The sequence below is a fragment of the Actinomadura miaoliensis genome (assembly GCF_039536785.1).
GTDB classification, from domain to species: domain Bacteria; phylum Actinomycetota; class Actinomycetes; order Streptosporangiales; family Streptosporangiaceae; genus Spirillospora; species Spirillospora miaoliensis.
In genome coordinates this window covers 90,133-146,880 of the sequence record NZ_BAAAZG010000019.1, presented here as the reverse complement: position 1 = coordinate 146,880, position 56,748 = coordinate 90,133, and the positions used below count along the sequence as shown (strand labels likewise).

Sequence of the window (56,748 nt, the reverse complement as noted above, 5' to 3'; positions counted from 1 at the left end):
TCTCGTCCTGGGGGTCCTTGGACGCCTGCAGCTCGGCCAGGTAGCCGCTCTTGCGCAGCACCGACTCGATCATCTCGGCCGGGGTGCGGTCGGGGACCTCGCCGCGCAGCTCCTCCAGCAGCGCCACGAACTCGCGGACGGCGTTGGTCGAGCGGGTGGCCATGCCCGGCACGTCCTCGGGACGGCGCAGCGCCTGCCAGAACGAGATCCGCTCGCGGGAGGCGTACGCCTCGACGCACGCCTCGGCGCGGTCGCCGATGCCGCGCTTGGGCACGTTCAGAATGCGCCGCAGCGAGACGGTGTCCTCGGGGTTGACCAGGACGCGCAGGTAGGCCAGCAGGTCGCGGACCTCCTTGCGCTCGTAGAAGCGGACGCCGCCGACGACCTTGTAGGGCAGGCCGACGCGGATGAACACCTCTTCGAACACGCGCGACTGGGCGTTGGTGCGGTAGAACACCGCCACGTCGCCGGGGCGGGCGTCGCCCGCGTCGGTGAGCCGGTCGACCTCGTGCGCGACGAACGCGGCCTCGTCGTGCTCGTTGTCGGCCACGTAGCCGACGATCGGGTGGCCCTCGCCCTGGTCGGACCACAGCTTCTTGGGCTTGCGGTCGGCGTTGCGCTCGATCACCGCGTTGGCCGCCGACAGGATCGTCTGGGTGGAGCGGTAGTTCTGCTCCAGCAGGATCGTCGTGGCGTCCGGGTAGTCGCGCTCGAACTCCAGGATGTTGCGGATGGTGGCGCCGCGGAAGGCGTAGATCGACTGGTCGGCGTCGCCCACCACGCACAGCTCGGCCGGGCCGACCCCCTCGACCGGCGCGGTCAGCTCGCGCACCAGCTCGTACTGGGCGTGGTTGGTGTCCTGGTACTCGTCGACCAGCACGTGCCGGAACCGGCGCCGGTAGTGCTCGGCGGCCTCCGGGAACGCCTGCAGCAGGTTGACCGTCAGCATGATCAGGTCGTCGAAGTCCATGGCGCCGGCCTGCTGCAGCCGCGCCTGGTACATCTCGTAGGCCTCGGCGAGCGTCTGCTCCATGTGCGAGCCGGCCCGCGACTTGAACGTCTCGTAGTCGATCAGCTCGTTCTTCAGGTTGGACACCTGGGCGCTGAACGAGCGGGGCGGGTAGCGCTTGGGGTCCAGGTCGAGCTCGCGGCAGACCAGGGCCATCAGCCGCTGCGCGTCGGCCTGGTCGTAGATCGAGAAGCTGGAGGGGAAGCCGAGCCGCTTGGCCTCGCGGCGCAGGATCCGCACGCACGCCGAGTGGAAGGTCATCACCCACATGGCGCCGGCCCGCGGCCCCACCAGCGCCGACACGCGCTCGCGCATCTCCGCGGCGGCCTTGTTGGTGAACGTGATCGCCAGGATCTGCCCGGGATGCACGTCCCGCTCGGCCAGCAGGTGGGCGACGCGGTGGGTGAGCACGCGCGTCTTGCCCGACCCGGCGCCCGCGACGATCAGCAGCGGGCTTCCGGAGTGCACGACCGCGGCGCGCTGCTGCGGGTTCAGGCCGTCCAACAGGGGATGGGCATGCGTGTTCGACATCATGTGCGAGTGTACGGCGCCCGTCCGACGTTCTCGTCCTTTCGCTCGGGTCCGGCGGCGCCCCGGCGGTCCTGCGATCAGGTCTTGCGATCAGGTCTTGCGATCAGGTCTTGCGGTGCCCGCGGGCGGCCTCGGCCGCCTGGACGACGGTGCACAGGTCCGCCCCGGTGGCGGCCATCGACGCGGCGGCGACGGCGCCCTCCACCAGGGGCGCGTCGGCGAGGACGACGCCGGTCCCGGCGTCCGCCACGAACGCCTTGGCCGTCAGGACGGAGCTGCCGAGGTCGGCCAGCACCACCACGCCGTCGCCGCCGTCGGCCGCGCGCACCGCCCGTTCCAGCCGCTCCATGCTGGTGCCGAGGCCGCCGTGCACGTCACCGCCGGCGGGTTCCACGACGGCCTTGCCGACGCCCATCGCCCGTGCCACCTCGGCGACGCCCTCGGCCAGCGTCCGGCTGTGCGCGATCACCACGATCCCGACCATCCCGGCCCCCTCAGGAGTCTTCGGACGCCACGTCGGCGAGCGCCCGGATGAGGAGGGCGGTGGACACGGCGCCGGGATCCAGGTGCCCGATGCTGCGCCGGCCCAGATAGCTGGCACGGCCCTTGCGGGCCTGCATCGGCACCGTGGCCTGCGCGCCGCGTTCGGCCGCGTCCGCCGCCGCCCGCGCGCACGCCGCCAGGTCGCCCCCGGCCGCGAGGGCCTGCTCGTAGGCGGCGACGGCGGGGGCCAGCGCGTCCACCATCGTCTTCTCGCCCTCCTCGGCCTCGCCCAGCTCCTGGACGCACTCCAGCGCGGCCCGCAGCGCGGCGCCGAGCCCGGCCGCGTCGACCTCCGTGGCGTCGCCCAGCTCCTTGCCCGCCCGGCGCACCGCCATCCCGTACAGCGGGCCGGACACCCCGCCGGTCCTGGACACGATCGCCCGTCCCGCCAGGACCAGCGCCCGGCCGGGCGTGGCGTTCTCCGGCAGCGCCTCCACGGCCGCGGCGAACCCGCGGTCGAGGTTGTGGCCGTGGTCGCCGTCGCCGATCGCCGCGTCCAGCCGGGACAGCCGCTCGGCCTCCGCCGCGATCATCTCGGCCGCCCGGCGCACCCATTCCAGGAGGTTCACCGGCCCCACCTCAGCGCGGGGGTCTCGACGGGGGCGTCCCACAGGCGGGTCAGCTCGGGGGTGAGGCGGCACACCGAGATCATGCAGCCGGCCATCTCCAGGCTGGTGACGAACGGGCCGACCAGGCTCCGCGCCACGGTGGCGCCGTGCCGCTCCAGCCACTCGGCCGCCGCCGCGTAGGCGATGTACTGCTCCATCAGCGGGGTGCCGCCCATGCCGTTGACCAGCACCAGCACCTCGGCGCCGCGCAACGGCACGTCCGCGTCGATCGCGGTGAGCGCGACGTCCACGATCTCGGCGGCCGGCATCATCCTGACGCGCTCGCGGCCGCGCTCGCCGTGGATGCCGATGCCCAGCTCGATCTCGTCCTCGCCGAGCCGGAACGTGGGCTCCCCGACGGCCGGCACCGTGCAGGACGACAGCGCCACCCCGAACGAGCGGGTGCGCTCGTTGACCTCCCGCGCCACGTCCGCGACCTGGGCCAGGCGGGCGCCCTCCTCGGCCAGCGCCCCGGCGATCTTCTCGACGAACACCGCGCCGCCGGTGCCGCGCCGCCCGGCCGTGTGCACGGCGTCCTCCACAGCGACGTCGTCGTTCACCACCGCCGCGGCGACCTCGACCTCCTCGTCCTCGGCCAGCTCGGCGGCCACCCGGAAGTTGAGCACGTCGCCGGTGTAGTTCTTGACGACGTGCAGCACGCCCGCGTCGCCGTGCACGGCGAGGGTGGCGGCGAGGATCTGGTCGGGCACCGGCGAGGTGAACACCTCCCCAGGCGCCGCCGCGTCGAGCATGCCGTACCCGACGAACCCGGCGTGCAGGGGCTCATGGCCGGAGCCGCCGCCCGAGACCAGCGCGACCTTCCCGGGGCGCGGCGCGTCCGCCCGCACGACCGTCCTGCCCTCCGGGTCCACCCGCAGCGAGGGATGCGCGGCGGCCAGGCCGCGCAGCGCGTCGGCGACCACGTCCGCCGGGGCGTTGATGAGTTTGCGCATGTGCGGTTCCTTACCCTCGCGGGCTGGCGCGTCCCAGGCCCGAGTGGCGACCATGGCGGCAGGCACGCGACCTCCGGTTAGGGTGATCTTGTGACGAATGTGCTCGACGACAGTGAGGTGCGGCGCGTCCTGGCGGTGATGGCGCATCCGGACGACGTCGACTTCGGCGCGGCCGGGACGATCGCCGGCTGGACCTCCCGCGGCATCGAGGTGACGTACCTGATCGTCACCGACGGCGACGCCGGGGGGTTCGACGACGGCATGACCCGCGCGGAGATGGGCGCGCTGCGCCGCGACGAGCAGCGCGCCGCGGCGGCCTGCGTCGGCGTCGACGACGTGCGGTTCCTCGGTTATCCCGACGGGCTGCTGGAGCCGACGTTCGACCTGCGCCGCGACATCGCCCGGGTGATCCGCCAGGTGCGGCCCGACCGCGTCGTGATGCCCAGCCCGGAACGCAACTACGAGCGGATCTACCCCAGCCACCCCGACCACCGCGCGGTGGGCGCGGCCGCCCTCGACGCGGTGTACCCCGACGCGCGCAACCCCTACGCCTACCCCGAGCTGCTGGCCGACGAGGGCCTGGAGGCGTGGACGGCGCGGGAGGTGTGGCTCAGCGGCGGCCCCACGGTCAACCACTACGTGGACGTCACCGACAATTTCGACCGTAAGCTGGCGGCGTTGAAGTCCCACGTCACCCAGACCGCGCACATGGGCGAGGGCCTCGCCGAGATGCTGCGCGGCTGGCTGGGGGCCAACGCGGCCGCCGCGGGCCTTCCGGACGGCCGTCTGGCCGAGCCCTTCCAGGTGGTCGACACCGCCTGATCCGCACAACCTCCGAGGAGTTCCGTGCCCGCCATCCTGTTCGACTGCGACACCGGCATCGACGACGCGATCACCCTGCTCTACCTGGCGTCCCTCGTGCGCGAGGGGAAGGCGGAGCTGGTGGGCGTGGGCACCGTGCACGGCAACGTCGACCCGGACTCCGGCGCCCTCAACACGTTGCGGGTGCTGGAGCTGGCGGGTCTGCACGAGGTGCCGGTGGCGGTGGGCGCGGCCCGTCCCATGGCGCAGGACGTGCACTACGCGCTGGACTGGCATGGCACCGACGGGCTGGGCGACACCGGGCTGCCCGACCCGGCGGGGTGGCCGGTGGACGAGGCGGCGGCGGCGCAGATCGTGCGGCTGGCCCGGTCGCGGCCCGGAGAGCTGACGCTGCTGGCCACCGGGCCGCTGACCAACCTCGGCGCCGCCCTGCTGCTCGACCCCGAGCTGCCGGCGCTGGTGCGCGAGGTGGTCATCATGGGCGGCGCGTTCGACCACCCGGGCAACGTCACCACGCACGCCGAGGCCAACATCTGGCACGACCCCGAGGCCGCCGACCTGGTGTTCGCCGCGGACTGGCCGATGGTGCTGGTCCCGCTGGACGCCACCCACCCGACCGCGGTGGGCGACGCCTGGCTGGACCGCCTGTCCGCGCACGACTCCGAGCCGGCCCGGTTCGCCACGAAGATCCTGGAGTTCTACGTGACGGCCTACACCCCGACGCTCAAGCGCCGGGGCGCGGTCATCCACGACGCGCTGGCCGCCATGCTGGCCGTCGACCCGGGGCTCGGCGAGTACGCCGAACGGCCGGTGCGCGTGGAGCTGCGCGGTGAGCTGACCCGGGGCACGACCGTGTGGGACGCCCGGTCGCTGCCCGCCGACGACGAACGCCGTCCGGTCAGGGTCGCCGTCGGCAGTGACGTGACGGCCTTCCAGGAACGCCTTCTCGCGTCCATCCTGTCCTTGTGACGGGAGGGCGCATGCAGTACGAGGTCGAGGCCACCGCCACGTCCACCGCGACCGCCGAGGCGATCTTCAAGCACCTCAGCGTGGCGGAGGCGTGGAACGAGTGGGGCCGTTTTCCGGCCGCGACCCGGATCCGCGAGGGCGACGAGGTGCCCAACGGCGTGGGCGCCATCCGGAAGATCGGGGGCGCGCGCGAGAAGGTCGTGGCGTACGACCCGCCCCGGCACTACGGGTACGTGGTGGTGTCCTGGATGCCGCTGCGGGGTTACCGGGCCGATGTGACGATGGAGCCCCACGGCCCGTACACGCTCGTCCGCTGGCGTGCGGTGTTCGAGCCGAAGTACCGGATCACGGGGGCGATCGCGCGCTTCGTCATGCGGCGGGTGATGCGCTCGTTCGCCCGGCGCCTGGCCTGGCACGCCGGGCACTGCGAACCGGGCTGCCCGGCGCGCCTGCCCAGCGCGCACTAGGCGTACCACTAGGCGTATGGGGTGGCCCGCGCCAGGATCTCGTCCACGGTCTCGTCGACGGTCTGGTCGGAGGTGTCGAGCCAGAGGCCGATGCGGGGGGTCGTCTCGCGCAGGCCCCGGTCGAGCTGGGCGACGGTGAACGTTCCGTAGGCGCGTTTGGCGCGGCCCGCCTCCCGGGCGGCGACGGCCTCCGCCCTGGGCGCGAGCACCACCACGTACAGCGGACGGGTGCGGACGCGTCCGGCCAGCCACGGCAGCGACTCCCCCAGCACCACGTCCTGGAGGACGGCCGTGAAGCCCTCGTCGGCGTAGGCGTCGGCGGCCTGGGCGGCCAGCCGGTAGCGGAGGCGGAGTTGCGCGAGGGCGTCCGGCGACGGCTCCGGCGTCATCTCCGCGCGCCCGTTCACGACGAACCGCCGGAACGCGTCGCCCCGCACATGCGCCGACCTCGGCAACCGCTCGGCCAGCGCCTGCGCCACCGTGGACTTGCCGGACGCCTGCACGCCCGTGATCAGGTAGACCGCCCCGCCCGTCGTCATGCCTTCATGATCGCGCGGCGCGGTCAGTGCGCGGTGCGCCGGCCGTGCGCGGGCGGTCAGCGCGGCCCGCGAGTCTACGGGACGTAGGCGAGAGCAGGCGATCCGAAGGAGAGTCCCGATGACCGACGCGAAGGTGCTGATCTGCGGCGCGAGCATCGGCGGTCCCGCGCTGGCGTACTGGCTGGTGCGGCACGGTTTCGACGTCACGGTGGTGGAGCGGGCGCCGGGGCCGCGTCCCGGCGGGCAGGCGGTCGACGTGCGCGGGCCGGCCCTGGACGTGGCCGAGCGGATGGGCGTGCTGGCGGAGATCCGCGCGGCGTCCACGGGGATGCGCGGGATGTCGATGGTCGACGCCGACGGCGCGGAGATCTTCCGCAGCGAGGAGCACACGCTCAGCGGCGGCGACCTGGCCTCGCCGGACGTGGAGGTGCTGCGCGACGACCTGGCCGCGATCCTCATGCGGGCCGCGGGCGGGGAGGTGGAGTACCTGTTCGACGACTCCCCGGCGGCCGTGGAGCAGGACGAGCAGGGCGTCGACGTGGTGTTCGCCGGCGGGGCGCGGCGCCGGTTCGACCTGGTCGTCGGCGCGGACGGGCTGCACTCCACCACCCGGCGGCTGGTGTTCGGGCCCGAGTCGGACTTCATCACCCACCTCGGAACGTACCTGGGCGTTTGGAGCGCCCCGAACTTCCTCGGCCTGGACCACTGGCAGGTGTTCCACCAGACGCCGGACGGCTGGGGCGGCGGTGTCCTGACCGCCCGCGACAACACCGAGCTGCGGGTCTACCTGGGTTTCGAGAGCGCGACGCCGCTGGAGTACGACCACCGCGACGTGGCCGGGCAGAAGCGGATCCTGGCCGAGCGGCTCAGGAACGCCGGCTGGGTGATCCCGCGGCTGCTGGAGCACATGTGGGACGCGCCGGACTTCCACTTCGACTCCATGGCGCAGATCCACATGGACTCCTGGTCGCACGGCCGGGTGGCGCTGCTGGGCGACGCGGGCTACTGCGGGTCGCCGCTGTCGGGGCAGGGCACGTCCATGGCGATGGTCGGCGCGTACGTGCTGGCCGGGGAGCTGAAGGCGGCTGGCGGCGACCACCGCGCCGCGTTCGCCGCGTACGAGAGCGAGCTGCGCGGCTACGTCACCGCCAACCAGGAGCTGGCGCTGACCAACAAGCGCCGCGTGGAGGCGCAGCAGGCGGCCGAGGCGGGCGACACCGAGGCGGCCGCGGCGCTGGCCGAGGGCCTGGCCGACTTCACCGACGTGATCGGTTCCTTCAAGCCGAAGGACTACTGATTTTCGAAATGCCGATAGGGAATACCGGGATGCGGGCGGAGGTTGCGGCTGCCATGACGATCGGTGTTGTGCTGTATCCGCCCGCATCCGGGAACCTCGTCGACGACCTGGTGGCCAAGGCGAAGGAAGCCCAGGCCACCGGGTTGCGGTCGGCCTGGTTCGCCCAGCAGTTCTCCCACGACGCCATCGGCGTCGCCGGGTTGGTCGGCCGGGAGGTGCCCGGCCTGGCGGTCGGGACGTCGGTGGTCCCGATCTCCGCCCGCCACCCGATCCTGATCTCCAGTCAGGCGCAGACCGCGCAGGCCGCCGCGCACGGGTCCTTCCAGCTCGGCCTGGGGCTGGGAGCCAGGTCGCTCATGGAGCCGGCGTTCGGCGGGGACCACGACCGGCCCGTGGCCCGGCTGCGCGAGTTCCTGACGGCGCTGGTGTCGCTGCTGGAGACCGGAGCCGCCGACTTCCACGGCGAGCTGATCACCGCGGCCCCGCCGCTGCCCGCCGGCGTGCCGGGGGCGACCCCGCGCGTGCCGGTGCTGGTGGCGGCCATGGCGCCGCAGGCGTTGCGCGTCACCGGGGAACTGGCCGACGGGACGCTGCCGTTCCTGGCCGGTCCGCGCGCCCTCGGCGAGCACATCGTCCCGGCGATCACGGCCGCGGCGGAGCGGGCGGGCCGCCCGGCGCCGCGGATCATCGCCTTCGTGGCCGGTGTGGTGACCGACGACGTGGACGCGGCGCGCGAGGCCGCCGCCCAGGCCACGTCCTTCTACGACCGGATCCCGTCCTACCAGCGGGTCATCGCGCTGGAGGGCGCGGCCAAGGCGGCGGAGCTGGTCGAGATCGGCGACGAGAAGGCGGTGACGGCGGCGGTCCGGCGCTACTTCGACGCGGGCGCCACCGAGGTGGTGTTCACCCAGACCGACCTGGTGGGGGAGGACGCCCGGGCCCGCACGTGGCGGCTGCTCGGCGAGCTGGCCGGCTGACCGGTACGGCGCTGACCGGTACGGCGCATACCGGCTCAGACGAGGCGGCGGGCGGCGGCCCAGCGGGACAGCTCGTGCCGGTTGGACAGCTGGAGCTTGCGCAGCACGCTCGACACGTGGCTCTCGACCGTCTTGACCGAGATGAACAGCTCCTTGGCGATCTCCTTGTAGGCGTAGCCGCGGGCGATCAGCCGCAGCACCTCGCGTTCGCGCTGGGTGAGCTGGTCCAGCTCGGGATCGACGGCGGGCACGTCGGTGGCGGCGAACGCGTCCAGCACGAAACCGGCCAGCCGGGGCGAGAACACCGCGTCCCCCTCGGCCACGCGGGCGATCGCGTCGGTCAGCTCCGGACCGGAGATCGTCTTGGTGACGTACCCGCGGGCGCCGCCCCGCACCACGCCGATGACGTCCTCGGCGGCGTCCGACACCGACAGCGCCAGGAACCGGGACGGCACCGACCCGTGCAGCCGCCGCAGCACCTCGATGCCGCCGCCCCCGGGCAGGTGCACGTCCAGCAGCACCACGTCCGGCCTGGTCGCGCGGATGACCGTCACCGCCTCGTCGACGTCCCCGGCCTCCCCCACGATCTCCACGGCGTCGCCCAGCTCGGCCTTCACGCCGGTGCGGAACATCTGGTGGTCGTCGACCAGGACTACCCGCTTCATGACTTCTTGATCTCCAGTCGTACCTCGGTGCCCTCGCCCGGCGCCGTGCGGACGGTGGCGCGGCCTCCGTTGCGCTCCATACGTCCGATGATGGACTGCCGCACGCCCATCCGGTCCTCGGGGATGGCGTCCAGGTCGAATCCCTTGCCGCGGTCGCGGACGAAGACGGCCACGTCGTCGCCCTCGACCTCCCCGTACACCGACACCGACGGCGCCTCGGCGTACTTGGCCGCGTTCACCATCGCCTCCCGGGCGGCCTGCAACGCGGCGGCGAGCCGTTCGTCCAGCGCCGTGTCTCCCACGCAGACCACCTCGATGGGGACGCCGTGGTCGTCCTCGACCTCCCCGGCCAGTTCGCGGATGGCGGCGGCGAACGTGCGGTCGGGGTCGGAGCGCGGCTGGTAGAGCCAGGCGCGCAGGGTGCGCTCCTGGGAACGGGCGAGCCGCTGCACCTCGCGCGCGTCGTGCGCGTTGCGCTGGATGAGCGTCAGGGTGTGCAGCACCGAGTCGTGGATGTGCGCGGCCAGCTCGGCGCGTTCCTGGGAGCGGATGCGCTCGTGCCGTTCGGCGTCCAGGTCCTGCCAGAGCCGCACCACCCACGGGGTGGCGATGACCGCCACGCCGGTCAGGATGATCAGTGTGGCGATCAGGACGGCGCGGGCCTCGCCCGGGTCGACGCGCTGCGCGACGAACCCGCCGATGCCGCCGACCACCAGCACCAGGCCGAACAGGCTGCGCAGCCACCGCTGCCGCAGCGGCACCACCCAGCGCTGCCGCTGGCCGCGGTCGGCCTGCTGCCACAGCACCGCCACGCCGACGCCCCCGGCGATCACCGGCCACAGCGCCGCCCGGGCCAGCCCGGTGCTCCAGGTCAGCGCGGACAGGCCGATCGCCACCGCCCCGTAGGCCAGCAGCTGCACCCAGTCGTGGCGGGCCGTGCGGGTCGAGTCCTCCGCGCGCGGCACCATCAGCCAGAACACCCAGTAGACGGCGACGCCGAGGCCGCTGGCGACCGTCAGCAGCACGAACGCGGACCGGACGACGACCGGGTCGATCCCCAGGTGCGTGGCCAGGCCCCGGCACACCCCGGCCAGCAGCGCGCCGTCGGGGCGCCGCTCCAGCCGCGGCGGGCCGGACGGCCGCGCCGACGGCCGCCCGGACGGTTCGCCCGGCTGCTCACCAGGCGTCCGCCCGTTCGTCGTCGATTCCGCGTCCTCCACGACATCGATCGTCACATGCCGGTCAGCCCGGACGCATCCGGGCGGCACCCCTATACCCGGAGGACGTCATCAGGGTCGGTTCAGGGGCGTCCCGGATACCGCGCGGGGGCGGGTGCGGCCACGATGGTGACCATGACCGACGAGCGCATCGCGACCGAGCGCCCCACCGCCGCCGCGAACGGCCACGCCCGGCTGTTCCGCAGCCCGGAACGCCGCGTCCTGGCCGGCGTGTGCACGGGCCTGGGCCGGCATCTGGGCATCGACCCGGTGGTGCTGCGCGTGGCGTTCGCGGTGCTCACCCTGGCGGGCGGGCAGGGCGTGTGGCTGTACGTGGCGGGCGTGCTGGTCATGCCGGGGTCCCCCGAGGACGCCGCGCCGGCCGAGAAGCTGCTGCGCCGCCGCTTCGACGCCGCCGGGGCGCTGTCGATCCTGGGCGCGTTGCTGTGCGTGACGACGGGGTTCCAGCTGATCGGCGGCTGGGTCTCCACCAACATGATCGCGGTGCTGACGGTGTTCGGGCTGGTGCTGCTGGTCGCGCACGCCCGCGGCGTGGACCTGACGGCGGCCGTGCGGGCCCTGCCGGAGCGGCTGCAGGGCCATCCGATGGACGCGCCCGCGCCGTCGCGGGGCGAGAGCGTGTCGCTGGAGAAGGACGGGGTCTCGTTGCGTAAGGACACCACGGCCGCGCCGGGCGGGGGCCTGCCCGAAGGCATGGTCGATCTCGCCGTCGTCGGGACGCGGAACCGGACGGCGGCGCCGGAGCCTCCTGTGGACGAGGCCCCGCCGCGCAAGGCGGCGGCCGCCGCGGCCAGGCAGACCTCGCCCGTGACCGCCGTGACGCTGCTGGCGGCCCTGGCGGTGGGCGCCGCGATGGTGCCGGTGGCCCGCGCCTACCCGGGCCCGGACGCCACGCTGATCGTGGGGTCCGCGGCGCTGGGCGTCGTCGCCATCGGGCTGGTGCTGGGCGGCTGGTTCCGCGCCCGCGGCCTGGCCACGGTGGGGACGCTGCTGACGTTCGCGCTGCTGACGACCTCGGTCGCGGCCGAGGCGCCGCGCGACCTGCGCTACGGCGACGTCGAGTGGCGTCCCCTCGACGGCACCCGGGTCGAGCACGAGTACAAGGTGGGCGTCGGCTCGGCCAGGCTCGACCTGAGCGACACCCGGTTCACCCCCGGGCAGCGGGTGAACGTCAACGTCCAGGTGACCTTGGGCGAGCTGAAGGTGACGGTGCCGCGCGCCGCCCGCGTGGAGTTGGACGCGCGGGTCACTCTGGGCGACCTGCGGGTGGACGGCCGCACCGTCGCCGGCCCCGGCGCGCGGGCGACCGAGGTGCTGGAGCCCGAGGGGGCGGGCCGGGCCAATGTCCCGGTGATCGCGCTTCGGGTACGCGGGCGGTTCGGGCACGTGGAGGTGACCCGTGCCTGACCGGCGTCCCGCACCGACCGGCCCCCGCCGCCGCCTCGACCCGAGCGGCCCCGTGATCGGCGTGTTCTTCCTGGTGGTCGCGGCGGTGTTCATGGCGAACGGGTTCGGTGGGCGTCCCGTCGCCGATCTCGGGCTGCTGGTCCCGGCGCTGCTGGTGGGGCTGGGCGTGGCCGGCATCGTCCGGGTGCTGACGCGGTCGCGCCGCTCGAAGTGATCAAAATCACTCCGCCTCCCGGGAAGACGGGAAGCGGACATCGCGGTTGACTGTGGCCGTGAGGATCCCCCCGAAGAGCGTCCTGCTCGTGGCCCGGCTGCACGTCGACCTGTGCCGCCTCGCCAGCCTGCTCTGTTGCCGCTGACCGGCCCTCCGCCTTCTTCTCCTCCTCCTTCCCATCCCCTGCCGCATCCCTGAGACGCCCACGGGCGCCGCCGTGTCGACGCGCGCCGATCCGCGCTGACGCGCCGTGATCGCCTGGCCGCGTCCCGGCCGCGCGCGGTCGCACGCGGTCGCACGCCTTCGCCTCGGGGTGCGCGAAAGCTCCCTGGAGAACCTTCCATGAACGTACGCGTCTGGAAATGGCAGTTCTGGCAGCAGATCGTGCTGGCCCTCGTCCTCGGCGCCGCCGTCGGCGCCCTGATCAACACCTTCGGCGACGGCGGGGCGATCGCCGAGGACTGGCTCGACCCGTTCGGCGGCGTCTACGTCAGCCTGCTGAAGGTCGTGGTGGTGCCGCTGGTGTTCGCCGCGATCGTGGTCAGCGTGGGACGGCTGCGCGGCGTCGGCGGCGTGGCCCGGCTCACCGCCAAGACCCTCGGCTGGTTCGTGGTCACCTCGGCCATCGCCACCGCGGTCGGCCTGACCGTCGGCCTGCTGGTGCGTCCCGGCGAGGGGCTCGGACGGCTGGCGTCCGAGAGCACCGAGACCGACCCCGTCACCTGGACCCAGGTGCTGGAGAACCTGTTCCCGTCCAACATCGTCAACGCCATGGCCGAGGGCAACGTGCTCGGCGTGGTGACGTTCGCGGTGCTGTTCGGCGCCGCGCTGGTGGCGGTCGGCGAACGCGGCGAGCGGCTGGCCGCCCTGGCCGACGACCTGTACGCGGTCATGCAGAAGATCGTGTGGTGGGTGGTGCGGCTCACCCCCGTCGGGTCGTTCTTCCTGATCGCCTCGGTGGTGGCCACCTACGGCCCCGACTCGCTCGCCCCGCTGGCCAAGTTCACCGGCGCCATCTACCTGGCCGTGGCGATCATGCTGCTGGTCGGCTACCCGGTGCTGCTGCGCGCGTTCGGCCGCGTCTCGCCGGTGAAGTTCCTGCGCAACTCCTGGCCCGCGATCCAGTTCGCGTTCGTGTCGTCCTCGTCGCTGGCCACGCTGCCGATCGCGCAGCGGGTGTCGGTCGAGCGGAACGGGGTGCGGAGCGAGTACGCCAGCTTCGCCCAGCCGCTCGGCGCGACCATCAAGTTCGACGGCTGCGGCGCGATCTACCCGGCCGTCGCCGCGATCTTCGTCGCCCAGTACACCGGCGTGTCGCTGGGCCTGGCCGACTACGCGCTGATCGCGCTGGCCGCGGTGATCGGGCAGCTCGGCACCGGCGGCACGCCCGGCCCGGCGCTGGTCGCGCTGACCCTGACGCTGACCACCGTCGGCCTGCCGCTGCAGGCGGTCGGCTACCTGATCGCCATCGACAAGGTCATCGACATGGCCCGCACGGCGCTGAACGTGACCGGCCAGCTCACCGTGCCCGTCCTGGTGGCCCGCTCCGAGGGCCTGCTGGACGACGAGGTGTTCAACGCTCCCCCGGCCGACCTGACCGCCGCCCCGGCCGAGCCCGCCGCCGGGGAGCGCCCCCGCGACGCCGTTCCCGCCGCCGTCTGACCCGTCTGCGGGCGGTGCCGGCACACGCCCGGCACCGCCCGCGGCGGTCACGCGCGTGCCGCCGCGGCACCCCGTGACGGTCCTGCCGCCGGGGGTGAAATTGTCACGGTAGAAATCGTTTGAGGCCGATCCTGGCCCGTATTGGACGAAGCGTCTCCCTTTGGCCCCGGCTCGGCCGCCGGAGGGCGTTCACCTGCGGGGTCGTCCCCGGCGGGCGAACCACGTCCAAACATTGCGTTCCGGCAGCAATTGATACCGCTGAGTACCGGTAGAACTCTACGGTGTGATCGGTTGACGCGGAGATTGTCGTCGTCTTCACTCGCGCCCACTGACCCAGCCCAGTCAAGGTGAGCGATGAACGATCTCGTCCGTGCCCGTGAACGTTCGGAGAGACCCGGGGCGGCGCCCCCGGAAGGAGAGAACACGATCCGGATACTGGTGGCCGAGTCCGTCCCCCTGCTGCGCGGCGGGCTGGTCGCCCTGCTCAACGGGGTGCCGGGGCTCAAGGTGGTGGCGGAACTGGGGGCGGGCCTGCGGATGGCGCCGCTCGGCCGTCTCTACCGTCCCGACGTCGCGCTGGTCGACGTCGACCTGCCGGACCTCGACGGGTTCGCCGCGGCGCGGCGGCTGCGCGAGGCCGTGCCCGACTGCCCGGTCATCCTGCTGACGGCCCACCGCCGCGCCGGCGCGCTGCGGCGCGCGGCCGAGGCGCGGGCCGCGGGCCTGCTGGCCAAGGACACCTCCCCCGACGCGCTGGTCGGCGCCATCCGGCAGGTGGCGGCCGGACGCCGGGTGGTGGACCCCGACCTGGCATTCGGCGAGCTGGACGCGGGCGAGGGGCCGCTGACCGAGCGCGAGCGGGAGGTGCTGGCGCTGGCCGCGCAGGGCGCGACGGCCGCGCAGATCGCCGAGGAGCTGGTGCTCACGATCGGGACGGTCCGCAACCACCTGTCACGGATCAACCGCAAGATCGGGGCCCGTAACCGGGTGCACGCCATCCGGATCGCCGAGGAGGCCGGCTGGCTCTGACGTCGCCGCCCGCCGGATGCCGGGACGGGCCCGTGATCCAGTGGCCGACCAGGTCGCGGTAGAGGGGGCTGTCCGCCAGCAGCTCGGCGTGCGTGCCGAGCCGGGCCCGGGTGCCGTCCAGCACCAGGACCCGGCGGGCGCGCAACGCCGAGCTGATGCGGTGCGCGATGACGACGAGCGTCCCGGGCCGCCGGGCCAGCGCCTCCTCCGCGCGGGCCTCGGCGGTGGGGTCCAGGTGGCAGCCCGCCTCGTCCAGGACCAGCAGCGGCATCGGCGCCAGGTGGGCCCGCGCCAGGGCGATGAGCTGGCGTTCTCCCGCCGAGAGCGCCGCGGGGTCGACGCGTCCGCCCAGGCCGCCGAGCCGCTGGGCGAGCGTCGTCAGGCCGACGGCGTCGGCCGCGCGTCCCACCGCGTCGTCGGCGGCGTCCGGGCACAGGTAGGCGATGTTGTCGCGCAGCGACCCGGTGAAGACGTACGCCTCCTGGGGAATCAGGACCCGCCGCCGGGGGTCGCCCGGGGGCGCGCCGCCGACCCGCACCCGGCCTTCGTCCGGCGTCACCACGCCCGCGATGAGGGACGCCAGCGTCGACTTGCCGATGCCGCTCGGCCCCACCACGGCCAGATGGTCGCCCTGCGGGATCGTCAGGGTCAGGTCACGGATCACCGGTTCTGCTCCGGGGCCGTAGGCGAACGTCACCGACCGCAGTTCGACGGCGGGAGCGTCCGCGCCCACGCTCGCGTCCGTGGCCCCTGACGGCGCGCTCAGGGCGGCAGGCGGGTCGTCGGGGCCGCCGGTCTCCATGATGCGGGCCAGCGTGACGGCCAGGCGCAGCCCCCCGGCGCCCATGCCCTGGACGAGGGTGTGCAGCGCGGGTTGCAGCCCGTGCAGCACGTAGGTGAGCCCGCCGAGGATCGTGCCGGGGGTGGCGCCGTGCCGCAGCAGCCACGGCGCGGCCACCAGGATCAGCAGCAGCGGCAGCCACCCGCCGACCGCCACCGCCAGGGCGCGGGCGGCCGCCATGCGCGCCACCGCACGGCCCGCCGCGGCCTGGGCGTCCACCTCCCGGCCCAGCGCGGCGCGCACCCGCTCCTCGCCGCCGCACGCGGTCACGTCCCGCAGTCCCTCGGCCAGGGCCGAGGTCCGCTCGGCGATCCCCTCCTCGCCGACGATCAGCTCGCGCTGGCGGGCCGCGGCGGTGCCCAGCAGCGCGGCGAACAGCGCCAGCCCCAGCAGCAGCGGCGGGACGACCAGCACCAGCATCCACGGCATCAGCGCCAGCAGCCCGGCGAACGCGCCCGCCGCCGCCACGGCGAAACCGCGCAGCACGACGAGCAGCCCGCCGAACGCGTCGCGGACGATCTCCACCTGGTGGGTGAGCCGGGCGACCGCGCCGGTCTCCGCGCGTCCGCGCAGCGACCGGTGCACCGCGCCGCGCGTCACCCGGTGGACGAGATCGTCGCGGAACGGCTCGACGATGCCGGCGAGCGGCCGGTAGAGACGCCGCGTCCCGAACGCGCCCACGAGCGCCGCCGCCGCCAGCACCCCCAGCCACGCCGCCGCGCGCCCCGGACGGTCGGCGGAGAACGCGTCGACCGCGCGTGCGACGGCGAGCCCGAACAGCGCCTGCGGGGCCGCCTCCCACACCGACCAGAACGCCAGCGCCGCCGCCGCGCGCGGATGGGCGCGCACCGCCCCGGCCAGCGTCGCGATCAGGCGGGCCGGGCGAGGCCCCTCCGCGGGCGCCCCGGTCAACGACTTCACGGTGCTTCGGCTCCGAAGACGGCGCGGTAGGCGGGGTCGCGCCACAGCACGTGGTGCGCGCCGTACGCCCGGACGCGGCCCCCGTCCAGCCAGGCCACCAGGTCGGCGCGGGCGGCGGTCCCGGCGCGGTGCGCGATGATCAGGCGGGTGCGGTCGCCGAGGCCCGCGCCGCCCCCCGAGCCGCCGAGCAGCGCGTCGGTGATCTGCATCTCGGTGGCGGTGTCCAGGCTGGACGTCGCGTCGTCGAGGACCAGCAGGCGCCCGGCGTGCGCGAACGCCCGGGCCAGCCCGAGCCGTTGCAGTTCCCCGCCGGACAGCGGCGCGTCCCCGGGCGGTGTCGCGTATCCGGCGGGCAGGCGCCGGATGAACGCGTCGGCGCGTGCGGTGCGCGCGGCCTCCCGCACGCGCGGCGCCGCCGGCCGTGCGAGCCCGAACCCGATCGCGTCCCGCAGCGTCTCGCCGAACAGAGCGGGACGGGCGAACGCGTACCCGACGGCGCCGCGCAGCGCGGGCCGGCTCAGGTCGCGCAGCGGCACGCCGTCCAGCAGGATCTCGCCCGCGTCGGGGTCGGCGAGGCGTCCGGCGAGCGCGGCCAGCAGCGACTTGCCGGTGCCCGAGCGGCCCACCACCGCCACGGCGGCGCCGCCCGGCACCACCAGGTCGACGCCGTCGAGCACGCCCGCGGCGGCGACGCCCCGCAACTCCAGGCGCCCGGGTCCGGGCGGCAGTCCGGACGTGCCGTAGGTCAGCGCGGGGCGTTCCAGGATCTCGGCGGCGCGCGCGGCTCCCGCCCGTGCCCGCCCCAGGCGCAGCAGGTGCGTCACCACAGGGCCGAACCCCGCCGCCAGCCCCGCGTACTGCACCGCAGCGATGAACTCCCCCGGGGTGATCCGGGCGGTCATCACTTCTACCCCGGCCACCGCGACCACCGCCACCTGCAGCAGCAGCAGCGCCAGCAGGCCGCGTGCGGCGACGTCGCCCTGGGTGCGCCACATGCGGCGGCCCTCGTCGGCCAGCTCGGGGAGGGGTTCCAGGACGCGCCGCACCTCGCGTTCGGGCGTCCCGGCGGCGGCGATCGTGCGCGCCCCGTTCAGCGCCTCGGTCAGGCGTGCCGCGATCGCGCCCTGCACGTCGAGGTAGCGGTGGGCGGTCGCGGTGATGTCCCGGACGAACAGCCGCAGCAGCAACGCGATCAGCGGAAGCGCCACGACGATGGTCAGCGCGATCCGCCAGTCGGTGACGACCAGCACGGCCAGCGCGCCGACCGGCGGCACCAGCGCGGCCGCCGCCTGGGTCAGCGCCGCGGGCGCCACCCCGGCCTCGGCGGCTCCGCCGACCACGCGGCTGGTCACCTCGCCCGGCGGCAGCCGCAGCCCCGGGCCCGCCGCCAGCACGTGCCGCACGAGCGTGTGCCGCAGCCACGCCGTGGCCCCGGCGGTGCCGGACCCGGCCGCCAGCTCGGTGCACGCCTCCGCCGCCGCGCCCGCCGCCACCAGGACCGCGCACAGCCACAGCGCGGACGCCGCCGCGCCGCCTCCGCCGAGGAGGGCGTCGACCGTCCGGGCCAGCACCAGCGGCAGCACGGTGATCGCGACCGCGTCCGCCAGAGAGGCCACCGCGAGCAGCGCCGTCCAGCCGCCGCCGCGCCGGGCGGCGCGTCGCAGCAGCCGATCCGCTGAGACCGTGGCCGTCGTCATGAAGTCCTCGGAACATGAAGTTTTCGAAGCGCCGGCATGGGGGCGGCCACGGCCCGGAGAGGGGCCATGGCCGCCCTGACTGCCGTTACAGGCAGATCGTGATGCTGTGGGAGCTGTGGCAGAGCAGGCTCAGGCTGCTGTTGCCGCCGCCGGTGCTCTCGCTCACCATCCCCTGCAGGTCGAGAAGCGCCATGACTTCACCCCCTCTCGGGCTGGATAGAGGTGGCCGCCGTGGAGGCCTCCACGGGGGGAACATGGGCCGGGCCCAGGAACGGCAGCCCCACGGGGCGGTCGTGCAGGGCCGAGCCGAGGGCGAGCAGGACGCCCGCCGTGCCGGTCGCCAGGTCCATCGACAGCCGGTACATGTGCTCGCCGGGCATGGCCAGGCCGCCGCCGTACGGCAGGGCGTGCCAGGCCAGGTCGCGGACGTGCCGCGCCACCAGCGGGTCGTGCCGGTCGTGCCGGGCGAGGTAGAACAGCATGCCCGCGCGTCCGCTGAACAGGGACGGCTGGGCGTAGTAGCGGGACGCCGCGGCGACGCGGATCGCCGCACGCGCCTCGGTGAACCGCTCGTCGTCCGGCCGCACCGCCAGGTACTCGTCGATGACCAGGCCGATGCCGACGCTGCCGCGCCCCAGGTAGGGCAGCACGCGGTGCTCCTGGTCGACGTGCAGCGCGCCGTTGCGGTCGGTCGCGCAGGCGTCCAGGTCGCGGCGCAGCGCCGCCGCCGCGTGGTCCAGGCAGGCCGGGTCGCCCGTCCGCTCGTACCGGCGGACGAACATCAGCGCCTCGCCCGCGCCGCCGTACAGCAGGCCGGGCCGGGGGCTGTGGTCGGTGGCGGCGCTCCGGCCGGCGACGATCTCCGCGGCGCGGGCGGCGGGTTCGCGCAGCGCGTCCTCGCCGGTGACGTCCGCCAGATGGTCGAGGACGAGCGCATAGCCGGGCAGCCCGCCGTACAGGTCGGTGCCCAGGCGCTCCCACTTCTCCTCCAGGCAGTGCGCGGCCGCGGCGAGCGCCGCGTCGACGTGCCCGAGGCCGGCCAGCACGTACGCCACGCCCTGCAGGCCGTCGAACAGGCCCAGGCCGGTGCCGCGCGGCGGGTCGGACGCGCGGGCGGCGAGCCACTCCTCGTACTCGGGGAAGCGGTCGGCGCCGGTCTGCTCCAACGCGTACAGCACGCCCGCCGCGCCGTGCGCGATGCCGAGCGCGGCCCCGCCGAACTGTTCCACGTCACCGGGGAACAGCCGGTCGGCGCGGCCGGGCGTGGCACTGGCGACGATCGCGCGGCGCAGCTCCTCGCGGGCGCGCCGCCACCCCGGCGGGTCGGGGCTGAACGAGGGGAGCACGGGCGTCGTCCCGCGGGTGATCTCCTCGACCGCCTCGTCCAGGAACTCGCGCGGGACGGGGAAGTACTCGGCGATCAGGTCGGCCAGCTGCCGCGCCTTGCCGCGGTCGAGCACGAACAGCGTCGTCATCGGCGCGAACAGCGCCAGCCGCAGGCACGCCAGGCTGTAGCGGTCGACGTCGGCGCCGCGCCGGTCGGGCGGCGCCAGGAACGCCGGGTTGGCCAGCGTCTGGCGGGCGTTGTCGGCGGCGGGCGCGGCCACCTCGAAGTCGATCAGCGCCACCGAGTCGTCGGGACGCACCATGACGTTGAACATGTGCAGGTCGTTGAACACCACGCCGCGCTCGTGCATGGCGTGCACGACCCGTTCCACGCCCTCGTACACCCGCAGCGCCCACGCGGTGTACGCGGCGACCCGCCCGGGGTCGGGGTCGGGGTCGAGCATCGGGTGGCGCTCGGCGAAGAAGGTGTTGAGGGTGCGTCCCTCCACGAAGTCCTGCACGAGGAAGTGGTGCTCGCCGAGGGTGAAGTGGTCGCGGGCGCGCGGCACGCCCTCGATGCCCTCCAGCAGCCGCAGCGTCTCGCGCTCGCGGGCGAGGCGCTCCACCGCGTCGGCGCCGTCGGCGGCCAGCCCCGCGTAGGGCCGGGCCTCCTTGAGGACGACGGTCTCGCCGGTGCGGGTGTCGGTCGCCGCGTACACGCCGCCGCCGTTGGAGAAGTGCAGCGCCCGGTCGATCCGGTAGGGCAGGTCGGCGGTCGTCGTGGCGGCGCGCGCGGCCAGGTGCGGTTCCAGGCAGCGCGGCGGCGTCACCCACTCGGGCACCCGGAACACCGGCTCGCGGCGGTCGGGCACCAGCTCCCCGGCGGGCGTCTCCATCGCCGGGACGAGCTGTCCGCGCTCGTCCAGGCAGCGCCGCTCGGCGAACCCGCCGTACCGCACGTACAGCGGCCCGTCCCCGATGCGCAGGTCGCTGAGAATGTACGGGCCGGGCAGCCCGGCGACCCGTTCGCCGAGCTCGGTCAGGACGCGTTCGAGTTCCTCGTCGCCGGCCGGATAAATCGTGACGAGTTTTCCGCTGGCGCCGCGCGGCGCGTATTTCGCGTTGCGCATCCGCAACGCGGCCGGGCCGCGCAGGTGCTTGAACTCGATGCCGTTGGCGACACAGTAGTCCCAGACGTGGTCCAGCACCTTGTCGGCGCTTTCCGCACACCCGGAGACGTGCACCTTCCAGCCCTGGAAGGGGGCCCGCTGAACCGGGGGAACGTACACCGTCCATTCGTCCCCGGGCACCTGGCGCCAGCCGTCAGGCAGCGGCCGGCGGCAGATGTCGAAATCGGTCTCCGCGGTGGCCGGCGGGGCGTCGTAGAAATGCGTGTCGGTCAGGCAGTAGAGCTCGTACCTCTTGTCCACGTCCGACGCCTCTCCTCCGTGCGCTCCGCCGTAGCGCGCGAATGGCGGCAATTGCTTCCCGTGTGGAACCGCTTCTCGCCGCCCCGCCGGAAAGAGATTCCCAAATGGCGCGGCGGTCGCGCCAGTCGCGAAAATAACGACTGTGCCGTGAAGAACTCACACCCGCGTAGACGTTCGTCACCCGACCGCCCGTCCGCCGCGCCGCACACGAAAAGACCCGCCGCACGAAGCGGCGGGTCGTGTGAGGGCGCGGGCGTTCCCCGCGGTCAGGGGGCGTGCACCCTTCCCTCGATGCTCAGCGGTCGACGGCCGCGGTGTCAGGCACGTGGGCCACGCCTCCGAAGGTGCGGACGGGGGAGGGGGGCGCCTGGCCGGGGGTGGGCCAGTCGGACACCGAGACCAGGCCCGGCTCGACGATCTTCAGCCCGTCGAACAGTTCGGCGATCTTCGCGCGCGGCCGGGGGTGCAGCGGCGACGGGACGTTGGTGAAGTTCTCGCGGACCCGTTGCCGGAGATCCTCCGACAGGTCGTCGGACGGCCACGCGGAGATCGCGACCATGCTTCCGCCGGGCAGCCGCTCGAAATACCGGCGCGCGAGCCCGGCAGGGTCGTCCTCGTCGGCGATGAAGTGGAACACCGCCACGGCCAGCAGCCCGACGGGACGGCTCGGATCGATCAGCCGGCCGACCTCCGGCGACTCGAAGACGCCCGCGACGTCCCGGATGTCGGCGTGCACGTACGCGGTGAGGTCGGGCGAGCCGAGCAACGCGCGGGCGTGCGACAGCACCATGGGGTCGCGGTCGACGTAGACGACGCGCGCGTCGGGGCGTTCGCGCTGGGCGACCTCGTGGACGTTGTCCTGGGTCGGCAGGCCCGAACCGAGATCGATGAACTGCGCGATCCCCTGCCTGATCATGTACTGGACCACCCGGACGAGCCAGCGCCGGTTCTCCAGCGCGACGTCGGCCATCTCGGGGGCCACGTCCAGGATCTTCCGGGCCGCCTCGCGGTCGACCTCGAAGTTGTCCTTCCCGCCCAGCATGTGGTCGTAGACGCGCGCGGCCGAGGGCCGGGAGACGTCGACGTCGTGCGGAGGGCCGGGCGCCGCCGCCGGTTCGTGGGAGCCGAATGACATGGCGCCGATGTTTACATGATCACTTACCGGGGTGTCGGAACTGGCCGGAAGCGGCCGACGCCGGGGTCAGGGGGACGTCAGACCGGCGTGCAGGCTGATCGCGTACGCGGGGCCCGGGTTGGTCAGCTCGTGCGTGCGGGCGGCGCCGCGCACCCGCACCCGGTTGGCGCGCAGCGGACGCTCCGTCACCCCGTCGGCGGAGATCGACACCTCGGCCAGCTCACCGGCCAGCACGGTGCTCACCTCCACGCCGTCGTGGTCGTGCACGTCGGTGCGGTGGCCGGGCGGCCAGGTCGTCAGCCAGAGCCGGACGCCGTCGCCGCCGTCCAGCGGCACCCGCACCGGGCGGCCGGACTCGAAACGCACCAGATGCCACCAGTCGGCGGGACGGGCGGCCAGTGCGCCGAGGCGGGCGGCGAGCTGCCCGACCGTCGGGGGACGCGGAGTGACCGCGCGTCCGTGCGGGTCGTCCTGCCCGCGCATCGTCAGATCGGGAACCATGTCGAGGTTCACGGGAAGAAGTCCTTCGTGATCGGCAGAGGACAGCCGGGGTCGGATGGAGATCAGCGACAACACGAAGGACACAGACACAGCGCGCTGGCCACGCGGCGCAGGGCCACGGGGCTGCCGGCGAAGGATCGCGCTGTCATGCCGTCTAGAACACCGTCGCCACCGGGCATTGTCAAGTCGATCGCCAGATCGCGCGCGTTCACGGAACCGTCACGCACGGGCCTGGCGACGTACCGAGAAACGGGAGAACATGCCGCCCGTTGGACAAAATCATGGAAATGGAGCGACGGATGGTGCTCGACCGGCGGACTGTGCTGCGCGGAGGTCTGCTCACCGGCGGCGGGGCGGCGCTCGGCCTGCTGTACGGCGGCGGAACGGCGTCCGCGGCCCCGGCCCTGCTGCGGGCCCGCCCGCGGCTCACCCACGGCGTGCAGAGCGGCGACGTGACCGCCCACGAGGCCGTCGTGTGGGCCCGGTCCGACCGGCCCGCGCGCATGCTGGTGGAGGTCGGCCGCCGTCCCGACCTGCGGGACGCCCGGACCGTCCGCGGCCCGCTGCTCACCCCCGACACCGACCTGACCGGCAAGACGCTCCTGCGCGGCCTGCCCGCCGGCGAACAGCTGCACTACCGCGTCACGCTGGCCGACCCGGACCGGCACGCGCTGCTGTCCGAGCCCGTCGCCGGACGGCTCCGCACGGCGCCGCGCACCCGCGAGGACATCTCGTTCGTGTGGTCCGGCGACCTGGCGGGCCAGGGCTGGGGCATCAACCCCGACGTCGGCGGCTACCGCATCTTCAACGCCATGGCCGCCACCGACCCCGACTTCTTCCTGTGCAGCGGCGACTACGTCTACGCCGACGGCCCGCTGGCCGAGACCGTGACGCTGCCGGACGGCCGCATCTGGCGCAACATCGTCACCGCCGAGAAGACCAAGGTCGCCGAGACCCTGGCCGAGTACCGCGGCCAGTTCCGCTACAACCTCCAGGACGCCGCGCTGCGCGCGTTCAACGCCCGCGTCCCGATGATCTACCAGTGGGACGACCACGAGGTCACCAACAACTGGTACCCCGGCGAGATCCTCGACCTGCCGCAGTACACCGAGAAGCGCGTCGACGTGCTGGCCGCCCGCGCCCGCCGCGCCACGTTCGAGTACATGCCGATCAGGGGCGGCCGCGTCTACCGCAGGCTCTCGTACGGGCCGCTGCTGGACGTGTTCGTCCTCGACATGCGCACCTACCGGGACCGCAACGGCGCCAACGACTCCCCCACCCAGCGCGACGGCATCCTGGGCGCCGAGCAGGTCGCCTGGCTCAAGCGCGAGCTGCGCGCCTCCCGCGCCGTCTGGAAGGTCATCGCCTCGGACATGCCGCTCGGCCTGGTCGTCCCGGACGGCACCGCCTTCGAGGCCGTCGCCCAGGGCGACGACGGCGCCCCGCTCGGCCGCGAACGCGAGATCGCCGACCTGCTCTCGTACGCCAGGCGCCACAACGTCCGCAACATGGTGTGGCTGACGGCGGACGTCCACTACACCGCCGCCCACTACTACGACCCGTCCAAGGCGGCCTTCACCGACTTCGACCCGTTCTGGGAGTTCGTCTCGGGCCCCCTGAACGCGGGCGCCTTCGGCCCGAACGCCCTGGAGAACACCTTCGGCCCGCAGCTGAAGTTCCAGAAGGCGCCGCCCCGGGCCAACACCTCCCCGGCCGAGGGCTACCAGTTCTTCGGCCAGGTCGACATCGACGGGGCGTCGGCGGCCCTGACCGTCCACCTGCGGGATCTGGACGGGAAGTCGCTCTACACCGTCACCCTGAACCCCCTCCGCTAACGTCCCTGGGCAGCAGCAGCGGCGTCGCCAGGACGAGCACCCCGGCGACCGCGACCGCAGTGCGGGGACTGGTGGCGGCGGCCAGCAGTCCCCACAGCGCGGTCATGACCGCGATGGTCGCCCTGCCGGTGACCGCCCACGAGGCCAGCGTGCGGGCGACGCGGTCCGCCGGGATCTGTTCGAGCCGGTAGGTGGCGAACACCGGGTTGAACACGCCCATACAGGTGATCAGCCCCAGTTCGACCGCCATGACGAGCACCAGCCCGTCGACGCCGGGTCCGACGAAGACCAACCCCACGAGCCAGCAGGCGCGCAGCGTCCCGGCGGTGAGCATGACCCTGTGCCGTCCGAACCGCGCGACGAGCCGCCGCGCCAGCCGCGCCCCGACCAGCCCGCCGAGACAGGGCGCGGCGAAGGCCAGGCCGTACTGCCAGGGCGCGAACCCGAGGTCGCCGAGCATCAGCACGGCCAGCAGCGGTGACGTCGCCATGATCAGGCCGTTCACCAGGACCGTGTTGAACAGCAGCGGACGCAGCGCCGGATGCGTCAGGACGAACCGCCACCCCTCGAACAGGTCCCCGGCTCGCAGACGGGGGCCGGTCCGCACGGGCCGCGGTTCCCCACCGCCGATCGCGCGAAGCCCCAGAGCGGACAGCAGGTAACTGACCGCGTCGGCCGCGACCGTCAGCACCGGGCCGAACATCCCGATCGCGGCCCCGCCGAGCGGCGGCCCCAGCACGGTGGCGGTCCACGTCGTGGACTCCAGCCGCCCGTTCGCCACGAGCAGGTCCCCCGGCGGCAGCAGCCCCTTCAGGAACGCGCCGCCGGCCGCGTTGAACACGATGTCGGCCGCCGCCACCACGACCGACACCACCAGCAGTTGCACGAAGCTCAGCCACCCGAACGCGAACGCGACGGGGACGCTCACCAGGACCCCGAACCGGACGAGATCCATCGCCACCATCACGGGCCGCTTGCGCCGGAACTCCACCCACGGCCCGGCCAGCACGGCCACCGCCGCCCCCACGGCCGCCCCGGAGGCCGCCAGCACCGACACCTCCGCCGGCCCCGCGTGCAGCACGTAGATCGCGATGAGAGGGAACGCGTCGAACGCCAGCCGCGTACCGAACGTGCTGACCGCGTACGCCGCCCAGAGCCACCCGAACTTCCGCCCCAGCGACCGTCCAGCCCCCACCTGCCGCCCCCGCCTCACGTCGACCAGCGACATGAAAGCGAGCGGCCCAGCCCTCGATCAAACAACCGATCCACGACCAGTCCACAACCCCCGGTTGTCCGCCCTGGCAGACACTCCCCCGCGTTCTCCGAAAGCCGTGGAGCCGACCTGTGTGCACCCGGGGCGGCGTCGCCGGTAGTGCGTCGGCGGCAGGCGGGCTTGTAGCGTCAGGCAGGTCCGTGTTCGAGCGGCCTGCCGTGGGGGTGATCGTGGCGCACCTATTCGCAGGCCGGCTACGGGCCGGACGACGACGTCACCTGCTTCGTGGCGCCGGACGGCGGCGTATGGGCGAGGATCAGGGACCCCGAGAACGGGGTCACGGAGTTCGATCCCCGCTGTCCCCAGTGGATGAGGGCCCTGATCATGACCTGCCTGATCGCGGAGGCCGCGAACGCCCGCCTCCACATGTCCTTCGTGACCTCCGGCTACGCGCCGCCCGAACCGTTGACCCCGGCCACGGAACCGTATCCCGGATTCGGCGACGTCCATTCTTCCTACATGAACCACCAGCAGGAGTTCATCGAGTGGTTCAAGAAGGAGGCGAACAAGATCAACCGAGGAATCGCCGCCTCCGCGGACATGTGAGGCCATCGGACACCCGAACGCCGCGCGACCATTCGTCGAGGACGGCGTAGTCGGCGTCGGTGAGGCCCCGGCGGGCATCCACGTGGCGAAGAAGGGCCTGCGCCGCCCTCGATCTGGGCCGCGGCCGCCGGTGCACGGCGTCGGCCGCCACGACGACCCGGTTCCCAGCCACCGCGCCGTCCTCGACGCCGTCCGCGCCGCCGCGCCGGAGCGGGCGGAGGAGGCCATGCGGAACCTGCTCGCCAAGGCCCGCCGCGACCTCGACACCATCCGCGAAGACTGATCGACCGGCCCGCCCCGCCGCGGTCCTCCGGCGCGGGGTGTTTCAGGGGGCGGCATGAGGCTGGTCAGGTACATGCCGGACAAGGGCAGAACAGACCAGAAAACGGCAAGGATGCCTTCAGGGCGGTATGACGCGTCTCATGGATCGGCGCGCCGGGGGGAACGGGTCGCGGCAGTTCGGTCGATTCATGCGCAACCGTGGAGGTTCGATGTCGATCTTGCGTGCCGTGCTGGCCGCCGGGGCGGTTCTCGCCTTTTCGGCCGGAAGTATGGCGCCCGCAGTGGCGCAACAGGAGATATCAGCCCAGGACAGAAAATGGCTCATGATGGCCCACCAGGGAAATCTGGCGGAGTCCGTTGTGGGCACGATGGCGCAGAAGAAGGGCAAGGCGAAGGCCGTGCGGTCGATCGGGGCCGTGCTGGTGACCGACCACTCCAGGCTGGACAGGAGGGTCCAGGCCACGGCGCGGAGACTGGGCGTCTCGCTGCCGTCGGAGCCGTCGGCCAAACAGAAGGCGCTGGCGGCCAGGCTGAACGCCATGAGCGGAAAGGCGTTCGACCGGGCCTGGCTGGACGCCCTGATCAAGGAGCACCGGACGGATCTGGCCGCCGCCCGCAAGGAGGTGCGCGCGGGGAAGGCGGCCGAGGCCCAGCACCTCGCCACGGTGAGCACCCCGGTGTTCCGCAGGCACCTGAACCTGCTGCTGCGGGCGCGCCATGCCGACCCGCCGCGGCACGTCCCGGCCGGTAACGGCGGCTGGACGATGGCCGCGCCGAACGAGCGGCCCCTCGCCCTGGGGTACGGCCTGCTCGCCGCGGGGATGCTCGTGACCGTGGGCGGCGCCCTGCTGTGGAGGCGTCCCGCGCCGTGGAGAGGCTGAAGATCGCGGGTGTGGTGGGCGCCGTGCTCGGCACGGCGCTCACCTTCTGCGGCGCCGCACTCGTCATGCGCCCCGCCGCGAAGGTGACGCCGCAGGCCCTGGACGCCGGCACGGTCCCCCCGGCGGCCGGCGGGCCGGCGTCGCACTCGCCCGCGGCCGGCGCCGGGTCACCGCCGGTCCACCTGGAGATCCCCGCCCTCCGCGTGCGGGCCCGGGTGCGGCCTGTCGGCGTCCGGTCCGACGGAACCCTGGAGGTTCCGCCCTCCGCACGCGACCTCGGCTGGTGGCGGGGCGGAGCCGCCCCCGGCTCCGCCACGGGCACGGTCGTCGTCGCCGGTCACGTTGACACCGCCAAAGAGGGCCCGGGGGCATTGTTCGAACTCAGGGGCGTCCGGATGGGCAGCCAGGTCAACGTGCGAAGCACCGACGGCCGGACGCGCAATTACCGGATCGTGGCCCGCCGCGCCTATCCGAAACAGCGACTTCCCGCTTCGGTATTCGCTCCGGACGCGCCCGCCCGATTGGTTCTCATCACCTGCACCGGCGCGTTCGACCGCCGCGCGGCCAGCTATTCCCACAATCTCGTCGTCTACGCCAAGGCCGACTGACTTGCCGATCTAGAGGCCGCCGCGGAGAAACCCGGGGCCGTCACTGGAGTACGGCGGCGAACAGTGTCTCGGCCGCGCGGAGAATGGTCACCACGACGATCGTGGTCACAATCCTCGCCACCGCCGCCGCCGCGCCTTCGCAGCAGGCCCGGACGAGCCGCGTGGCCGGGGGCCGGCCTGCCAGGCGCGCCCGCGTCCTCGTTGCCGTGGTACTCCGGGTTCGCGAAGCATGAAAGGTCCGTCGGTGTGCGGACATGTGGGGGGTGACCGACGCCGTCCCAGGAAGGCGAAACCCCCATTGGACGAAGACGAGTTCGCCGCCGTCTACGCGGAGAACTACCGAGCCCTGTTCGGCTATGCCCTGCGGCGCTGCGACTCCCCGGACGACGCCGCCGACGTGGTGGCCGAGACGTTCACCATCGCCTGGCGCCGGGCGGACGACCTGCCGCCCGGTGACGAGGCCCGTCTCTGGCTGTACGGAGTGGCGCGCAGGGTGCTGGCCAACCACCGCCGGGGTGAACTGCGGCACGCGGCCAAGACGGCGATGCTGCGCGACGAACTGGCCGCCGCGTCGCCCCTCACCCCGGCACCGCTGGACGGCACCGCCGTCGCCCAGGTGTTCCGCTCCCTCCCGGAACGGGACCGGGAGCTGCTCTCCCTGGTCGCGTGGGAGGGGCTGAGCCGCGCGGAGATCGCCACGGTCCTCGGATGCTCGCGCAACGCGGTGAGCATCCGGCTGCACCGTGCCCGCAGGCGCTTCGCCCGCGAGCTGCGAGCCGCCGGTGTCGACGAGGTGCCGGCCGTCCGGGCCGCGCGTTACGAGATGGAAGGAAGCTGACGGTGACCACCTCCAGGATGGACGAGCTGGTGGCCGGTCTGGCCCGTGCGCACGACGACCGGATCGCGGGGCCGGACGCACCGGGAGCCCAGGCCCTGCTGGCGGCGATCACGGCGGAGCCGCGGGGCACGGCCCGGCGACGCCGCCGATTCGGGCGGTTCACGGTCGGGGTTGTCGCCGCGACCACCGTGGCCGCCGGTGCGTTCGTCGCGCTGGACGCCGGCGGCCCCGGCCCCGTCCGCGGCTACGCCAACGCCGCCGTGGACATCCGGCGCACCGACGACACCTACAAGGTCCACGTCAAGAACGTCTACGCCGACCAGCGCCAGTTCCGGGAGGCGTTCGCCAGGCTGGGCCTGGACGTGACGCTGTCGATCCTGCCGGTGTCCCCGGGCCGCGAACGAAAGATCATCCGCGTGGGAGGCGGCCCCCACACGCCCACCGACGGCGTAACCGGCGGCGTGCGGATCGCCACGGTGCTGGACTGCCCGCCCGGCCGGGGCACCGCCTGCCCGCTGACCGTGGAACTCAGCGGCGAGGCGGTCCGCCGGCAGGCGACCGAGATCGTCATCGGCCGGACGGCCCGTCCCGGCGAGATCTACCACGACCAGAATCCCGGCGCGGGCGACAACCCGCCGAGCCTGCGGCTGACCGGCCGTACCGTCGCCGAGGCCCTGGCCCGGCTGCGCGCGCGGAACATGACCGCCGCCTACCTGCTCGGCCGGTTCAACCAGGACGGTTCGGGCAGTTCCTACACCCCGCCGTCCGGCTGGCGGCCGGAGGGCGACCGGCGCGTCGCGGGCGCGTGGATGCGCAGTTCCGACTCGGTCACCCTGCTGGTCGTCCCGCGGAAGAACGACCCCGGTCCCGACCCCTCTCGTCCCGCCCCCTTCTGACCCGCTGAGACCGGCCGGGACGAGCTGCCCTGGCTCACCCCCGGCCGGGTGAGCGCGGTTGTGTCAAACGAGAGCAAATTGAGGGGGGCGGGGGGTGGTACGAGGGTTACGGGTCGGCTTACGTTCGTTGCGTCGCCTTCTTCCAGCGGCCGGAGGTGGGCCCCGATGCCGTGGCCGGTCCAGCGTGCTCCTCCTCAACGGGACGTCTTCCCGCCCCAACCGAGACGTCCCTGGGAGAAGGAATGCCACGTGTCCGCGTCGAGGTCGACGGTGCGACGTACGAGGACGACGTCGAACCGCGCCTCCTGCTCGTCCACTACCTGCGTGACCGGTTGGGGAAGGTCGGCACCCCGATCGGCTGTGACACCACCAACTGCGGCGCCTGCACCGTCCTGATGGACGGGATGAGCGTCAAGAGCTGCTCCGTGCTGGCCGTGCAGGCCGACGGCCGCGAGGTCACCACGGTCGAGGCGCTGGGGATCGACGGCACGCTGCACCCCCTGCAGCGGGCCTTCCACGAGGAGCACGCGCTGCAGTGCGGCTTCTGCACGCCCGGCATGATCATGGCGGCGCTGGACCTGCTGCGGGAGAACCCCGACCCGTCCGAGGAGGAGATCCGGGAGGGGCTCGAAGGGAACCTGTGCCGCTGCACCGGCTACCAGAACATCGTGCGGGCGGTGCGCCGCGCGGCCGGTGAGATGCGCACCCCGGCGCAGGAGCGGGAGGTGACGTCGTGACCGTCCAGGAGATCGGCTCCCCGCGCCGCAGGAGCGAGGACGCGCGGCTGGTCACCGGCCGCACCCGCTGGACCGACAACCTGCAGCCCATGGGGACGCTGTACGTGGCGTTCCTGCGCAGCCCCATGGCGCACGCGCGGATCAACGCGGTGGACGTGACGGCGGCCAAGGCCCGTCCCAACGTCGTGGCCGTGCTGACGGGCGCCGACTTCGCCGGCGAGCAGGGCTCCCTGCCGTGCGCGTGGCCCGTCACCGAGGACATGAAGCACCCCGCGCACCCGCCGATGGCCGTGGACGAGGTGCGGTACGCCGGGGAGCCGGTGGCGTGCGTGGTGGCGCGTGACCGGTACGCGGCGGTCGACGCGCTGGAGGACATCGACGTCGACTACGAGCCGCTGGCCGCCGTCACCGACATGGAGGAGGCGCTCAGGGAGGGCGCCGATCTCGTCCACGAGGACCTGGGCACCAACAAGTGCTACACGTGGGTGTTCGAGAACGGCGACCTGGACGCGGCGATGCGCGACGCCCCCGTGGTGATCGAGCGCCGGTACGTCCAGCAGCGGCTCATCCCGACGGCGATGGAGCCCCGGGCCGTGCTGTGCGTGCCCGAGGGCGACGACTTCACGGTCTACTCGGCCACGCAGATCCCGCACATCCTGCGGTTGATGCTGGCCACGGTCACCGGGATCCCCGAGCACCGGCTGCGGGTCGTGGCCCCCGACGTGGGCGGCGGGTTCGGCTCCAAGCTGCAGGTGTACGGGGAGGAGGTGCTGTGCCTGCTGCTGGCCAGGCGGCTGGGGCGCCCGGTCAAGTGGACCGAGTCGCGCAGCGAGGGCAACATGGCCGTCCACCACGGCCGCGACCAGATCCAGCGGGTGACACTGGCCGCCGAGCGCGACGGGCGCATCCGCGGGGTGAAGGTGGACCTGCTGGCCGACATGGGCGCGTACCTGATGCTGGTCACGCCGGGCGTCCCGCTGCTGGGCGCGTTCATGTTCAACGGCATCTACAAGATGGACGCCTACTCGTTCACCTGCACGGGCGTGTTCACGACGAAGACGCCGACGGACGCCTACCGGGGCGCGGGCCGTCCGGAGGCCACGTTCGCGATCGAGCGGCTGATGGACGAGCTGGCCGCCGAGCTGGACCTGGACCCGATCGAGGTGCGGCGCCGCAACTGGATCAGGCACGAGGAGTTCCCGTACGAGACGATCTGCGGGCTCACCTACGACTCCGGCGACTACGAGGCGGCCACCGACAAGGCGCTGCGGCTGTTCGAGTACGACAAGCTGCGCGCCGAGCAGGCGGACCGGCGCGAGCGGCGAGACCCGGTGCAGCTCGGCATCGGCGTGTCGACGTACACGGAGATGTGCGGGCTGGCGCCGTCGCGGGTGCTGGGGTCGCTGTCGTACGGCGCGGGCGGCTGGGAGCACGCGTCGGTGCGGGTGCTGCCGTCCGGCAAGGTCGAGGTGGTCACCGGGTCGTCCGCGCACGGCCAGGGCCACGAGACGGCGTGGGCGCAGATCGCCGCCGATCGGCTCGGGGTGCCGTTCGAGGACGTCAAGGTGCTGCACGGTGACACGGCGGTGTCACCCAAGGGCATGGACACCTACGGGTCGCGGTCGCTGGCGGTCGGCGGCGTCGCGCTGTACGGCGCCTGCGACAAGGTGATCGACAAGGCGAAGAAGGTGGCCGCGCACCTGCTGGAGGCCGACGAGAACGACCTGGAGTTCTCCGGCGGGCGCTTCCAGGTGCGGGGCGTTCCCGAGGGCGGCCGCACGCTGCAGGAGGTCGCGACGGCCGCGTTCGCCGCGCACGACCTGCCCGAGGGCCTGGAGCCGTCGCTGGACGCCGACCTCACCTTCGACCCGGAGAACTTCTCCTTCCCGCACGGCACGCACCTGTGCGCCGCCGAGGTCGACACCGAGACGGGCATGGTGCGGCTGCGTTCGTACGTGGCCGTGGACGACGTCGGCAAGGTCGTCAACCCGCTGATCGTCGAGGGGCAGGTGCACGGCGGGCTCGCCCAGGGCATCGCGCAGGCCCTGTACGAGGAGGCGGTGTACGACGAGGAGGGCAACCTGACCACCACGACGATGGCCGACTACCTGGTGCCGTCGGCGGCCGACCTGCCCGAGTTCACCACCGACCGCACCGAGACCCCGGCGACGTCCAACCCGCTCGGCGTCAAGGGGGTCGGCGAGGCCGGGACGATCGCGTCCACCCCGGCGGTGGTCAACGCGATCGTCGACGCGCTGCGCCCGTACGGCGTGCGGGACGTGCCGATGCCGTGCACGCCCGAACGGGTGTGGCGGGCGACGCAGGGCGAGCGCGAGCCCGCGGGGGACGTGCGTCCGGGCGCGGCCGGCGGGCTCGGCTCGGTGCAGGGAGGTGACGCCTGATGATCCCGGCGACGTTCGACTACGCGCGGCCGGCCACGGTCGAGGAGGCGTGCGCGGCGCTGGCCGACGCGGGCGAGGACGCCAAGGTGCTGGCGGGCGGGCAGAGCCTGATGCCCCTGCTGCGGCTGCGGCTCGCCTACCCGGACGCGCTGATCGACCTGGACCGCGTCGACGCGCTCAAGGAGATCCGCGACGAGGACGGCGCGCTGTTCATCGGCGCGATGGCCACCCACCACCAGGTCGTGCGGGATCCGCTGGTGCGCGAGCACGCCCCGCTGATCGCCAAGGCCACCGCGACCGTGGCGGACCCGGCGGTGCGGCACCGCGGCACGTTCGGCGGGTCGCTGGCGCACGCCGACCCGGCCGGGGACCTGCCCGCCGTGGCGCTGGCGCTGGACGCGACGTTCCTGGCCGTCTCGTCCGAGCGCGGCGAACGCGAGATCGCGGCGGCGGACTTCTTCGTCGACTGGATGACCTCGGCGCTGGAGCCCGACGAGATCCTGGTCGGCGTCCGCGTGCCCAAGCTGGGCGCGGGCTGGGGCGTGCACTACGAGAAGTTCCACCGCACCGCGCAGGCGTGGGCGATCGTCGGGGTCGCGTGCGCGGTGCGGCGCGAGCGGGGCGCGATCGAGGGCGCCCGGGTCGCGCTGACCAACATGGGGCCCACGCCGGTGCGCGCCACCGAGGTGGAAGGCTTCATCGCGGGCCGCACGGTCTCGGAGAACTCCTTCAGGGAGGCCGGTCAACGGGCCGCCGAGGGCACGTCCCCGCCCGGCGACCTGCACGGCTCGTCCGAGTACCGCGCGCACCTGGCCCGCGTCCTGACCGCCCGCGCCCTCACCGCCGCCGCGTCGTCCTGATCACCTGGCCGGGCTCCCACGAGCCCGGCCGGCCGATCATATGGCGGTATCCGGTGTTGGTATGGGTAGATTCTCGGGAAGGTCCCCTGAACGCGCCCCCGAACGAAAAGGACCGGGATCATGGAGCTCGACCACGAATTCGCCGTCCCCGTACCGGTGGATCGCGCCTGGTCGGTGCTGCTCGACGTGGAGCGGGTGGCCCAGTGCGTGCCGGGCGCGACGCTGGACTCCGCCGAGGACGGGGAGTACGCCGGGCGGCTGCGGGTGAAGGTCGGCGCCATGACCGTCACCTACCGCGGCACGGCGCGGATCGTGGCGGCCGACGAGTCCGCGCGTTCGGTGACGATCGAGGCGTCCGGCAAGGAGGCCCGCGGCCCGGGCACCGCGTCGGCGACCGTCCAGGCGCGCCTGCATGACGAGGGCGGCACCACGCGCGTCACCGTGCACACCAAGCTGAACGTGACCGGACGCCCCGCCCAGTTCGGCCGCAACATCCTGTCCGAGGTGGGCGCCAAGCTGATCGGGCGGTTCGCCGAGGCGCTGGCCGAGGAGCTGGAGTCGTCCGGGGAGGGCGGCGCGCCGGCGGCGGAGGACGTCGTCGACCAGCAGGGCGCCGCCGAGGAGGCCGCGGCGGCGCAGGAGCAGAAGGCGCAGGAGCAGAAGGTACGTGAGCGGGAGGACGAGCCGCAGGCGACGGCCGAGGCGCCCGAGCCCGCGCTCGCCCCGGACGAGAGCGCCGAGCCGCAGAAGGCCGAGGCCGGGCCCGTGCCGCAGCAGCGGCCCCCGTCGGAGGCCAGGCGGGAGCGTCCGCTGAAGGCGGTCGACGCCCGGCCGCGCCGCGAGCAGGAGCCGATCGACCTGCTGGAGGTGGCGGGGCCGTCGGTGGCCAAGCGGGCCGTCCCGGCGGTCGCGGCCATGATCGTCCTGCTGCTGGCCGTCCGTTTCCTGGTGCGTCGTCGCAGGCGCGGCGGCCGCCGCTGACCCACCGCCGCTGACCCACCGCCGCTAACCCATCGCCGCTAACCCGGACGGCGGCGCGGGACGAACGCCAGCGCGGCCGACAGCGCGCCGAACGGCACGGCGGGCAGCACGTACCGGTAGTCGAAGTCGGCGGTGGCGGCGGGGATGACCAGAAGCCCCGCCGACACCAGCCACGGCAGCAGGGCGCGGCGCACGGCTCCGCGTCGCGCCAGCATGCCGCCCGCCGCGACGGCCAGGACGGCGCCCAGCCCGATCCCGGGCAGGTACACGCGGTGCTGGTAGGCGCGCGTCCATCCGGCGTAGGGCTCCACGACGCGGCCCGACTGGACGCGGTGGGTGTAGGCGCGGGCGACCTTGGCCTGGCGCTTGCTGAGGCGGATCGGTTTGACCGGGAAGTCGTACTTGCGGAACGTGGCCCGCTGCGGGTACACGGTCCGCTTCCACCAGAACGCGCGGAGGGTGTCGCGCGCGACGACGCGGACGTAGTCGACGGGCTGGGCGCGGATCGCGGCCCACGCGAACTCCCCGGCCCGCTCGTTCGCGCCCATCTTGCCGCCGGGGGCGTGGAAGAACGGCGACTGCTTGGTCCACAGCACCGCGAACGCGGGTGACACACCCGTGGGCGGCTTGGGCGGGCACAGGTCGAGCAGGCCGGGACGCGGTCTGATGATCGAGCAGTCGGCGAAGTCGACGGTGCGGCTGTAGAGGAAGACGTTCTCGGTGCCGGTCAGCGCGAACCGGCCGTGCGCGACCTTGAACCACGTGGCGTACAGCAGCAGCGGGGCCGCGAACGCCGTCACCAGCACCGCCGCGGGCCGCCACGGCGCACCCGGGCGCCGCGCCAGCAGCCATACCAGGACGATCGCCAGCAGGGGCAGGCCGACGGAGCGGGTCGTCCCGGCCAGGCCGAGCAGCAGGCCGCCGGCGGCGGCCGTCCACACGCCGATCCGCGCGTTCCACAGCAGCACCACGACCGCGGCGACCAGCAGGAACGTGAACAGCGTCTCCGACAGCAGCAGGTGTTCGAGCTGGATCTGGTACCCGTCGAACAGCACCGGCAGGGTCGCCGCCGCGCCCAGCACGCCCGGCAGCAGCAGCCGGTCGGGCCAGGCCGCCCGCGCGTGCCGCCAGACCAGCGCGTACAGCAGCGCCGCGGTCAGCAGCCCGATCAGGTGCTGGACGACGACCACCGCGAACAGGCTGTGCAGCGGACGCAGCACCAGCAGCATCACCCCGTACGCGCTCGCCCGCGTGATCGACGGTGCCAGCGTGACGGCCACGCGCAGATAGCCGACCGAGTCGCCGAACCACAGGCCCGTGGGGTAGCCCGCCAGCGCGACCGCGCGCACGGCCAGGGCCGCCGCGAGCACCGCGGCGACGGGCCAGTGCCGCCGCGCCGCGGGCGCCGTGCCGTGGGGCAGGTGCCGCCGCGCCGCCCGGCCGATCGCGCCCATCTGCGATCCCCCCTCCGGTCAGGGGTCTGTTCCCCGGGGGTACGGCCGGGTATCCCCATGCCCCGCACTTCGTCCGCCAAAAGGCCGTCAACCGCGGCGCGTGCGGTGGCCGCGGCGGGCCGGGATCGGTGCGCTGGTGCCCGTGGACACCATCGAGATTCAGCGGGTCGTCGACATCGAGGACGACAACTGGTGGTACCGCGAGCGCCGCGGGATCATCGCCCGGGAGCTGCGCCGGATCGGCGTGCCCGGGCAGGCCGTGGACGTCGGCGCCGCGGGCGGCGGCAACACCAGGGTGCTGATGGAGCACGGCTGGCAGGCGGTGGCGATCGACTCCGCCCCCGCCGCCGTGGACCTGTGCCTGGCCCAGGGCATCGTCGCCTACCTCGGCGACGCCCGGTTCCTGCCCCTGCCGTCGGCGACCTACGACCTGGCGCTGGCGCTCAACGTGCTCGAACACGTGGACGACGACCGCGCCGCCGCCGGGGAGATCGCCCGGGTGCTGCGTCCCGGCGGCACCGCGCTGGTCGCCGTGCCCTGCGACATGGAGCTGTGGTCGGCGCACGACGTGGCGCTGGGCCGCGTGCGCCGCTACGCCCGGGCGGACCTGGCCGGGGTGCTGGAGGGCGCCGGGCTCCGGGTGGAACGGCTGTGGAACTGCAACGTCCTGCTCCGCCCGCTGGTGCGGTGGCGGCGGCACCGCGCCCGGTACTGCGAGGACATGGCGGACGTCCCGCCCGTGGTGAACGAGCTGCTGGGCCTGGTCGGCGCCGTGGAGCGGCGGCTTCCGGTCCGGTCTTGGCCGGGCGTCACGCTGTTCGCCCGCGCCTACCGCCCCGGCTAGTCTCCCGGCCGGCGGCAGGACGACACGCGCCGGGCCCGGGAGGACGCCTCCTCCCGGGCCCGGCGGCCGGCGGATCAGCCGAAGATGCGGTCGACGACGCGGGCGGTGGCCTTGCCGTCGTCGAGGGCGCAGTGCCGGTCGGCGAACGACCGGTAGGCGTCGGCGTGCTCGGCGGCGACGCGGTCGAGGTCGCGCAGCGCCGCGATCACCTCGTCGCCGGTGCGCAGCAGCGGGCCGGGCGCGTCGGCCTCGAAGTCGAAGTAGAAGCCGCGCAGCTCGTCGCGGTAGTTCTCCAGGTCGTAGGTGAAGAACAGCATGGGCCGCCCGGTGTTGGCGAAGTCGAACATGACCGACGAGTAGTCGGTGACGAGCACGTCGGTGATGAGCAGCAGCTCCTGCATCTCCGGGTACACCGACACGTCGAAGACGAAGTCGCGGCCGACCTCGGGCACGCGGTCGACGATGTTGGGGTGGCGGCGGATGAGCACGACGTGCTCGTCCCCCAGCTCCTCGTACATGCGGTGCAGGTCGAGCTTGAGGTCGAGCCGGTAGCGGCCGCGCGTGTAGAACCGGTCGTCCCGCCACGTCGGCGCGTACAGCACGACCTTGCGGCCCTCGGGCACGCCGATCCGCCGCCGGACGGCGGCGGCGACCTCGTCGCGGCCGTCGGCGTGGAAGAGGTCGTTGCGCGGGTAGCCGGTCTCCAGCACCTCGCCCTCGTAGCGGAACGCGCGCCGCAGGATCGGCGTGCACCACGGGCTCGGCGAGACCAGGTAGTCCCACTGCTCCACTTCCAGGGCGAGCCGTTCGTGGTAGTCGCGGGCCGCGAACCGCACCTTCTCGATGTCGAACCCGATGCGCTTGAGTGTGGTGCCGTGCCAGGTCTGCACGACCTTCTGGCCGGGACGGCGGCGGAACCACATCGGCAGGTGGCTGTTGGTGACGATGTACGCCGAGCGCGCCATGGCCTCGACGTAGTCGCGGCCGCCCCGGCGCACCGGCGTGACGCCCTCGGGCAGCTCGACCTGCCCGTCCTGGACGCTCCAGAGGAACTCCAGCCCGGACTCGCGGCGCCGCAGCTCCTCCAGGATCGCCCGGGGGCTGTCGGAGTACTGGCGTCCGAAGTAGCTCTCGAACAGCACCTGCTGCCGGATCGGCCGCTCGCACAGCTCCGGGTAGACGCGTTCGGTGAGCAGGCGCTGGCCCTTGCGGCTGCGCTCCTCGGGGGCCAGGTCGCCGTCGGCGCGCAGGACCGGCGTCAGCTCCCGGCTCGCGTCCATGTGCAGGGTGCGGCCGTCGCGCGTCTGCGTCAGCGGCAACAGCGAGCGCAGCGCGTTGCCGACCTGGACGGGGGCGTCGCGCGTGCCTCCGTCGCGGTCGAGCCGCACGTACAGCTGGTAGCGGCCCTTGGGCAGCGGCAGCGTCCCGGCCAGGGACTCCACGCGCCACGGGTCGAGCTCGGCCTCGAACCGGCCGGCGTCGTGGGTCAGCGGGAACACCCGCTCCTCGACGCGGCCCCCGGCGCGCAGGACCAGGGCGGCGGGCAGTTCGCCGCGGGCCGGCAGCTCCCCGGCGACGCGCAGCGGCCCGTCCGGCTCCCACTCCAGCACGTCCATGACCGGGCGGACGGCCCGTTCGTGGATCTCCAGGTGGCCGGTCTTGGACCGGACGGCCGCGATCTCCCGGTCGCCCGCCGCGTCCTGCCGCAGCAGCCGTGACACCTCCGGCAGGATCACCGGGGTGCGGGTGCCGTCGGAGCCGACCAGTTCGACGCTCCACTGCGTGGTGTCGCCGAACGCCAGCGCCTCGGGGCTGCCCGCCGGGAACCCGGGCGAGGCCACGGGCGCCTCGAAGTCGCGCATCGGCAGCCGCGCGGTGAAGCCCGTCCCGTCCCGGTGGCGGGTGAGCGGGTAGCGGCGCGGGGCGCAGCCGGGCCACCGGGTGACGAGCAGATGGCTGCCCCACAGCAGGGCGGTGGGCGCCTCGCAGGTCAGTTCCAGGACGCCGTCGGCCAGCCGCATGTCGCCGGCGATGACGGCGTCGTCGCCGGTGCGCAGGACGAGCTTGCCGCCCTTGACCCACTCGGGCCGCACCCACACCCCGCCCACGCGGCGCGCCTCCAGCCGCCGGGCCGCCGCCGACGGCGTGCCGAGCTCCTGCCGCCGGAAGATCCCGCGGTTGTGCATCCACAGCTCGACGTGCCACGCCCCGCCCTTGTCCAGCACCTTGGCGGGGTCTACGGTGACGCGGTAGCCGCTCCAGTCCGACCCGTGGTCGTCCCCGGCCCGGTCGATGGTGGTCAGCCGCAGCGGCAGGCGCTGCCCGGTGTCCTGCGACACCAGCCAGGCCAGCAGCTGCTGCTGCCAGCGCTTGCGGGGCGGCAGCCACCGCAGCCTGGCCCGGCCCTCGACGACGAGCCGGTCGCCGTTCCAGCTCACCGACTCGACCTTCTGCCGGACCTGCAGTTCCTCGTCCAGCCGGTAGACGTGGTCGGGCACGCCCACCCGGGAGTCGTTGAGGAACGGGTAGTCGCCGTAGAAGCGGACGCCGCGCCGCACCACCCCGGCCTCGGCCATCTCGCGGCTCTTCTCGAAGGTCAGCACCTCCAGCAGCTCCGGCAGCATGCGGCGCTCCACCAGATGCCACTTGAGCCGTTCGAACGCCCGCAGCCCGGCGACGATGTCCGGGTCGCAGTCGCGCAGGTAGGCGCCGGCCAGGTCGAGGAACCGCTGCCGGTAGGCGTCGCCGCCCTCGTCCAGCACCTGCAGGAAGATGCGCAGGTCGTCGGACAGGGCGACGCGGTCCCACCGGCGCTTCTGCTCCGGCAGGCCCCGGTCGAGCAGGAACCGGCCGACCGCCCGCACCGCCTGCACGCGGTGATCCAGGGCGCTGCCCTCGGTGCGGTTCTGGGTGATGGAACGGTCCTCCTCGGGACGGATCCGCCACAGGTAGACGGGGCCCTCCAGCACGTCCACGGCCCCGGCCAGGTAGTGCGCGGTGATCGCGATGAGGATGTCCTCGTGCAGCACGCCCTCGGGGAACTCCAGGCCCTGGGCGTCCCAGAACGAGCGGCGCCACAGCTTGTTGGTGACCAGCCGGTCGACGAGCAGTTCCTCGTGCCGGGTGACGTGCGCCCGCCGGACGGTGCGCTGGAACGTGCGGCGGTGCATCGGCGACTGGCGCACGCCGTCGGCGTCGAAGCGGCGCACGTTGCCGGTGGCGAAGTCCGACCCGGTCTCCTTGAGGCTCGCCAGCAGGTACTCCAGCGCGTACGGGGGGAGCATGTCGTCGCCGTCGACGAACCCCAGGAACTCGCCCCGCGCCACGGCCAGCCCGGCGTTGCGCGCCGCCCCCAGCCCCTTGTTCTCCTGTGTGACCAGGCGGAAGCGGGAGTCGACGGCGGCGAACTTGGCGGCGATGCGCCCGCTGTCGTCGGTCGACCCGTCGTCGACCATGACGACCTCCAGGTCGCGGCACGTCTGCGCGGCCAGCGACCGCAGGCAGGCGTCCAGGTACGGCGCGACGTTGTAGATGGGCACCACGAGGCTGATCGTCGGAGCCAATTGCGCTCTCCCGTGCTGTACGGCGGAGGACCGGGCGTGTCGAGGACTCGGACGGCGACCGGCTGGACCCGTCACGGCGGAGCCGAGGGCGCGCACGTCGCCATGAAATCCAGCATGAACACGCTGAGTAGCCGATCACAGCGGTATCGCGATTACCGGACCGTCGCCTGACGCAGTCTTGACCTCGCCCTGGCGCAACTCCCACGGGGGTGGGCGCGTCGTCGCAGGGGGCGGCGTCAGCTCGCGGCGGGGCTCGGCGTCGCCTGGCCGGGGAACGAGCCGTCCGGAATGCTGGGGTGTACGCGGACGCCGGTGCCCGCTTCGGTGACGGCGGTGCGCAGGGTGCGCGCGAGCAGCTCGAACTCGTCCCCGCGCGGGGACGTGGCGCGGTAGGCCAGCCCGATCCGCCGGTACGGGGCGGGCTCGGCGAACCGGTGCAGGGTGAGGCCGGGCGCGCGGCGCGTCTCCACGGGCAGCGCCGTCTCGGGGACGAGCGTCACCCCCAGCCCGCCCGACACCAGCTGCACGAGCGTGGCCAGGCTCGTCGCGTAGGTCGCGGCGGCGGCCCGCGCGCCGACCTCGCGGCACACGTCGAGCGCCTGGTCGCGCAGGCAGTGGCCCTCGTTCAGCAGGATCACGTCGAGGTCCTTGAGCGCTCCGGTCGGCAGCGGGACCTCGCCGGGCATCGGCTGGGACGCGGGCGCGACCAGCACGAAGTCCTCGTCGTAGAGCGGGAGCTCGACCAGGCCCTGGACGGGCGTGGGCAGCGCGAGCAGCACGACGTCCAGGCGTCCGGCCACCAGCTCGGCGACGATGTGGTCGGTCTGCTCCTCGCGCACCGACAGCTCCAACTCGGGGAACTCATCGGCCAGCCGGGGCAGCACCACGGGCAGCAGGTAGGGCGCGACGGTGGGGATCACGCCGACGCGCAGCGGCCCGACCAGGGGGCCGCGGGCCGCCTGCACCTCCTCCACGAGCCGGTCGAGCTCGGCCAGCACCAGCTCGGCCCGGCGCGCCACCCGCTCGCCGGCGGGGGTCAGCAGCACCCGGCGTGTGGTGCGTTCCACAAGCCGTGTGCGGAGCGTGTCCTCCAGCGCCGCCACGGCCCCGGACAGGGCGGGCTGGCTCATCCGCAGAGCCGCCGCCGCGTCCCGGAAGTGCAGGTGCTCGGCGAGCGCCAGAAACGCCCTGAGCTGGGCGACCGTCGGCCTGCTGATGGTGGTCTCCTGTCGGGTCACGGGGGCGGGAACGCTATGAGCTTACCCGTCACCCTGCGTGACCAAGCTCACACCAGCCCCACCCCAAACACCTCCCAACCATCCCCGGCAACCAGCCCTGCTCCATGAGGCTTCTCAAACAACCCACTACGCAAAAACCCCCGCCAAGGCGGGGGCTCCGTCATCACAGGGGCTCTACAGGTCCAGGTCACCGGCCTTGACCCGACGCACCAGCTCCCTGACAGCCGCGGGGGCCAGCTCCAGGCGACCGGCGTTGGGGTTCTTGGAGTCCCGGACTCCAATCTTGGCGTCCTGGAGAAGGGCCGCCAGCTCCACGCAGTTCCCGCTAGTTCCGCTGTAGGTGGACTTGCGCCAATGTGGAGTCATGTGACCTCTTCCATGGTCTTGGCGATGAAGTCGCGCGACGCCTCGATGGACAGGGGCGACGCCCCACCTGGGCAGACCGTACGCCGCACGGCCGGACAACAGACAGATCGAGCAAGACCGGTTGTACTGTCCAATCCGCCAGGAGCACCAAGCCCGCCCTCGTGAACAGCAGCAACCCCTTACGCAAGACAACCCATAACGCAGAAACCCCCGCCGGGGCGGGGGCTCCGTCATCACAGGGGCTCTACAGGTCCAGGTCACCGGCCTTGATCCGACGCACCAGCTCCCTGACAGCCGCGGGGGCCAGCTCCAGGTGACCAGCGTTGGGGTTCTTGCTGTCTCGGATGCCGATCGCGTTGGCGAGGTCCGCGACCTCCACGCAGTCACCACCTGTACTACTAGACCGGCTGGCCTTGCGCCAGACGGTGGGCTCGGTGGCCTTCGTCATCGCATGGACTCCATCGTTGAGAGGATCAACCGCCGCGTCCCAGCGACGGTCAGGGCCTTTGCCCCTATGCGGTCCCACCGTATCCAGAAGTCGGCCGCTTTTGCCGGGTCCGTGATAAGCCGACCCCCGATGGGGGCTTCCGCGTAGACCGCATCCCAACCTGACCGTCGCTGTCCACGGGTAGCACTCATGATCTTGAAGGAGCCATCCTGCCCCATGTGCGCCCCTTCGTCGAAGGGTATGACTCTGAGGATCACGTGAGGAAGGTGGCTCAACTCTAGAAGCCTCTGAAGTTGTCGACACATCACCTCGACCCCTCCGACCTGTCGGAGGATGACCGCCTGGTCCAACAACACCTGGAGCTGTGGCGGGTTCTCACGATGGAGGATCTCTTGTCGGGCCTTCCTGTCGCGCCAGAGCCGATCTGGGTCGGTGGCGCCAGCGGCCTCGAAGGAGGCTAGCGCGTACTCCTCGATCTGGACCAAGCCTGGCACCCACAGACTCTCGTACGCCCTAATGAGGGCGGCCCGACGCTCGTACGACAGGCTTTGCTTGTACCAGTCCGGATCATGCTTGGACTCCGCCATGCGCACCATGCGCTCGAAGTGCCCCCTGGTACGCCATGCCACGTCCAGCTTTCGGGCGTTCTCTGTGGTCAGTTTTGACCTGCCCGCTTCAATGTTCGAAACCGTAGAAGATTCCAAGCCCAAGATGTCCGCCACGTCAGCCTGTGACTTGTTGCGCTCAATGCGCCATACCCGCAGGTCAACAGATACCCAATGCCAAGGGTTGTTGTCCGGATCAAGAGCGTCTGCCGCAGGCAACAAAGATCACCAAACTTTCGTTTCCTCCACGAATGAAGACAACCCTACTGCCCGCCAGTCACTCTGTGACTCAGTACGCAGAGTTACGACGGAGGAACGACATGGAGGGCATGCAATCGGGTGAAGTCCTGATTTCCGATCAGATGTTCGTCTGGGATCTTTACAACCGGGCGGTTCTGCGGGTGTACGAGCCGTGGTGCGCCGAGGGTGTGTCGTGGGTCAACGGGTACGAGCGCCGCCGGGCCGAGGTGGTGGTCGAAAAGGCTCGGAAGAACCTGGAAAGCCTGGCCCAGGACATGCAGAGGGCTCCGGAGCCTAAGGTCGCCCGATGGAATCTGGACGCCGCGTGAATACCGGACAGGCCATCGTCCTGGTAGTGGACGCTTGTCCTGACGGACACAGGTGTGGGGCGAGGCATTGCATCCTGGACGGGGCTGTGGAGATCCTCATCCTCGACAGGCCGCAGTGCCGTTGCCGGAGCCACTGGGGAATGATCGCTGATCTTCTGCTCGGCCGTGGCTTCGTGCTGCGATACAACGACGCCGCCCGGTTCCGACTCCGCGCCTGAACGGTCGTCGTCTGCCCCAAAGAACCAGAAAGCCCCACTCCAGTCGCACGACGGAATTCTCAGCGGCACAGGGTCAAGCACCACAAAGTCAGAATTAGAGACCTCTCTGAGCAGGAGGTAATGATGGGCAAGGGTCGGCACGAAAGCGGCAAGGACACCGACGACAAGAGCAGCGACAGCCAGACTCCGCAGGGCGGCGGACGCGGCAACGTGTCCACCAAGGGCAACAGCGGCGACGGCAAGCGGTAAGGAGATCCGAAAGTGAACGAGGCCCCTGGTCTGACCCAAGGCAGGGCTCCGGCCGACTTGAACCGCATTCTGGCGGGCCAGGGGGACCTCACCTGGCCCGTGTGGGCGAAAGCCCTTCTGCAGGTGCCCCGCGAGTTGTTCGTCCCAAAGCGCGGGTGGGCGGTCCCCGACCAGGACGGCGTTCCGGCCTTCTCGATCGACAAGCGGGAACGGCCTGAACAGTGGTTCGGCGCCGTCTACTCCGACACCTCCATCGTCACCCAGGTCGACGACGGCGCGGGCGACCCCGCCACCGGTGACGGCCGGTTCACCTCCTCGGTCTCGGCCCCGGGCATCGTCGCCCAGTTCGGTGAACTGCTGGCGCCGGTACGGGGGGACCGGATACTGGAGGTCGGAACGGGCTCCGGCTGGACCGCGTCTCTGCTCGCCGGCATTGTCGGCGAGCAGGGACGGGTGGTGTCCATTGAGGTGGACCCCTCGCTGGCGGAGCCCGCGGCAGAGCGGGTCGCGGCGGCGGGTTTCCGCAACGTCGAAGTGCTGGCGATGGACGCGCTCGACTACACCGCCGACAAGCCGTTCGACCGGCTCCATGTAACCGCAGGCGTCGCGGACATCCCCTGGTCGTGGATGGAGGCTCTGCGTCCTGGAGGTACGGCGGTCATGCCGTGGTGCCCCGTCTGGGGACACGGGCACAAGCTCACGCTCAACCGCATCGGCGACGAGGCAGTGGGCAAGATCCACGGCTCGGCCGGCTACATGATGCTGCGTGCCCAGCGGCACGCGCCCTGTTCTCCCTCGTCCTTCCTGCACGACGAGGACAAGGCCCGGCAGTACTTCACGAAGATCAATCCCAAGTGCGTCGGCAGGCCCGAGAACGCGCCCGACTGGCGGACCTACGGCGGTGGGCTCGTGATCTCCGCGATGGCACCCGGCATCCGGTACGAGTTACACGAGGCGGAGGACGGCAGCGGCGAGGCGACACTGTGGCTGCACGAGACCTTCCCCGGCGCCCGCGAGCATGGCTCGTGGGCGGTCGTGGAGTTCGTTCCCGACGCCGACGAGTTCGAGGTCACCGCCTACGGTGAACGTGACCTGTGGGAAGAGGTCAGCTCGGCATGGATGTACTGGAACGCCGTCGGCCGCCCTGATCGCACGCGATTCGGTGCGACGGTGTCCCCGGAAGGGCTGCACGTCTGGCTCGACAGGCCCTCGCATGTGATCGGATGAACGTCGACCACCGATGCCTGAGGCTCGGCCACTCGCAGGTGCCCGGCCAGCACCAGGTGCGCCCTGAGGGGGACGATCGTCGGCTCGTGGTCGCCGCCTGCATGGCCTCGCGCACATTCCCGTCCCGTGACATGAGACTGATCTCTCCGAGATGATTACGTCCGGGACGTTTCGGGACGGGAATGCGTTATTGTCCTGCCTCACGTTGAGTGTCGGGATGGTCGTCTTGTTTCCGGTAGGTTCTCCACTAAACTTCGCGTTAATGTTCGGTGGTGACACGGTGCCGACCAGGTGTGATATCGGTCATCCTCCGGTCAGGACGGCGTCGACCTCGCGCTACTGAAAGCTCCTTCTATCAGGGCTTCCGTCCATTGATAGGCAACTCTTATCGCGGCGGCATGGCGCGCTGATTTCTCATTCCCGGGAGCCGTGGGGCACGCTAAGTGACACGCGCACCCCGAGTGAACACCAGCCTCGGCGGCGCGTCCCCAGTACCCGCCCCGTCGACGCACGGGGCGCTGGACTCGCAACCAAAGGAGCATGCGTGCTTACCGTCGGTGACCAGTTCCCCGAGTACGAGCTGACCGCCTGCGTCTCGCTGGACCCTGACAACGCCTTCGAGACCATCAACCACAAGTCGTACGAGGGCAAGTGGCGCGTGGTGTTCTTCTGGCCGAAGGACTTCACCTTCATCTGTCCGACCGAGATCGCCGAGTTCGGCCGGCTGAACGAGGAGTTCGCCGACCGCGACGCCCAGGTGCTCGGCGCCTCGGTGGACAACGAGTTCGTCCACTTCGCCTGGCGCAAGGACCACCCGGACCTGCGCGAGCTGCCCTTCCCGATGCTGGCGGACGTCAAGCGCGAGCTGACCAACGCGCTCGGCATCCTCACCGACGAGGGCGTGGCGCAGCGCGCCACCTTCATCGTCGACCCCAACAACGAGATCCAGTTCGCGATGGTCACCGCGGGCTCGGTCGGCCGCAACGTCAAGGAGGTCCTGCGGGTCCTCGACGCCCTGCAGTCCGACGAGCTGTGCCCCTGCAACTGGAACAAGGGCGAGGAGACCCTGGACGCCAAGAAGCTGATGGCGGGCGTCTGAGCGCCTCCCCGTCGGCCGGGGGGGCGGCGTCCCCCCGCGTGAGGACACGCCACACCGGGCGGCCGGGACGCGGCACCGCGACCCGGCCGCCCGCATGATCGAAAGGCACCCTTCGTGAGCATCGACGCGCTGAAGAACGCCCTTCCGGGCTATGCCAAGGACACCAAGCTGAACCTGGGCTCGGTGACCTCCACCTCCCAGCTGACCGAGCAGCAGCTGTGGGGCACCGTGCTGGCCTGCGCCCTGGCCACCCGCAGCCCCCGGGTCATCGCCGAGGTGGCCGAGGAGGCGGCCGACTACCTGTCGGCCGAGGCGTTCGAGGCGGCCAAGGGCGCCGCCTCGATCATGGCCATGAACAACGTCTACTACCGCGCCACCCACCTGATCGGCGACGAGACCTACGCCACGCTGCCCGCCAAGCTGCGGATGTCGATCATCGGCAAGCCGGGCGTCGACAAGGTCGACTTCGAGCTGTGGTGCCTGGCCGTGTCGGCGATCAACGGCTGCGGCCGCTGCCTGGAGTCGCACGAGAAGGTGCTGCGCGAGAGCGGCCTGTCCCGCGAGCTGATCCAGGAGGCGCTGCGCGTCGCCGCCGTGGTGAACGCCACCGCCGCCACCCTGGACGCCGAGGCGGCCCTCTCCCCCGCCACCGTCTGACACGACGTCCGGCGACGCGAAGGCCCGGGTGCGAGCGAACACCCGGGCCTTCGCCATGCGCGCCGGACACCGGCGCCGGTGCCGCCTCAGAAACGGAAGCTCGCGGAGAAGGAATCGGGCGCCCGGCAGGCAAGGGCGCCGAGGCTCGTGCCGCTGGGCACCTCCCACAGCCGGACCGTTTCATCGAGGAGGTGGATACTGGCCAGCGTGCCGCCGTCCGGGCTGAACGCCACCGCGATGCCGGTTGATCCGGGTGTGTTGATCGCTGCGATGCGGGTGCGGCCGGCGACATCCCAGAGCCAGAGCGTCTCGTCCTGGGGGCCGCCGACACCGGCGGCTGCGAGGATCTTGCCGTCCGGGCTGAAGGCCACCGACCAGAGGGAGTCGGTGGGGCCGCTGAGGGTGCCGATGCGGCTGTGGCTCTTCACATCCCACAATCTGACCCCGGGGTAATGGCCACCGCAGGCCAGCGTGCCGCCGTCCGGGCTGAACGCCAGCGACATGATGAGCCGGAGCCGGAACAGGGCCGCGGTACGGCGCCAGAGCGGCCCGGTGAACCTGGCCGTTCTGAATCCGGTGCCGACATCCCACAGCTGGATGTCGTCCTCGAGGCCGCCGCCGGCCAGCGTCCTGCCGTCCGGGCTGAACGCCACCGAGGCGAAGGAGCCGACTCCGCCACTGGCGATGTGCTTGGCCCGAACGACCCGGGCGTTGTCACCGGCTGGTGGGGGGAGCCTCCACAGCCAGAGTCCCCCGCTCTTGTTGCCTCGGCCGCCGCCCTCTGCGGCCAAGGCCGTACCGTCCGGGCTGAACGCCATCCGCCTCATGCTGTCGGTGGGCGCGGTCAGGCTGCCGACGCAGGTGTGGCGGGCCAGGTCCCACAGCCAGATCTTGCCGTCGCCGGCCGTGGTGGCGAGGATCCTGCCGTCCGGGCTGAGCGCCTGGTGCCCGAGGTAACGAGTGGGAAGGGCGAAGACGCCCCTGGTGGTCCGGCTGGCCAGGTCCCACAGCCACAGGATCCCCTGACCGTCGCCGTGGCCGACCACCACCAGGGTCTGGCCGTCCGGGGCGAACGCCACGAAGGAGAGGGAGGCCGTGGTTCGGGTGGAAGTCGTTTTCGGTGCCGTGGAGTCCTGCTCCTGGACGGGGGTGCGCGGAGGTGCCGTGGCGGGGGAAACCGCCGTCGTGGGCTCCGCGGATTCACTGGGCGCGGCGGATTCGCTGAGCGTGGTGGATTCGCTGAGCGTGGCGGATTCGCTGAGCACTGCGAGGATGTCGCCGACGGGCGGCCTGTCGGCGGGATCCTTCGCCAGGCAGGCTTCGACCAGTCTCCGGGGTGGATCGGGTACGCCGTGCAGGTCGGGCCGTTCGCCGGTGATGCGGTGCACGAGGGCGGGAAGAGGTCCGGTGCCGAAGGGCGGGCGGCCGGTGAGGGCGAAACACAGCAGAGCGCCGAGGGAGAACACGTCGCTGGCCGGCCCGATCGTCTCGCCCCGCATCTGCTCGGGCGACATGTAGGCGTACGTCCCCACGACGGCGCCGGTCACGGTGATGGCGCTGGCGTCCAGGACGCGGGCGATGCCGAAGTCGATGATGCGGGGCCCGTCGGCGGCCAGGATCACGTTGCCGGGCTTGAGGTCTCGGTGGACCAGCCCGTGGGCGTGAATGGCGGCCAAGCCCTCGGCCAGGCCCGCGCACAGGGCCGTGGCCTCTTCGGGGGCGAGCGGGCCATGGTCGGCCACGGCGTCCCGCAGCGACGGGCCCGGGATGAAGGCGGTGACCATCCACGGCGGGTCGGCGTCGGGGTCGGCATCGACGACAGGGGCGGTGTGAAACCCGCCGACCAGGCGGGCGGCCTGCACCTCCCGCGCGAACCGCGCACGGAATCCGGGGTCGTCGGCGTGCTCGGGCCGGACGAGTTTCACCGCGACCTGACGGCCACCGGGCGAACGACCGAGGAACACCTGCCCCATGCCCCCCGCCCCCAGCCGGCCCTCTATCCGGTAACCGGCGACCCGCCGAGGATCGCCGGGCTGCAAGGGCTCCATCGGCACTCCCGGTCTCGGGCAGGCGGCGGACGTTCTGGGCGGTGCCCGCGAAGGAATCCTCTCACGCGATGATCCGGCAACGTGGGGAGCCGGACGCCTGCGGAGCCCGGAGAGCGCAGCGTGGCGGATGTGCTCGGAGCCGCATCGACTCACGCCGCTCGCCTGAACCGACGTCATACATGAGGGTTCGAACGAGACCTCGTCCGAACCCTCATGACCTTTACTCCCACTCGATGGTGCCGGGGGGCTTGCTGGTGATGTCGAGGGTGACGCGGTTGATCTCGCGGACCTCGTTGGTGATGCGCGTGGAGATCTTCTGCAGGACGTCGTAGGGCAGCCGCGCCCAGTCGGCGGTCATGGCGTCCTCGCTGGTGACCGGGCGCAGGACGACGGGGTGGCCGTACGTGCGGCCGTCGCCCTGCACGCCCACCGAGCGGACGTCGGCGAGCAGCACCACGGGGAACTGCCAGATGTCGCGGTCGAGCCCCGCCCTGGACAGCTCCTCGCGGGCGATCGCGTCGGCCTCGCGCAGGATGTCCAGGCGTTCCCGGGTGACCGCGCCGATCACGCGGATGCCCAGGCCGGGGCCGGGGAACGGGTGCCGCCAGACGATCTCGGCGGGCAGGTCGAGCTGCTCGCCCAGCGCGCGCACCTCGTCCTTGAACAGCGTGCGCAGCGGCTCGACCAGGGTGAACTGCAGGTCATCGGGCAGGCCGCCGACGTTGTGGTGCGACTTGATGTTGGCCGCGCCGGTGCCGCCGCCCGACTCCACCACGTCCGGGTAGAGCGTGCCCTGCACCAGGAACTCGACCGGCTCGGAGTCGGCGTGGCCCTCGACGATCTCCCGGGCCGCCTCCTCGAACACCCGGATGAACTCACGTCCGATGATCTTGCGCTTCTGCTCGGGGTCGACGACCCCGTCGAGCGCGGCCAGGAACCGCTCCTGGGCGTCCACCACGTGCAGGTTCACCCCGGTGGCGGCGACGAAGTCCTTCTCGACCTGCTCGGCCTCGCCCTTGCGCAGCAGCCCGTGGTCGACGAACACGCAGGTGAGCTGGTCGCCGATGGCGCGCTGGACGAGTGCGGCGGCCACCGCCGAGTCCACGCCGCCCGACAGGGCGCACAGCGCGCGCCTGGAACCGACCTGCGCGCGGATCTGCTCGACGGCCTCGTCGGCGATGTTGGCCATCGTCCAGTTGGGACGGCAGCCCGCCGCCTCGTACAGGAAGCGGCGCAGCACCTCCATGCCGTGCGCGGTGTGCAGCACCTCGGGGTGGAACTGCACCCCGTAGAAGCCGCGTTCGCGGTTCTCCATGCCCGCCACGGGCGTGACGTCGGTGCGGGCGGTGACGGTGAAGCCGTCGGGGGCGCGGCTGACGAAGTCGCGGTGCGACATCCACACCGCCTGCTCGTGCGGCAACCCCTCGAACAGCAGGCCGGGGTGCGTGACGGCGACCGTCGCGCCACCGTACTCGGCGACGTCGGAGTTCTCCACGGTGCCGCCGAGCGCCTGCGCCATCACCTGGTGGCCGTAGCAGATGCCCAGGGTCGGCACGCCGATGTCGAACAGGCCGTCGGGCGCGATCGGGGCGCCCGCCTCGTACACCGACGCGGGACCGCCCGACAGGATGATCGCCTTGGGCTTGCGGGCGAGCATCTCCGCCGCGGGCATGGTCGAGGGGACGATCTCGCTGAAGACATGGCACTCGCGCACCCGCCGCGCGATCAGCTGGGCGTACTGCGCGCCGAAGTCGACGACGAGAACGGTGTCAAAGGACTGGTCTGCGGCCACCAGCGGCGCCTTTCGCAATGAGGTGGGGCGGGCCCTTCCAGTTTAGAGGCCCCTGCCTGCGCCAACGCGCGCCCCGTCCGTCTCCGGCCCACGCACCGCGACCGGCCGATAACGGCAGGCGTCCGTTTCTCCGGACAACGCCCCCCGCGACCCCGATCACTGGTACCTGTAGGTGATGATCCGACTTCTCTTCGTGTCCTCACCGTAAGGAATGGTGTGAAGCTGCTCGCCGTCGCCGCGCTGGCCGCCGCGGTCGTGCCCCCCTCCCCCGTCCCTTCCGTCTCCCCCGTCCCTTCCGCCCCCCGCCCGTCCGTGAGCGACTGCGGCGCCTCCGCGGCCCGCGTCCGCACCGCCGATCCCGGCGTGCGGGAACGCAACGAGATGACGCCCGCCGAGGTCGGCGCGGTGGAACGCGACCTCGCCGCCCGGCTCGCGCGGCTGCGCGGCGCCTCCGACGGCGAGCGGCGCACCCTGCCGGGGCGCATCAAGGTCCCCGTCTACTTCCACGTCCTGCACGACGGCGCGCGCGGTGACGTGCCGACCAAGCGGATCCGGCGGCAGATCTCGGCGATGAACACCGCCTACGGGGGCGGGCACGGCGGCGCCGACACCGGCGTGCGGTTCGAACTGGTGCAGGTGACCCGTACCGACAACGCCGCCTGGTACTCCCGGCCCGAGACGCACGAGATGAAGTACAAGCCGCTGCTGCGGCGCGGCGGCGCGGGCACCCTGAACCTCTACAGCGCCGACACCGGCAGGGAGATGCTCGGCTGGTCCACCTTCCCCTGGAAGTACCCGACCGAGCCGGCCCGCGACGGCGTGGTCATCAACCCCGAGAGCATGCCGGGCGGCTCGATCGCCAACTTCGACCGGGGGTTCACCGCCGTCCACGAGACCGGTCACTGGCTCGGCCTCTACCACACCTTCCAGGACGGCTGCGGCGGCGAGGGCGACCGCGTCGCCGACACCCCGCCCCAACGCGAGCCCTCCCACGAGTGCCCGACCGGCAAGGACACCTGCCCCGGCGACGGACCCGACCCCGTCCACAACTTCATGAACTACACGTGGGACACCTGCATGCGCGAGTTCACCCGCGGCCAGGGCGCCCGCATCCGCCAGGTCTGGCCCGCCTACCGCGCCGACCCCGCTAGGTGATGTCGGCTATGGGCAGGCGCAGGGCGGCCGGGGCGTGGGCCGGGACGGCCGGGTTCTTCGGGGCCACCGGGGCGACGCGCCTGTAGGGGGCGCCGAGGGCGGGACGCGGGTCGGGGGCGCCCTTGTTCGGCCACAACGCCATGGCGCGTTCCGCCTGGGCGGTGATGGTGAGGGACGGGTTGACGCCCAGGTTGGCGGAGACGGCCGAGCCGTCCACCACGTGCAGGCCCGGGTGGCCGTAGACGCGGTGGTAGGGGTCGATGACGCCGGTCTCGGGCGAGTCGCCGATCACGCAGCCGCCGAGGAAGTGCGCGGTCAGCGGGATGTCGAACAGGTCGCCCCAGGCGCCGCCGGGCATGCCGCCGATCTCCTCGGCGATCAGGCGGGTGGCCTCGTGCCCGGCGGGGATCCAGGTCGGGTTGGGTTCGCCGTGGCCGCGGCGGGCGCGCACGTCCCAGCCGAACGGCCCCTTCTTGGGGGCGAGGGTGATGGAGTTGTCGCGGTTCTGCATGACCAGCGCGATGACCGTGCGTTCCGACCAGTGCCGGACGTCGAACAGTTGCACCAGGTCCCGCGGGCGGCGGGTCGCCTGGCGCAGGAACTTGGCCCAGCGCGGCCGGTGCCGTTCGCCGGGACGGTCGCCGTCCACCAGCAGCGTCTGCAGCAGCGCCAGCAGGTTGGACCCCCTGCCGTAGCGGACGGGTTCGATGTGGGTGTCGGGCGCCGGGTGGAACGACGAGGTGATCGCCACGCCCCGGGAGAAGTCGGGCCCGGGACGGCCGTTGCGGCGTCCGGCGCCCAGGATGGCCTCGGAGTTGGTGCGGGTGAGCGCGCCGAGCCGGTCGGACAGGCGCGGCAGCCGCCCGGTGGCCTTCATCGTGTGCAGGAGTTTCTGCGTGCCATAGGTCCCGGCGGCGAACACCACGTGCTCGGCGGTGAGGGTCTTGCGGTTGCGGCCGAACGAGCCGGTGCGGACGATCTCCACCTCGTAGCCGCCGCCCGGCAGCGGCTCCACCCGGGTCACGCGGCTGAGCGGCATGATCCGGGCGCCGGCGCGTTCGGCCAGGTAGAGGTAGTTCTCGGTGAGCATGTTCTTGGCGCCGTGGCGGCAGCCGACCATGCACTCGCCGCACTCGGTGCAGCCGCGGCGGCGCGGGCCGGCACCGCCGAAATACGGGTCGTCGCTCGGCACGCCCGGTCCGGCGCCGAAGTGGACGCCGACGGGCGTGTGCACGAAGGTGTCGCCCTTGCCCATCCGCTCGGCCACCTTCTTGATCACCTTGTCGGCGGCGGTGACGGTGCGGTTCTGGACGACGCCCAGCATCCGTTTGGCCTGGTCGTAGTAGGGGGCGAGCTCGTCCTGCCAGTCGGTGATGTGGGCCCACTGGCGGTCCCGGAAGAACGGGGCGGGCGGGACGTAGAGGGTGTTGGCGTAGTTGAGGGAGCCGCCGCCGACGCCCGCCCCGGCCAGCACCATGACGCGGCTGCCCTTGGCCCCGCGGATCAGGTGGATGCGCTGGAGGCCGGTCAGGCCGAACGCCGGCGCCCACAGGTAGCGGGAGATCCGCCAGTTGGTCCGGGGCAGGCCGGGGTGGCGGTTCCCCGTGTCCCCGTCCGCCGGGGCGGCGGCGACGTCGAAGCGGCGGCCCGCCTCGATCACGCCGACCCTGTAGCCCTTCTCGGTGAGCCGCAGCGCCGAGACGCTGCCGCCGAATCCCGAGCCGATGACCAGGACGTCGTAGTCGTGCATGCCGGGCGTCCCCCTCACCTGATCCGCAGCCGCTTCATGAGCGTGACGCCGGTCGACATCAGGTCGGCGAAGCGCTCGTAGCCGACGCCGCCGGGGGGTTCGAGGTCCATGAGGTGCTGGCTGGCGATCGTCTGCGCCTCGGTGAACTTGAGCAGGCCCTCGGCGCCGTGGCGGCGGCCCACGCCCGACTGCTTGAAGCCGCCCATGGGCGCGTCGTGCGAGGCGTAGGCGGCGCCGAAGCCGTCGTTGACGTTGACGGTGCCCGCCTCGATCCGGGCGGCGACGCGGCGGCCGTGCGCCACGTTCCGCGTCCACACCGAGGCGTTGAGGCCGTAGGCGGTGTCGTTGGCGCGGGCGACGGCCTCGTCCTCGTCGGCGACCTTGTAGATCGCCACGACCGGGCCGAACGTCTCGTCGGCGCACAGGTCCATGTCGGCGGTGACGTCGGTGAGGACGGTCGGCTCGTAGAACAGCGGGCCGAGGTCGGGCCGGGCCCGGCCCCCGGCGAGCACGGTGGCGCCCTTGCCGACGGCCTGGTCGACGTGCCGGGTGACCGCCTCCAGTTGCCGCGGGTAGGTGAGCGAGCCCATGTCGGCGGCGAAGTCCAGGCCGGAGCCCAGCCGCATGCCCTTGACCAGCTCGACGAAGCGGGGCACGAACCGGTCGTAGACGTCCTGGTGGACGTACATTCGCTCGATCGAGATGCACAGCTGCCCGGCGTTGGTGAAGCAGGCCCGGACGGCGCCGCGGGCGGTGCGTTCCACGTCGGCGTCGGCCAGCACGATCATGGGGTTCTTGCCGCCGAGCTCCAGGGAGTAGCCGACCAGGCGGGGCGCGACCTTCTCGGCGATGGCCCGGCCGCCGCGGGTGGAGCCGGTGAACGAGACGTAGTCGGCGCCGTCGAGCAGCGGGTCGCCGATCTCGGCGGGGTCGCCGACGACGACCTGCCACAGCTCGCGCGGCAGGCCGAGCGACACCAGCAGGTCCCGGATCCACAGGCTGGACAGGCAGGTCTGGGTGTCCGGCTTGTGGATGACGGCGTTGCCCGCCATCAGCGCGGGCGCGATGTCCCCGGCGCCGAGCGCGAACGGGTAGTTCCAGGGCGCGATGAGCGCGACCACGCCCTTGGGGTGGCGCAGTTCCTGGACGCGGGTCAGCCCCGGCAGCATGCCCTTGCGGCGCTGCGGACGCAGTAGCCGGGGCGCGCGGCGGGCGTAGTACAGCGCGCACATCGCCACGTCGAGGAACTCCTCCAGCGCGTGCCGCCGGGCCTTGCCGGTCTCCAGTTGGATGATGTCGAGGATCTCGTCGCGCCGCCTGACCAGGGCGTCGGGCAGCCGCAGGAACGGCCTGACACGGTCGGCGACCGGCAGCCGGGCCCAGGCGCGCTGCGCCCGGCGCGCCCGCTCGAAGGCGGCGCGCACGTCGTCGGGGCCGGACAGCGGGACGGTGGCCAGCGTCGCACCGGTGAAGGGCGTGGAGACGGTGGCCGTGGGAGCGTCGTCCGCGGCGGTGACGTGGGACGTCAGCCGCTCGATCAGGGTGGGGGCGAGGGTGTGCTCCGCCGCGCCTTCGGCGGGGACGGTCCGGGGTGCCATGGCACAGCAGCGTATGACCCCCCGGCCATATTTGACTACCCGTCAGTAGGACCAACTCCTGTCACCCTTCCGCCGCCCCCGCGGCGACCTGGAGAGACGCGGTGCCGGCGGGTCGGCCACGGAGAGCGGCGAACCGGCCACATCAGGCAATCTCCGGATTGACCATGACGCCCCGGTGTATCCCCATGGACGGGAGGAGTGGCCAGGCATCGCCCACGTCCGCGCGCACGGCGTCCCCGCCGCGTGCCGGGCGGCCCCGCCGGGGCATGCCGCGACGGAGGGGACCAACGATGATCGACACTGCCTTCGGCACGCCCGGCGAGGACGAGACCGACGGCGGCGGCACGGCGCCCCCCGGCGGCGGGTCCCGGCGGTACACGCGCGAGCAGACCCGGGCGGCGCTGCTCGCCGCCGCGCAGCGGCTGTGGGCCGAACGCGGCGTCCACAACGCGTCCCTGGACGAGGTGGCGGCGGCGGCCGGGCTCACCAAGGGCGCGGTGTACTCCAACTTCGCCGGCAAGTCCGACCTGCTGCTGACCCTGCTGGAGCGCTACACCGGCGAGGGGTTCGGCGTCGAGGTGAGCGCGGAGCTGTGCGACGCCGGCCGCCCCGCCGAGGAGCGGTTCGAGCGGGCCGGGCGGGCGTACGCGCGGCGGATCTCCGGCGAGCACGCCCGCCTGCTGGCCCTTCTGCTGGTGGAGTTCTGGCTGTACGGCATGCGCGACTACGCGGCGGGCTGGCGCGTCGCCGACTGGTACGCCGCGCGCCGCGCGCGCCTGGCCGCGCACCTGGACGAGGCCGAGGGCATCGCCCCCGACGACCGCGCGGCGCTGGCCATGGCGCTGGACGCCGGGCTCGCCCTGCAGCACCTGCTGGACCCCGAACGGGTGCCCGCCGAGCTCTACGCGACGGGCATGCGGCTGCTGCTCGGGCGCGCCCTGAGCTGAC

General features: G+C 72.7%; 53 protein-coding genes and 1 pseudogene (1 of these 54 only partly in view). 29 read left to right on the top strand and 25 right to left on the bottom strand.

The annotated features are described in order from the left end of the window. The 4 genes from pcrA to dhaK all read right to left on the bottom strand — a co-directional run. On the bottom strand, window positions 1–1,540 hold the 5' portion of the coding sequence (pcrA, locus tag ABD811_RS16670; protein ID WP_344947870.1) for a DNA helicase PcrA. Its footprint begins 722 nt before the window's first position; the window shows 1,540 of its 2,262 coding nt (coding positions 1–1,540); its start codon is at window positions 1,538–1,540; the stop codon falls past the left edge of the window. A 103-nt stretch (window positions 1,541–1,643) separates the two neighbouring features. After that, the gene (locus ABD811_RS16665; RefSeq protein ID WP_344947868.1) at window positions 1,644–2,024 is read right to left on the bottom strand and encodes a PTS-dependent dihydroxyacetone kinase phosphotransferase subunit DhaM; all 381 of its coding nucleotides are present in this window, start codon (window positions 2,022–2,024) and stop codon (window positions 1,644–1,646) included. Window positions 2,025–2,034: 10 nt separating this feature from the next. Next, entirely contained in the window at window positions 2,035–2,652 is a 618-nt protein-coding gene (gene dhaL, locus ABD811_RS16660; RefSeq protein ID WP_344947867.1) for a dihydroxyacetone kinase subunit DhaL, read from the bottom strand. Continuing rightward, window positions 2,649–3,644: a dihydroxyacetone kinase subunit DhaK gene (gene dhaK / locus ABD811_RS16655; RefSeq protein ID WP_344947865.1), complete on the bottom strand. Its 996-nt coding sequence runs from the start codon at window positions 3,642–3,644 to the stop codon at window positions 2,649–2,651. Before dhaK ends, dhaL begins: the two co-directional genes overlap by 4 nt. Before the next feature lie 99 nt (window positions 3,645–3,743). On the opposite strand from dhaK, the gene ABD811_RS16650 reads away from it, so the two are divergent. Genes ABD811_RS16650 through ABD811_RS16640 form a run of 3 tightly spaced genes read left to right on the top strand, consistent with a single transcriptional unit; the run spans window position 3,744 to window position 5,902 of the window. After that, window positions 3,744–4,466: a PIG-L deacetylase family protein gene (locus tag ABD811_RS16650; RefSeq protein ID WP_344948044.1), complete on the top strand. Its 723-nt coding sequence runs from the start codon at window positions 3,744–3,746 to the stop codon at window positions 4,464–4,466. 24 nt (window positions 4,467–4,490) lie between these two features. Then, a complete protein-coding gene (locus ABD811_RS16645; protein WP_344947863.1) occupies window positions 4,491–5,435 on the top strand; it encodes a nucleoside hydrolase in 945 nt (314 codons plus the stop codon). 11 nt (window positions 5,436–5,446) lie between these two features. Continuing rightward, window positions 5,447–5,902 (top strand): SRPBCC family protein, encoded by a 456-nt coding sequence (locus tag ABD811_RS16640; RefSeq protein ID WP_344947860.1) that lies wholly within the window; start codon window positions 5,447–5,449, stop codon window positions 5,900–5,902. A gap of 8 nt (window positions 5,903–5,910) precedes the next feature. Here the strand turns inward: ABD811_RS16640 and ABD811_RS16635 are convergent, their stop codons facing one another. Further along, window positions 5,911–6,441, bottom strand: coding sequence for an AAA family ATPase (locus tag ABD811_RS16635; protein WP_344947857.1), 531 nt, complete (start codon window positions 6,439–6,441; stop codon window positions 5,911–5,913). 118 nt (window positions 6,442–6,559) lie between these two features. Between ABD811_RS16635 and ABD811_RS16630 the strand changes: the two genes are divergently transcribed. Both ABD811_RS16630 and ABD811_RS16625 read left to right on the top strand, forming a co-directional pair. Then, on the top strand, window positions 6,560–7,738 hold the full coding sequence (locus ABD811_RS16630) for an FAD-dependent monooxygenase (protein ID WP_344947854.1): 1,179 nt from the start codon (window positions 6,560–6,562) through the stop codon (window positions 7,736–7,738). Window positions 7,739–7,791: 53 nt separating this feature from the next. Continuing rightward, complete coding sequence (locus ABD811_RS16625) at window positions 7,792–8,715, top strand: TIGR03564 family F420-dependent LLM class oxidoreductase (RefSeq protein ID WP_344947852.1); 924 nt, start codon at window positions 7,792–7,794, stop codon at window positions 8,713–8,715. Between the two features lie 35 nt (window positions 8,716–8,750). On the opposite strand, the gene ABD811_RS16620 is transcribed toward ABD811_RS16625, so the two are convergent. Beyond that, window positions 8,751–9,380, bottom strand: a complete 630-nt coding sequence (locus tag ABD811_RS16620; RefSeq protein ID WP_344947850.1) for a LuxR C-terminal-related transcriptional regulator — start codon at window positions 9,378–9,380, stop codon at window positions 8,751–8,753. Then, window positions 9,377–10,501 (bottom strand): ATP-binding protein, encoded by a 1,125-nt coding sequence (locus ABD811_RS16615; protein WP_344948041.1) that lies wholly within the window; start codon window positions 10,499–10,501, stop codon window positions 9,377–9,379. The genes ABD811_RS16620 and ABD811_RS16615 overlap by 4 nt, the downstream gene beginning before the upstream one ends. A gap of 231 nt (window positions 10,502–10,732) precedes the next feature. On the opposite strand from ABD811_RS16615, the gene ABD811_RS16610 reads away from it, so the two are divergent. The 5 genes from ABD811_RS16610 (at window position 10,733) to ABD811_RS16595 (ending at window position 14,930) form a co-directional block, all read left to right on the top strand. Beyond that, a complete protein-coding gene (locus ABD811_RS16610) occupies window positions 10,733–12,025 on the top strand; it encodes a PspC domain-containing protein (protein WP_344947847.1) in 1,293 nt (430 codons plus the stop codon). After that, window positions 12,018–12,239, top strand: a complete 222-nt coding sequence (locus ABD811_RS16605) for a hypothetical protein (RefSeq protein ID WP_344947843.1) — start codon at window positions 12,018–12,020, stop codon at window positions 12,237–12,239. Before ABD811_RS16610 ends, ABD811_RS16605 begins: the two co-directional genes overlap by 8 nt. Window positions 12,240–12,291: 52 nt before the next feature. Beyond that, window positions 12,292–12,384 carry a putative leader peptide gene (locus tag ABD811_RS44010; RefSeq protein WP_425549415.1) on the top strand — a complete coding sequence of 31 codons (93 nt, stop codon included), beginning with the start codon at window positions 12,292–12,294 and terminating at the stop codon, window positions 12,382–12,384. A gap of 197 nt (window positions 12,385–12,581) precedes the next feature. After that, window positions 12,582–13,901: a dicarboxylate/amino acid:cation symporter gene (locus tag ABD811_RS16600; protein ID WP_344947840.1), complete on the top strand. Its 1,320-nt coding sequence runs from the start codon at window positions 12,582–12,584 to the stop codon at window positions 13,899–13,901. Window positions 13,902–14,255: 354 nt separating this feature from the next. Further along, window positions 14,256–14,930: a response regulator transcription factor gene (locus tag ABD811_RS16595; RefSeq protein ID WP_344947837.1), complete on the top strand. Its 675-nt coding sequence runs from the start codon at window positions 14,256–14,258 to the stop codon at window positions 14,928–14,930. Here the strand turns inward: ABD811_RS16595 and ABD811_RS16590 are convergent. The 6 genes from ABD811_RS16590 to ABD811_RS16565 all read right to left on the bottom strand — a co-directional run bounded on the left by ABD811_RS16590 (window position 14,860) and on the right by ABD811_RS16565 (window position 22,793). Then, window positions 14,860–16,683 carry an ATP-binding cassette domain-containing protein gene (locus ABD811_RS16590; protein ID WP_344947834.1) on the bottom strand — a complete coding sequence of 608 codons (1,824 nt, stop codon included), beginning with the start codon at window positions 16,681–16,683 and terminating at the stop codon, window positions 14,860–14,862. The genes ABD811_RS16595 and ABD811_RS16590 overlap by 71 nt on opposite strands. A gap of 5 nt (window positions 16,684–16,688) precedes the next feature. Next, on the bottom strand, window positions 16,689–18,389 hold the full coding sequence (locus ABD811_RS16585) for an ATP-binding cassette domain-containing protein (RefSeq protein WP_344947831.1): 1,701 nt from the start codon (window positions 18,387–18,389) through the stop codon (window positions 16,689–16,691). Window positions 18,390–18,474: 85 nt separating this feature from the next. Then, window positions 18,475–18,582, bottom strand: a complete 108-nt coding sequence (locus tag ABD811_RS16580; RefSeq protein ID WP_344947828.1) for a SapB/AmfS family lanthipeptide — start codon at window positions 18,580–18,582, stop codon at window positions 18,475–18,477. 4 nt (window positions 18,583–18,586) lie between these two features. Then, window positions 18,587–21,145 (bottom strand): class III lanthionine synthetase LanKC, encoded by a 2,559-nt coding sequence (lanKC, locus tag ABD811_RS16575; protein WP_344947825.1) that lies wholly within the window; start codon window positions 21,143–21,145, stop codon window positions 18,587–18,589. Window positions 21,146–21,440: 295 nt separating this feature from the next. After that, window positions 21,441–22,280, bottom strand: a complete 840-nt coding sequence (locus tag ABD811_RS16570; RefSeq protein ID WP_344947823.1) for an SAM-dependent methyltransferase — start codon at window positions 22,278–22,280, stop codon at window positions 21,441–21,443. A 66-nt stretch (window positions 22,281–22,346) separates the two neighbouring features. Further along, window positions 22,347–22,793, bottom strand: a complete 447-nt coding sequence (locus ABD811_RS16565) for a cupin domain-containing protein (protein ID WP_344947820.1) — start codon at window positions 22,791–22,793, stop codon at window positions 22,347–22,349. A gap of 275 nt (window positions 22,794–23,068) precedes the next feature. On the opposite strand from ABD811_RS16565, the gene ABD811_RS16560 reads away from it, so the two are divergent. Next, window positions 23,069–24,616: an alkaline phosphatase D family protein gene (locus ABD811_RS16560; RefSeq protein ID WP_344947817.1), complete on the top strand. Its 1,548-nt coding sequence runs from the start codon at window positions 23,069–23,071 to the stop codon at window positions 24,614–24,616. On the opposite strand, the gene ABD811_RS16555 is transcribed toward ABD811_RS16560, so the two are convergent. Then, entirely contained in the window at window positions 24,594–25,844 is a 1,251-nt protein-coding gene (locus ABD811_RS16555; RefSeq protein WP_344947814.1) for an MFS transporter, read from the bottom strand. The two genes, ABD811_RS16560 and ABD811_RS16555, sit on opposite strands and share 23 nt — an antisense overlap. A gap of 369 nt (window positions 25,845–26,213) precedes the next feature. Here ABD811_RS16555 and ABD811_RS16550 point away from each other — a divergent pair, with 369 nt between their 5' ends. The 10 genes from ABD811_RS16550 (at window position 26,214) to ABD811_RS16505 (ending at window position 34,920) form a co-directional block, all read left to right on the top strand. Next, the gene (locus ABD811_RS16550) at window positions 26,214–26,435 is read left to right on the top strand and encodes a hypothetical protein (RefSeq protein WP_344947811.1); all 222 of its coding nucleotides are present in this window, start codon (window positions 26,214–26,216) and stop codon (window positions 26,433–26,435) included. A gap of 82 nt (window positions 26,436–26,517) precedes the next feature. Continuing rightward, on the top strand, window positions 26,518–26,718 hold the full coding sequence (locus ABD811_RS16545) for a hypothetical protein (protein WP_344947804.1): 201 nt from the start codon (window positions 26,518–26,520) through the stop codon (window positions 26,716–26,718). A gap of 127 nt (window positions 26,719–26,845) precedes the next feature. Continuing rightward, window positions 26,846–27,598 (top strand): DUF4142 domain-containing protein, encoded by a 753-nt coding sequence (locus tag ABD811_RS16540; RefSeq protein WP_344947801.1) that lies wholly within the window; start codon window positions 26,846–26,848, stop codon window positions 27,596–27,598. Window positions 27,599–27,612: 14 nt separating this feature from the next. Then, complete coding sequence (locus ABD811_RS16535; RefSeq protein WP_344947799.1) at window positions 27,613–28,206, top strand: class F sortase; 594 nt, start codon at window positions 27,613–27,615, stop codon at window positions 28,204–28,206. A gap of 298 nt (window positions 28,207–28,504) precedes the next feature. Next, entirely contained in the window at window positions 28,505–29,044 is a 540-nt protein-coding gene (locus ABD811_RS16530; RefSeq protein WP_344947796.1) for an RNA polymerase sigma factor, read from the top strand. Window positions 29,045–29,046: 2 nt separating this feature from the next. Then, window positions 29,047–29,940: a hypothetical protein gene (locus ABD811_RS16525; protein ID WP_344947793.1), complete on the top strand. Its 894-nt coding sequence runs from the start codon at window positions 29,047–29,049 to the stop codon at window positions 29,938–29,940. Between the two features lie 242 nt (window positions 29,941–30,182). After that, window positions 30,183–30,677: a (2Fe-2S)-binding protein gene (locus ABD811_RS16520; protein ID WP_344947790.1), complete on the top strand. Its 495-nt coding sequence runs from the start codon at window positions 30,183–30,185 to the stop codon at window positions 30,675–30,677. Beyond that, complete coding sequence (locus ABD811_RS16515; protein ID WP_344947787.1) at window positions 30,674–33,079, top strand: xanthine dehydrogenase family protein molybdopterin-binding subunit; 2,406 nt, start codon at window positions 30,674–30,676, stop codon at window positions 33,077–33,079. The genes ABD811_RS16520 and ABD811_RS16515 overlap by 4 nt, the downstream gene beginning before the upstream one ends. After that, window positions 33,079–33,939, top strand: coding sequence for an FAD binding domain-containing protein (locus ABD811_RS16510; protein ID WP_344947784.1), 861 nt, complete (start codon window positions 33,079–33,081; stop codon window positions 33,937–33,939). Before ABD811_RS16515 ends, ABD811_RS16510 begins: the two co-directional genes overlap by 1 nt. A gap of 120 nt (window positions 33,940–34,059) precedes the next feature. Further along, window positions 34,060–34,920: an SRPBCC family protein gene (locus tag ABD811_RS16505; RefSeq protein WP_344947780.1), complete on the top strand. Its 861-nt coding sequence runs from the start codon at window positions 34,060–34,062 to the stop codon at window positions 34,918–34,920. Between the two features lie 38 nt (window positions 34,921–34,958). On the opposite strand, the gene ABD811_RS16500 is transcribed toward ABD811_RS16505, so the two are convergent. Further along, window positions 34,959–36,374 carry a hypothetical protein gene (locus tag ABD811_RS16500; RefSeq protein WP_344947777.1) on the bottom strand — a complete coding sequence of 472 codons (1,416 nt, stop codon included), beginning with the start codon at window positions 36,372–36,374 and terminating at the stop codon, window positions 34,959–34,961. A 142-nt stretch (window positions 36,375–36,516) separates the two neighbouring features. Here ABD811_RS16500 and ABD811_RS16495 point away from each other — a divergent pair, with 142 nt between their 5' ends. Next, window positions 36,517–37,218 (top strand): class I SAM-dependent methyltransferase, encoded by a 702-nt coding sequence (locus ABD811_RS16495; protein WP_344947774.1) that lies wholly within the window; start codon window positions 36,517–36,519, stop codon window positions 37,216–37,218. Between the two features lie 74 nt (window positions 37,219–37,292). Here ABD811_RS16495 and ABD811_RS16490 read toward each other — a convergent pair whose 3' ends face one another. The 6 genes and pseudogenes from ABD811_RS16490 to ABD811_RS44005 form a co-directional block, all read right to left on the bottom strand. Beyond that, window positions 37,293–40,856 (bottom strand): bifunctional glycosyltransferase/CDP-glycerol:glycerophosphate glycerophosphotransferase, encoded by a 3,564-nt coding sequence (locus tag ABD811_RS16490; protein WP_425549421.1) that lies wholly within the window; start codon window positions 40,854–40,856, stop codon window positions 37,293–37,295. Between the two features lie 161 nt (window positions 40,857–41,017). Then, window positions 41,018–42,019 carry a LysR substrate-binding domain-containing protein gene (locus ABD811_RS16485; RefSeq protein WP_344947768.1) on the bottom strand — a complete coding sequence of 334 codons (1,002 nt, stop codon included), beginning with the start codon at window positions 42,017–42,019 and terminating at the stop codon, window positions 41,018–41,020. A gap of 174 nt (window positions 42,020–42,193) precedes the next feature. Continuing rightward, window positions 42,194–42,385 (bottom strand): DUF397 domain-containing protein, encoded by a 192-nt coding sequence (locus tag ABD811_RS16480; RefSeq protein WP_344947765.1) that lies wholly within the window; start codon window positions 42,383–42,385, stop codon window positions 42,194–42,196. Window positions 42,386–42,629: 244 nt separating this feature from the next. Next, the gene (locus ABD811_RS16475) at window positions 42,630–42,833 is read right to left on the bottom strand and encodes a DUF397 domain-containing protein (RefSeq protein WP_344947762.1); all 204 of its coding nucleotides are present in this window, start codon (window positions 42,831–42,833) and stop codon (window positions 42,630–42,632) included. Next, a complete protein-coding gene (locus ABD811_RS16470) occupies window positions 42,830–43,420 on the bottom strand; it encodes a DUF5753 domain-containing protein (protein ID WP_344947759.1) in 591 nt (196 codons plus the stop codon). The genes ABD811_RS16475 and ABD811_RS16470 overlap by 4 nt, the downstream gene beginning before the upstream one ends. A 57-nt stretch (window positions 43,421–43,477) precedes the next feature. Continuing rightward, window positions 43,478–43,657 (bottom strand): annotated as a pseudogene (locus tag ABD811_RS44005) (helix-turn-helix transcriptional regulator); the annotation flags it as partial. Between the two features lie 101 nt (window positions 43,658–43,758). On the opposite strand from ABD811_RS44005, the gene ABD811_RS16465 reads away from it, so the two are divergent. The 5 genes from ABD811_RS16465 (at window position 43,759) to ahpD (ending at window position 47,457) form a co-directional block, all read left to right on the top strand. Further along, a complete protein-coding gene (locus ABD811_RS16465) occupies window positions 43,759–44,007 on the top strand; it encodes a hypothetical protein (RefSeq protein WP_344947756.1) in 249 nt (82 codons plus the stop codon). A 341-nt stretch (window positions 44,008–44,348) separates the two neighbouring features. After that, a complete protein-coding gene (locus ABD811_RS16460; protein WP_344947753.1) occupies window positions 44,349–44,474 on the top strand; it encodes a hypothetical protein in 126 nt (41 codons plus the stop codon). A gap of 57 nt (window positions 44,475–44,531) precedes the next feature. Further along, entirely contained in the window at window positions 44,532–45,701 is a 1,170-nt protein-coding gene (locus ABD811_RS16455; RefSeq protein WP_344947750.1) for a methyltransferase domain-containing protein, read from the top strand. 544 nt (window positions 45,702–46,245) lie between these two features. Continuing rightward, window positions 46,246–46,800, top strand: coding sequence for a peroxiredoxin (locus ABD811_RS16450; RefSeq protein ID WP_344947747.1), 555 nt, complete (start codon window positions 46,246–46,248; stop codon window positions 46,798–46,800). Window positions 46,801–46,914: 114 nt separating this feature from the next. Continuing rightward, window positions 46,915–47,457, top strand: coding sequence for an alkylhydroperoxidase, AhpD family (gene ahpD / locus ABD811_RS16445; protein WP_344947744.1), 543 nt, complete (start codon window positions 46,915–46,917; stop codon window positions 47,455–47,457). 86 nt (window positions 47,458–47,543) lie between these two features. On the opposite strand, the gene ABD811_RS16440 is transcribed toward ahpD, so the two are convergent. Together ABD811_RS16440 and guaA are read right to left on the bottom strand one after the other, a co-directional pair. After that, window positions 47,544–49,505: a WD40 repeat domain-containing serine/threonine protein kinase gene (locus ABD811_RS16440; RefSeq protein ID WP_344947741.1), complete on the bottom strand. Its 1,962-nt coding sequence runs from the start codon at window positions 49,503–49,505 to the stop codon at window positions 47,544–47,546. Window positions 49,506–49,725: 220 nt separating this feature from the next. After that, the gene (gene guaA / locus ABD811_RS16435; protein WP_425549420.1) at window positions 49,726–51,300 is read right to left on the bottom strand and encodes a glutamine-hydrolyzing GMP synthase; all 1,575 of its coding nucleotides are present in this window, start codon (window positions 51,298–51,300) and stop codon (window positions 49,726–49,728) included. A gap of 213 nt (window positions 51,301–51,513) precedes the next feature. Here guaA and ABD811_RS16430 point away from each other — a divergent pair, with 213 nt between their 5' ends. After that, on the top strand, window positions 51,514–52,452 hold the full coding sequence (locus ABD811_RS16430) for a zinc metalloprotease (protein WP_344947734.1): 939 nt from the start codon (window positions 51,514–51,516) through the stop codon (window positions 52,450–52,452). On the opposite strand, the gene ABD811_RS16425 is transcribed toward ABD811_RS16430, so the two are convergent. Both ABD811_RS16425 and ABD811_RS16420 read right to left on the bottom strand, forming a co-directional pair. Further along, window positions 52,445–54,202 carry a GMC oxidoreductase gene (locus ABD811_RS16425; protein WP_344947731.1) on the bottom strand — a complete coding sequence of 586 codons (1,758 nt, stop codon included), beginning with the start codon at window positions 54,200–54,202 and terminating at the stop codon, window positions 52,445–52,447. The two genes, ABD811_RS16430 and ABD811_RS16425, sit on opposite strands and share 8 nt — an antisense overlap. A gap of 14 nt (window positions 54,203–54,216) precedes the next feature. Beyond that, window positions 54,217–55,800, bottom strand: coding sequence for a succinic semialdehyde dehydrogenase (locus ABD811_RS16420; RefSeq protein WP_344947728.1), 1,584 nt, complete (start codon window positions 55,798–55,800; stop codon window positions 54,217–54,219). 290 nt (window positions 55,801–56,090) lie between these two features. Between ABD811_RS16420 and ABD811_RS16415 the strand changes: the two genes are divergently transcribed. Continuing rightward, entirely contained in the window at window positions 56,091–56,747 is a 657-nt protein-coding gene (locus ABD811_RS16415) for a TetR/AcrR family transcriptional regulator (RefSeq protein WP_344947725.1), read from the top strand. The last annotated feature ends 1 nt before the right edge of the window (window position 56,748 follow it).

Excerpts from the sequence above, each read along its gene's own strand:
- ABD811_RS16510 (WP_344947784.1), top strand. The coding sequence starts at position 33,079 with ATGATCCCGGCGACGTTCGACTACGCGCGGCCGGCCACGGTCGAGGAG.
- ABD811_RS16630 (WP_344947854.1), top strand. The coding sequence starts at position 6,560 with ATGACCGACGCGAAGGTGCTGATCTGCGGCGCGAGCATCGGCGGTCCC.
- ABD811_RS16560 (WP_344947817.1), top strand. The coding sequence starts at position 23,069 with ATGGAGCGACGGATGGTGCTCGACCGGCGGACTGTGCTGCGCGGAGGT.
- ABD811_RS16635 (WP_344947857.1), bottom strand. The coding sequence starts at position 6,441 with ATGACGACGGGCGGGGCGGTCTACCTGATCACGGGCGTGCAGGCGTCC.
- ABD811_RS16505 (WP_344947780.1), top strand. The coding sequence starts at position 34,060 with ATGGAGCTCGACCACGAATTCGCCGTCCCCGTACCGGTGGATCGCGCC.
- ABD811_RS16555 (WP_344947814.1), bottom strand. The coding sequence starts at position 25,844 with ATGTCGCTGGTCGACGTGAGGCGGGGGCGGCAGGTGGGGGCTGGACGG.
- ABD811_RS16420 (WP_344947728.1), bottom strand. The coding sequence starts at position 55,800 with ATGGCACCCCGGACCGTCCCCGCCGAAGGCGCGGCGGAGCACACCCTC.
- ABD811_RS16470 (WP_344947759.1), bottom strand. The coding sequence starts at position 43,420 with ATGGCGGAGTCCAAGCATGATCCGGACTGGTACAAGCAAAGCCTGTCG.
- ABD811_RS16640 (WP_344947860.1), top strand. The coding sequence starts at position 5,447 with ATGCAGTACGAGGTCGAGGCCACCGCCACGTCCACCGCGACCGCCGAG.
- dhaK (WP_344947865.1), bottom strand. The coding sequence starts at position 3,644 with ATGCGCAAACTCATCAACGCCCCGGCGGACGTGGTCGCCGACGCGCTG.
- ABD811_RS16500 (WP_344947777.1), bottom strand. The coding sequence starts at position 36,374 with ATGGGCGCGATCGGCCGGGCGGCGCGGCGGCACCTGCCCCACGGCACG.
- ABD811_RS16580 (WP_344947828.1), bottom strand. The coding sequence starts at position 18,582 with ATGGCGCTTCTCGACCTGCAGGGGATGGTGAGCGAGAGCACCGGCGGC.
- ABD811_RS16465 (WP_344947756.1), top strand. The coding sequence starts at position 43,759 with ATGGAGGGCATGCAATCGGGTGAAGTCCTGATTTCCGATCAGATGTTC.
- ABD811_RS16610 (WP_344947847.1), top strand. The coding sequence starts at position 10,733 with ATGACCGACGAGCGCATCGCGACCGAGCGCCCCACCGCCGCCGCGAAC.
- ABD811_RS16570 (WP_344947823.1), bottom strand. The coding sequence starts at position 22,280 with ATGTCATTCGGCTCCCACGAACCGGCGGCGGCGCCCGGCCCTCCGCAC.
- ABD811_RS16625 (WP_344947852.1), top strand. The coding sequence starts at position 7,792 with ATGACGATCGGTGTTGTGCTGTATCCGCCCGCATCCGGGAACCTCGTC.
- ABD811_RS16595 (WP_344947837.1), top strand. The coding sequence starts at position 14,256 with ATGAACGATCTCGTCCGTGCCCGTGAACGTTCGGAGAGACCCGGGGCG.
- ABD811_RS16480 (WP_344947765.1), bottom strand. The coding sequence starts at position 42,385 with ATGACTCCACATTGGCGCAAGTCCACCTACAGCGGAACTAGCGGGAAC.
- ABD811_RS16585 (WP_344947831.1), bottom strand. The coding sequence starts at position 18,389 with ATGACGACGGCCACGGTCTCAGCGGATCGGCTGCTGCGACGCGCCGCC.
- ABD811_RS16520 (WP_344947790.1), top strand. The coding sequence starts at position 30,183 with ATGCCACGTGTCCGCGTCGAGGTCGACGGTGCGACGTACGAGGACGAC.
- ABD811_RS16475 (WP_344947762.1), bottom strand. The coding sequence starts at position 42,833 with ATGACGAAGGCCACCGAGCCCACCGTCTGGCGCAAGGCCAGCCGGTCT.
- ABD811_RS16415 (WP_344947725.1), top strand. The coding sequence starts at position 56,091 with ATGATCGACACTGCCTTCGGCACGCCCGGCGAGGACGAGACCGACGGC.
- ABD811_RS16665 (WP_344947868.1), bottom strand. The coding sequence starts at position 2,024 with ATGGTCGGGATCGTGGTGATCGCGCACAGCCGGACGCTGGCCGAGGGC.
- ABD811_RS16550 (WP_344947811.1), top strand. The coding sequence starts at position 26,214 with ATGACCTGCCTGATCGCGGAGGCCGCGAACGCCCGCCTCCACATGTCC.
- ABD811_RS16540 (WP_344947801.1), top strand. The coding sequence starts at position 26,846 with ATGACGCGTCTCATGGATCGGCGCGCCGGGGGGAACGGGTCGCGGCAG.
- ABD811_RS16425 (WP_344947731.1), bottom strand. The coding sequence starts at position 54,202 with ATGCACGACTACGACGTCCTGGTCATCGGCTCGGGATTCGGCGGCAGC.
- ABD811_RS16600 (WP_344947840.1), top strand. The coding sequence starts at position 12,582 with ATGAACGTACGCGTCTGGAAATGGCAGTTCTGGCAGCAGATCGTGCTG.
- ABD811_RS16620 (WP_344947850.1), bottom strand. The coding sequence starts at position 9,380 with ATGAAGCGGGTAGTCCTGGTCGACGACCACCAGATGTTCCGCACCGGC.
- ABD811_RS16440 (WP_344947741.1), bottom strand. The coding sequence starts at position 49,505 with ATGGAGCCCTTGCAGCCCGGCGATCCTCGGCGGGTCGCCGGTTACCGG.
- ABD811_RS16460 (WP_344947753.1), top strand. The coding sequence starts at position 44,349 with ATGGGCAAGGGTCGGCACGAAAGCGGCAAGGACACCGACGACAAGAGC.